The 57,526-nt window shown below is 36.2% G+C and carries 62 protein-coding genes, 1 pseudogene and 2 riboswitches (1 of these 65 cut by a window edge); of the genes and pseudogenes, 55 read left to right on the top strand and 8 right to left on the bottom strand.

The genetic code is table 11. The annotated features are described in order from the left end of the window. The 10 genes from B5E95_RS03440 to B5E95_RS03395 all read left to right on the top strand — a co-directional run. Positions 1-711 carry the 3' portion of a segregation and condensation protein A gene (locus B5E95_RS03440; RefSeq protein WP_087235576.1) on the top strand. It extends 30 nt beyond the left edge of the window, so only the last 711 of its 741 coding nucleotides appear in the window; the start codon falls outside the window, past its left edge; its stop codon occupies positions 709-711. Beyond that, the gene (gene scpB, locus B5E95_RS03435; protein WP_087235575.1) at positions 701-1,294 is read left to right on the top strand and encodes an SMC-Scp complex subunit ScpB; all 594 of its coding nucleotides are present in this window, start codon (positions 701-703) and stop codon (positions 1,292-1,294) included. Before B5E95_RS03440 ends, scpB begins: the two co-directional genes overlap by 11 nt. Continuing rightward, entirely contained in the window at positions 1,294-2,010 is a 717-nt protein-coding gene (locus B5E95_RS03430; RefSeq protein ID WP_025005742.1) for a pseudouridine synthase, read from the top strand. Before scpB ends, B5E95_RS03430 begins: the two co-directional genes overlap by 1 nt. Positions 2,011-2,038: 28 nt before the next feature. Beyond that, a riboswitch (FMN riboswitch) is annotated at positions 2,039-2,151 on the top strand. 80 nt (positions 2,152-2,231) lie between these two features. Then, positions 2,232-2,921, top strand: a complete 690-nt coding sequence (locus B5E95_RS03425) for an ECF transporter S component (RefSeq protein ID WP_025005743.1) — start codon at positions 2,232-2,234, stop codon at positions 2,919-2,921. A 102-nt stretch (positions 2,922-3,023) separates the two neighbouring features. Continuing rightward, positions 3,024-3,491 carry an SAG1386/EF1546 family surface-associated protein gene (locus B5E95_RS03420; protein WP_025005744.1) on the top strand — a complete coding sequence of 156 codons (468 nt, stop codon included), beginning with the start codon at positions 3,024-3,026 and terminating at the stop codon, positions 3,489-3,491. A 52-nt stretch (positions 3,492-3,543) separates the two neighbouring features. After that, positions 3,544-4,218 carry a (d)CMP kinase gene (gene cmk, locus B5E95_RS03415; RefSeq protein ID WP_025005745.1) on the top strand — a complete coding sequence of 225 codons (675 nt, stop codon included), beginning with the start codon at positions 3,544-3,546 and terminating at the stop codon, positions 4,216-4,218. 71 nt (positions 4,219-4,289) lie between these two features. After that, a complete protein-coding gene (rpsA, locus tag B5E95_RS03410) occupies positions 4,290-5,501 on the top strand; it encodes a 30S ribosomal protein S1 (RefSeq protein ID WP_025005746.1) in 1,212 nt (403 codons plus the stop codon). 67 nt (positions 5,502-5,568) lie between these two features. Continuing rightward, positions 5,569-6,876: a ribosome biogenesis GTPase Der gene (der, locus tag B5E95_RS03405; protein ID WP_087176181.1), complete on the top strand. Its 1,308-nt coding sequence runs from the start codon at positions 5,569-5,571 to the stop codon at positions 6,874-6,876. Positions 6,877-7,045: 169 nt separating this feature from the next. Next, on the top strand, positions 7,046-7,321 hold the full coding sequence (locus B5E95_RS03400) for an HU family DNA-binding protein (protein WP_003547110.1): 276 nt from the start codon (positions 7,046-7,048) through the stop codon (positions 7,319-7,321). A gap of 86 nt (positions 7,322-7,407) precedes the next feature. Beyond that, on the top strand, positions 7,408-8,655 hold the full coding sequence (locus tag B5E95_RS03395) for a tetratricopeptide repeat protein (protein WP_025005747.1): 1,248 nt from the start codon (positions 7,408-7,410) through the stop codon (positions 8,653-8,655). A gap of 40 nt (positions 8,656-8,695) precedes the next feature. On the opposite strand, the gene B5E95_RS03390 is transcribed toward B5E95_RS03395, so the two are convergent. Next, positions 8,696-9,583: a YitT family protein gene (locus tag B5E95_RS03390; RefSeq protein ID WP_087176180.1), complete on the bottom strand. Its 888-nt coding sequence runs from the start codon at positions 9,581-9,583 to the stop codon at positions 8,696-8,698. Between the two features lie 91 nt (positions 9,584-9,674). Here B5E95_RS03390 and B5E95_RS03385 point away from each other — a divergent pair, with 91 nt between their 5' ends. Next, a complete protein-coding gene (locus B5E95_RS03385) occupies positions 9,675-10,874 on the top strand; it encodes a CCA tRNA nucleotidyltransferase (protein ID WP_025005749.1) in 1,200 nt (399 codons plus the stop codon). Between the two features lie 34 nt (positions 10,875-10,908). Here the strand turns inward: B5E95_RS03385 and trhA are convergent, their stop codons facing one another. Next, a complete protein-coding gene (gene trhA, locus B5E95_RS03380) occupies positions 10,909-11,568 on the bottom strand; it encodes a PAQR family membrane homeostasis protein TrhA (protein WP_035434335.1) in 660 nt (219 codons plus the stop codon). A 137-nt stretch (positions 11,569-11,705) separates the two neighbouring features. On the opposite strand from trhA, the gene B5E95_RS03375 reads away from it, so the two are divergent. The 26 genes from B5E95_RS03375 to B5E95_RS03250 all read left to right on the top strand — a co-directional run bounded on the left by B5E95_RS03375 (position 11,706) and on the right by B5E95_RS03250 (position 35,015). Continuing rightward, positions 11,706-12,554: a DegV family protein gene (locus B5E95_RS03375; RefSeq protein ID WP_087235574.1), complete on the top strand. Its 849-nt coding sequence runs from the start codon at positions 11,706-11,708 to the stop codon at positions 12,552-12,554. A 2-nt stretch (positions 12,555-12,556) separates the two neighbouring features. After that, entirely contained in the window at positions 12,557-12,787 is a 231-nt protein-coding gene (locus B5E95_RS03370) for a YozE family protein (RefSeq protein ID WP_025005752.1), read from the top strand. A 46-nt stretch (positions 12,788-12,833) separates the two neighbouring features. Continuing rightward, positions 12,834-14,429, top strand: coding sequence for a cation:proton antiporter (locus B5E95_RS03365; protein WP_087235573.1), 1,596 nt, complete (start codon positions 12,834-12,836; stop codon positions 14,427-14,429). 22 nt (positions 14,430-14,451) lie between these two features. Beyond that, entirely contained in the window at positions 14,452-15,303 is an 852-nt protein-coding gene (gene ylqF / locus B5E95_RS03360; protein ID WP_056945444.1) for a ribosome biogenesis GTPase YlqF, read from the top strand. Further along, positions 15,293-16,048, top strand: coding sequence for a ribonuclease HII (locus tag B5E95_RS03355; RefSeq protein WP_025005755.1), 756 nt, complete (start codon positions 15,293-15,295; stop codon positions 16,046-16,048). Before ylqF ends, B5E95_RS03355 begins: the two co-directional genes overlap by 11 nt. Positions 16,049-16,107: 59 nt before the next feature. After that, positions 16,108-16,956, top strand: coding sequence for a DNA-processing protein DprA (gene dprA / locus B5E95_RS03350; protein WP_025005756.1), 849 nt, complete (start codon positions 16,108-16,110; stop codon positions 16,954-16,956). A 70-nt stretch (positions 16,957-17,026) separates the two neighbouring features. Then, positions 17,027-19,141: a type I DNA topoisomerase gene (topA, locus tag B5E95_RS03345; protein ID WP_025005757.1), complete on the top strand. Its 2,115-nt coding sequence runs from the start codon at positions 17,027-17,029 to the stop codon at positions 19,139-19,141. A 21-nt stretch (positions 19,142-19,162) separates the two neighbouring features. After that, on the top strand, positions 19,163-20,479 hold the full coding sequence (gene trmFO, locus B5E95_RS03340; RefSeq protein ID WP_087235572.1) for a methylenetetrahydrofolate--tRNA-(uracil(54)-C(5))-methyltransferase (FADH(2)-oxidizing) TrmFO: 1,317 nt from the start codon (positions 19,163-19,165) through the stop codon (positions 20,477-20,479). After that, complete coding sequence (gene xerA, locus B5E95_RS03335; RefSeq protein ID WP_025005759.1) at positions 20,479-21,387, top strand: site-specific tyrosine recombinase/integron integrase; 909 nt, start codon at positions 20,479-20,481, stop codon at positions 21,385-21,387. Before trmFO ends, xerA begins: the two co-directional genes overlap by 1 nt. An 8-nt stretch (positions 21,388-21,395) precedes the next feature. Next, the gene (gene hslV, locus B5E95_RS03330; protein ID WP_014918884.1) at positions 21,396-21,920 is read left to right on the top strand and encodes an HslVU peptidase proteolytic subunit; all 525 of its coding nucleotides are present in this window, start codon (positions 21,396-21,398) and stop codon (positions 21,918-21,920) included. Positions 21,921-21,930: 10 nt separating this feature from the next. After that, entirely contained in the window at positions 21,931-23,334 is a 1,404-nt protein-coding gene (hslU, locus tag B5E95_RS03325) for an ATP-dependent protease ATPase subunit HslU (protein ID WP_087176175.1), read from the top strand. Between the two features lie 150 nt (positions 23,335-23,484). Next, entirely contained in the window at positions 23,485-24,384 is a 900-nt protein-coding gene (locus B5E95_RS03320; protein ID WP_087235571.1) for an aldose 1-epimerase family protein, read from the top strand. 233 nt (positions 24,385-24,617) lie between these two features. Next, positions 24,618-25,010 (top strand): 3-hydroxyacyl-ACP dehydratase FabZ, encoded by a 393-nt coding sequence (gene fabZ, locus B5E95_RS03315; RefSeq protein WP_162606872.1) that lies wholly within the window; start codon positions 24,618-24,620, stop codon positions 25,008-25,010. A gap of 61 nt (positions 25,011-25,071) precedes the next feature. After that, positions 25,072-25,509: a MarR family winged helix-turn-helix transcriptional regulator gene (locus B5E95_RS03310; RefSeq protein WP_087176172.1), complete on the top strand. Its 438-nt coding sequence runs from the start codon at positions 25,072-25,074 to the stop codon at positions 25,507-25,509. Positions 25,510-25,524: 15 nt separating this feature from the next. Further along, positions 25,525-26,493, top strand: coding sequence for a beta-ketoacyl-ACP synthase III (locus tag B5E95_RS03305; protein WP_241146309.1), 969 nt, complete (start codon positions 25,525-25,527; stop codon positions 26,491-26,493). A 19-nt stretch (positions 26,494-26,512) separates the two neighbouring features. Continuing rightward, positions 26,513-26,758, top strand: a complete 246-nt coding sequence (locus tag B5E95_RS03300) for an acyl carrier protein (RefSeq protein WP_087176170.1) — start codon at positions 26,513-26,515, stop codon at positions 26,756-26,758. Beyond that, positions 26,758-27,702: an ACP S-malonyltransferase gene (locus B5E95_RS03295; RefSeq protein ID WP_087176169.1), complete on the top strand. Its 945-nt coding sequence runs from the start codon at positions 26,758-26,760 to the stop codon at positions 27,700-27,702. The genes B5E95_RS03300 and B5E95_RS03295 overlap by 1 nt, the downstream gene beginning before the upstream one ends. Then, a complete protein-coding gene (locus B5E95_RS03290) occupies positions 27,686-28,417 on the top strand; it encodes a 3-oxoacyl-ACP reductase family protein (RefSeq protein WP_087235568.1) in 732 nt (243 codons plus the stop codon). Before B5E95_RS03295 ends, B5E95_RS03290 begins: the two co-directional genes overlap by 17 nt. Positions 28,418-28,428: 11 nt before the next feature. After that, entirely contained in the window at positions 28,429-29,664 is a 1,236-nt protein-coding gene (gene fabF / locus B5E95_RS03285) for a beta-ketoacyl-ACP synthase II (RefSeq protein WP_087235567.1), read from the top strand. Then, on the top strand, positions 29,664-30,122 hold the full coding sequence (accB, locus tag B5E95_RS03280; protein ID WP_087235566.1) for an acetyl-CoA carboxylase biotin carboxyl carrier protein: 459 nt from the start codon (positions 29,664-29,666) through the stop codon (positions 30,120-30,122). The genes fabF and accB overlap by 1 nt, the downstream gene beginning before the upstream one ends. Position 30,123: 1 nt before the next feature. After that, positions 30,124-30,555 carry a 3-hydroxyacyl-ACP dehydratase FabZ gene (gene fabZ, locus B5E95_RS03275; protein WP_087235565.1) on the top strand — a complete coding sequence of 144 codons (432 nt, stop codon included), beginning with the start codon at positions 30,124-30,126 and terminating at the stop codon, positions 30,553-30,555. Positions 30,556-30,564: 9 nt separating this feature from the next. Then, positions 30,565-31,950, top strand: a complete 1,386-nt coding sequence (gene accC / locus B5E95_RS03270; protein ID WP_087235564.1) for an acetyl-CoA carboxylase biotin carboxylase subunit — start codon at positions 30,565-30,567, stop codon at positions 31,948-31,950. Further along, the gene (locus B5E95_RS03265; RefSeq protein WP_087235563.1) at positions 31,928-32,779 is read left to right on the top strand and encodes an acetyl-CoA carboxylase carboxyltransferase subunit beta; all 852 of its coding nucleotides are present in this window, start codon (positions 31,928-31,930) and stop codon (positions 32,777-32,779) included. The genes accC and B5E95_RS03265 overlap by 23 nt, the downstream gene beginning before the upstream one ends. Next, entirely contained in the window at positions 32,772-33,542 is a 771-nt protein-coding gene (gene accA / locus B5E95_RS03260; RefSeq protein WP_087235562.1) for an acetyl-CoA carboxylase carboxyltransferase subunit alpha, read from the top strand. Before B5E95_RS03265 ends, accA begins: the two co-directional genes overlap by 8 nt. Before the next feature lie 8 nt (positions 33,543-33,550). After that, positions 33,551-34,309 (top strand): enoyl-ACP reductase FabI, encoded by a 759-nt coding sequence (gene fabI, locus B5E95_RS03255; protein WP_087235561.1) that lies wholly within the window; start codon positions 33,551-33,553, stop codon positions 34,307-34,309. A 1-nt stretch (position 34,310) separates the two neighbouring features. Then, positions 34,311-35,015, top strand: coding sequence for a biotin--[acetyl-CoA-carboxylase] ligase (locus tag B5E95_RS03250; RefSeq protein WP_087235560.1), 705 nt, complete (start codon positions 34,311-34,313; stop codon positions 35,013-35,015). Here the strand turns inward: B5E95_RS03250 and B5E95_RS03245 are convergent. Continuing rightward, positions 34,996-35,808: a site-specific integrase gene (locus B5E95_RS03245; RefSeq protein ID WP_087235559.1), complete on the bottom strand. Its 813-nt coding sequence runs from the start codon at positions 35,806-35,808 to the stop codon at positions 34,996-34,998. The genes B5E95_RS03250 and B5E95_RS03245 overlap by 20 nt on opposite strands. A 173-nt stretch (positions 35,809-35,981) precedes the next feature. After that, a riboswitch (Fluoride riboswitch) is annotated at positions 35,982-36,040 on the top strand. Between the two features lie 44 nt (positions 36,041-36,084). On the opposite strand from B5E95_RS03245, the gene B5E95_RS03240 reads away from it, so the two are divergent. The 3 genes from B5E95_RS03240 to B5E95_RS03230 all read left to right on the top strand — a co-directional run bounded on the left by B5E95_RS03240 (position 36,085) and on the right by B5E95_RS03230 (position 37,454). Continuing rightward, positions 36,085-36,468: a fluoride efflux transporter FluC gene (locus B5E95_RS03240; protein ID WP_087176158.1), complete on the top strand. Its 384-nt coding sequence runs from the start codon at positions 36,085-36,087 to the stop codon at positions 36,466-36,468. Between the two features lies 1 nt (position 36,469). Then, complete coding sequence (crcB, locus tag B5E95_RS03235; RefSeq protein ID WP_087176157.1) at positions 36,470-36,847, top strand: fluoride efflux transporter CrcB; 378 nt, start codon at positions 36,470-36,472, stop codon at positions 36,845-36,847. A gap of 112 nt (positions 36,848-36,959) precedes the next feature. Then, positions 36,960-37,454, top strand: coding sequence for a pyridoxamine 5'-phosphate oxidase family protein (locus B5E95_RS03230; RefSeq protein WP_087176156.1), 495 nt, complete (start codon positions 36,960-36,962; stop codon positions 37,452-37,454). Positions 37,455-37,471: 17 nt separating this feature from the next. Here B5E95_RS03230 and B5E95_RS03225 read toward each other — a convergent pair whose 3' ends face one another. Then, positions 37,472-38,944: an APC family permease gene (locus B5E95_RS03225; protein ID WP_087176155.1), complete on the bottom strand. Its 1,473-nt coding sequence runs from the start codon at positions 38,942-38,944 to the stop codon at positions 37,472-37,474. Between the two features lie 226 nt (positions 38,945-39,170). Between B5E95_RS03225 and B5E95_RS03220 the strand changes: the two genes are divergently transcribed. Next, the gene (locus tag B5E95_RS03220) at positions 39,171-41,267 is read left to right on the top strand and encodes a putative ornithine decarboxylase (RefSeq protein WP_087235558.1); all 2,097 of its coding nucleotides are present in this window, start codon (positions 39,171-39,173) and stop codon (positions 41,265-41,267) included. A gap of 15 nt (positions 41,268-41,282) precedes the next feature. Further along, positions 41,283-42,542 carry a methionine gamma-lyase family protein gene (locus B5E95_RS03215; protein ID WP_014918875.1) on the top strand — a complete coding sequence of 420 codons (1,260 nt, stop codon included), beginning with the start codon at positions 41,283-41,285 and terminating at the stop codon, positions 42,540-42,542. Positions 42,543-42,606: 64 nt separating this feature from the next. Here B5E95_RS03215 and B5E95_RS03210 read toward each other — a convergent pair whose 3' ends face one another. Then, complete coding sequence (locus tag B5E95_RS03210; RefSeq protein ID WP_087176153.1) at positions 42,607-43,290, bottom strand: potassium channel family protein; 684 nt, start codon at positions 43,288-43,290, stop codon at positions 42,607-42,609. After that, positions 43,283-44,623, bottom strand: coding sequence for a TrkH family potassium uptake protein (locus B5E95_RS03205; protein WP_087235557.1), 1,341 nt, complete (start codon positions 44,621-44,623; stop codon positions 43,283-43,285). Before B5E95_RS03205 ends, B5E95_RS03210 begins: the two co-directional genes overlap by 8 nt. 96 nt (positions 44,624-44,719) lie before the next feature. Between B5E95_RS03205 and recQ the strand changes: the two genes are divergently transcribed. After that, positions 44,720-46,492, top strand: a complete 1,773-nt coding sequence (gene recQ / locus B5E95_RS03200; RefSeq protein ID WP_087235556.1) for a DNA helicase RecQ — start codon at positions 44,720-44,722, stop codon at positions 46,490-46,492. Between the two features lie 92 nt (positions 46,493-46,584). Beyond that, a complete protein-coding gene (locus tag B5E95_RS03195) occupies positions 46,585-47,034 on the top strand; it encodes a flavodoxin family protein (protein ID WP_025005773.1) in 450 nt (149 codons plus the stop codon). A gap of 230 nt (positions 47,035-47,264) precedes the next feature. Here the strand turns inward: B5E95_RS03195 and B5E95_RS03190 are convergent, their stop codons facing one another. Beyond that, the gene (locus B5E95_RS03190; RefSeq protein ID WP_025005774.1) at positions 47,265-47,897 is read right to left on the bottom strand and encodes a phosphatase PAP2 family protein; all 633 of its coding nucleotides are present in this window, start codon (positions 47,895-47,897) and stop codon (positions 47,265-47,267) included. A gap of 100 nt (positions 47,898-47,997) precedes the next feature. On the opposite strand from B5E95_RS03190, the gene B5E95_RS03185 reads away from it, so the two are divergent. The 5 genes from B5E95_RS03185 (at position 47,998) to B5E95_RS03165 (ending at position 52,571) form a co-directional block, all read left to right on the top strand. Next, entirely contained in the window at positions 47,998-48,612 is a 615-nt protein-coding gene (locus B5E95_RS03185; protein WP_087235555.1) for a sugar O-acetyltransferase, read from the top strand. Between the two features lie 124 nt (positions 48,613-48,736). Next, positions 48,737-49,834: a serine hydrolase domain-containing protein gene (locus B5E95_RS03180; protein WP_087235591.1), complete on the top strand. Its 1,098-nt coding sequence runs from the start codon at positions 48,737-48,739 to the stop codon at positions 49,832-49,834. A gap of 66 nt (positions 49,835-49,900) precedes the next feature. Next, complete coding sequence (locus tag B5E95_RS03175) at positions 49,901-50,728, top strand: pyridoxamine kinase (protein WP_162606871.1); 828 nt, start codon at positions 49,901-49,903, stop codon at positions 50,726-50,728. Further along, on the top strand, positions 50,728-51,285 hold the full coding sequence (locus B5E95_RS03170) for an ECF transporter S component (protein ID WP_087176709.1): 558 nt from the start codon (positions 50,728-50,730) through the stop codon (positions 51,283-51,285). The genes B5E95_RS03175 and B5E95_RS03170 overlap by 1 nt, the downstream gene beginning before the upstream one ends. An 80-nt stretch (positions 51,286-51,365) precedes the next feature. Next, the gene (locus tag B5E95_RS03165; RefSeq protein WP_087176708.1) at positions 51,366-52,571 is read left to right on the top strand and encodes a L,D-transpeptidase family protein; all 1,206 of its coding nucleotides are present in this window, start codon (positions 51,366-51,368) and stop codon (positions 52,569-52,571) included. 54 nt (positions 52,572-52,625) lie between these two features. On the opposite strand, the pseudogene B5E95_RS03160 reads toward B5E95_RS03165, so the two are convergent. Beyond that, positions 52,626-53,841: pseudogene (locus B5E95_RS03160) on the bottom strand (MATE family efflux transporter). Between the two features lie 157 nt (positions 53,842-53,998). Between B5E95_RS03160 and pepT the strand changes: the two are divergent. The 6 genes from pepT to B5E95_RS03130 form a co-directional block, all read left to right on the top strand. Further along, positions 53,999-55,285 carry a peptidase T gene (gene pepT / locus B5E95_RS03155; protein ID WP_087235553.1) on the top strand — a complete coding sequence of 429 codons (1,287 nt, stop codon included), beginning with the start codon at positions 53,999-54,001 and terminating at the stop codon, positions 55,283-55,285. A 5-nt stretch (positions 55,286-55,290) separates the two neighbouring features. After that, on the top strand, positions 55,291-55,503 hold the full coding sequence (locus B5E95_RS03150; protein WP_087235590.1) for a hypothetical protein: 213 nt from the start codon (positions 55,291-55,293) through the stop codon (positions 55,501-55,503). Beyond that, on the top strand, positions 55,503-56,060 hold the full coding sequence (locus B5E95_RS03145) for a Fic/DOC family protein (RefSeq protein WP_087235552.1): 558 nt from the start codon (positions 55,503-55,505) through the stop codon (positions 56,058-56,060). The genes B5E95_RS03150 and B5E95_RS03145 overlap by 1 nt, the downstream gene beginning before the upstream one ends. A gap of 224 nt (positions 56,061-56,284) precedes the next feature. Further along, the gene (locus B5E95_RS03140; protein ID WP_087176705.1) at positions 56,285-56,635 is read left to right on the top strand and encodes a hypothetical protein; all 351 of its coding nucleotides are present in this window, start codon (positions 56,285-56,287) and stop codon (positions 56,633-56,635) included. A 172-nt stretch (positions 56,636-56,807) separates the two neighbouring features. Then, positions 56,808-57,071 (top strand): hypothetical protein, encoded by a 264-nt coding sequence (locus B5E95_RS10855; protein WP_087235551.1) that lies wholly within the window; start codon positions 56,808-56,810, stop codon positions 57,069-57,071. An 87-nt stretch (positions 57,072-57,158) separates the two neighbouring features. After that, the coding region (locus B5E95_RS03130) for a helix-turn-helix domain-containing protein (protein ID WP_162606870.1) at positions 57,159-57,526 on the top strand (368 nt) is incomplete at its 3' end.

Genomic DNA, 57,526 nt, shown 5'->3' with positions numbered 1-57,526 from the left:
CCTAATTTTGAGGGGCCATTAGATTTATTGCTCCATTTAATTCAATCGCAAAAAATAGATATTTATGATATTCCCATTGCTCAAATTACTAGTCAATATTTAGAGTACTTGAGGCAAATGCAAAGTCTGAATTTACAAATTGCTGGGGAATATTTTGTGATGTCTTCAACTTTGCTTAGAATAAAGTCACAATATTTATTGCCACAAAATGATTTTGTAGATGAAGTGGAAGCTGAAGATGATCCTCGGGATGAATTAGTACAGCAATTAGTACAATATTCAATTTTTAAAAAGATTTCTGCATATTTTAAAGAAAGAAATGAAGAAGTACCAATTGTTGTGTCAAAGGAAGCAAGTGTTTCAACTTCTGTTAAGGTTCAACCATTGCCTAAAGGACAAATTACTTCAAATGAACTGGCAACAACTTTTTCCATGGTTCTCCGCAGATTAAAGATGCGTCAACCGGATACTGCTTCAATTAAAGTGGCTGAGACTCCAATTAACGAAATGATTGATTATTTGCATCGGCGTTTGGCAAAAAAACGACAAGTCAGCTTTTTTAGTTGTACTGATCAAATGCATAGTATTTCTGATGTGATTGGTTTGTTTTTAGCAATGCTTGAATTGAGCAAAAAACACGAAATTCGAATTTTACAAGCAAGAGAATTTGGTGATTTAAATTTAGAAAGAATTGATGTAAATGGCAAGTAAAGAGGCAAATTTAGAAGCACTTTTATATGCGGCTGGTGATAATGGATTAGAAGAGCAAAATTTAATTGAAATGCTAGAGATTGATAGTGAAACTTTAGATAAGGTTGCCGAGAATTTGCAACGAAAGCTAACGAAGAATTCAGATTCTGGCTTGCAATTAATTCATATTGCTCATACATACAAGTTGACTACTAGTCCGCAAACAGCCAAGATTATTGAAAAATATTTTCAAAAAGATTTAACAAAAAACTTAAGTCAATCAGCTCTAGAAATTTTGGCAATTGTTGCATATCGTCAGCCTATTACTAGGGTAGAAATTGATGATATTCGTGGGGTTAATTCATCTGGAGCATTGCAGACATTAGTTTGGCGCGGTTTGATTAAAGCCGATGGCAAAAAAGATGCTCCTGGACATCCTAAATTGTATGTAACTACGGATTATTTCTTACAGTATTTTAATTATCATAGTTTAGCAGATTTGCCTTTAATAGAAGATTTTGCGGATAATGATAGTAATGGTGAAATAGATTTGTTTGAGGCAAAAGGAACCGCAGATAAGCAAATGCAGAAAGAGGAAAGATAATGGTAGAGAGACTGCAAAAAGTAATAGCAGAAGCAGGAATTGCTTCCAGAAGAAAAGCAGAAAAAATGATTGTAGCTGGCCGCGTGAAAGTGGATGGTAAGGTAGTTACTAAGCTAGGAACCAAGGTTGAAACTTTCAGTAATATTACGGTTGATGATGAACCAATTGAAAGAGAAAGCTTGCATACATATCTTTTCTATAAGCCACGTGGTGTTGTTTCTACTGCAGATGATGATAAGGGTAGAAAAACGGTTGTTGATTATTTTGAAGATGTGCCATATCGTTTATATCCAGTTGGCCGTCTTGATTATGATACTTCAGGTTTGCTTTTAATGACTAACGATGGTAAGTTAGCTAATTTATTAATGCACCCTAGAAATGAAGTATCTAAAGTTTATGTTGCTAAAATCAAGGGGATTTTAACTCCTGATGAGATTAAAACATTAACTACAGGGGTTAAATTGGATCGTTTTAAGGCTGCTCCAGCAAAGGTAAAGATTCTTAAAACAGATAAGCGTAAAGATACTCAAATTGTTCAATTGACTATCCACGAGGGACATTATCATCAAGTTAAGCGTATGTTTAAGGCTGTAGGACATTTAGTTGAAAAATTATCCCGTGAAAAATATGCATTTTTAACCTTAGATTCTCTTACTTCTGGACAATATCGCGAATTGTCAAAGCGCGAAGTTGACAAATTAATGAGATTAGATTAACTTATACTTAGAAATTAAATATATAGGTTATTGTCTTCAGGGCAGGGTGAAAATCCCGACCGGCGGTTAGAGTCCGCGACCCACGCAAGTGGCTGAATCTTTTGATACCGATAGTTAAAGTCTAGATGGAAGAAGACAGATCAATAAAGTAAATCTTACTTTACTTTATAAAGGTCTGTTGCTGGAGCAATAGACCTTTTTTGTAGGAAGGAAAGTAAGTCATGAGTAAATCTAGAGCAAATGCTACAGGATTAGCTAATATTATTGCGTATGCGTTAATTGGGTGTATTGCCTTTGTGGTAATGAAATTTGAGTTTCCAATTATCCCTGGCGTAGGTTTTTTAAAGTTTGATTTTTCAGATGTAATTATTACAGTTGGAATGTTTATCTTTGGAGCTGTTCCAGGTGTAATTATTGCATTAATTAGAATGGTGTTAAGCTTGATTTTTGCTGGTTTTGCTTTACCAAGTGTAGTAGGTGAAATTGCAGCTTTTCTTGCTTCGATGTCTTTCTCTTTGCCATTTTATTTCTTTAGTAAGAATGTTACGGTTGAGAATAGAAAAACTAAGATGGGAATAGTTAAACCAATGTGTGGATTAATTATTGGTATTCTGGCAATGACCTGTGTGATGTCTTTAACTAACGCATTTATTTTGACTCCAGTATATGCAGTAACGGCGGTTCCTAATTTACCTGCGATTAATAGTTATGGTGCTTTGTATCACTTCACTGAAAAGGTATATCTAGGTCAGTTATTACATTTACCATCTATGCAAGCTTATATTTTTACGATTATAGTGCCATTTAATTTATTAAAAGGTGTAATTAACAGTGTCGTTGTATATTTGCTTTTTGAGGCAACTATTAAGACGATTAAGCCATTTGTACGAAAAAGATTTAATTTGAATTAAAGTAAAATCCCATTAACTTTTTAAGTTGATGGGATTTTTCATATTCAAAGACTATTAAAGTATGCTAGAATTAATCCGTTAAGTGAATGGAGGAATTTACAGATGGATAAAAAATCAACAGGGCCATATCAACACTATGAACGGCCAACTGAAAAGCGAAGTTCACAGGATAAGCAGCCCAGTGGATCTGCTAGATGGATTGCAGTTATTGTGATTTTAGTTGTTATATTAATTGCATTAATCCCAGTTGTTCATCGTTTGTCATCAGGCCATTCTGAAAAAGCTGAAGAAGTTCAAACAGTTAAGAAGGTTTCTTCTAAAAAGTCATCTAAGGCAATTAAATCATCAAGTAAAGCTAAAAAGACTTCATCTTCAGCTAAGAAGAATTCTGTTGAGACTAGTTCAAGTTCATCTCAAAAGACTGAACCTAAGACTTATTTAGTTAAAGATGGTGATACTTTAACTAATATTGCAGAAAAATATGGCATGACTGTTGATCAATTAGCCAGATTAAATAATCTTAAAGATTCTTCAAACGTCAATGTTGGCCAAACACTTAAATTGAGATAATCTTTCAGAAAGGGTAAAAGAGGTCGAGCAGTAAGATCTCTTTTTTATTAAAATGCAAGTAGCAGTAGATGGACCTGCATCAGCAGGTAAAAGCACGGTTGCTAAAATCATTGCTAAAAAGCTGTCTTACGTTTATATAGACACTGGTGCAATGTATCGTGCATGTACAGTTATTGCTCGTAATCATAAGCTAGATTACGGGGATGAAGCAGGAATTTTGCAAGCTATTGATGAAGATGGAATTGAATTGAAATCTGAACATGGTGAGCAAAAGGTGTATGTAGCAGGAAAAGATGTTTCTAAAGAAATTAGAACACCAGAAATTTCTGCTAATGTGTCACAAGTTTCTGCCTTGCCTAAAGTACGAGAAAAAATGGTTAGTTTACAACGTCAAATGGCAGGTAAAACTGATGTAATCATGGATGGTCGTGATATCGGTACGACCGTTTTACCAGATGCGGAAGTAAAGATCTTCTTAGTGGCTTCTGCTAGATCTCGTGCTGAGCGTCGACTTTTAGATTTTAAAGAGCGCGGCATTGAATCTAATCAGACAGTGGATGAAATCGAACAAGATATTGCAGCAAGGGACTATAAAGACTCACACCGCAAGATTTCACCATTAAAAAAGGCAGATGATGCAATTGAAATTGATACTACAAATATGTCAATTGAGCAGGTTGTAGACGCAATTTTAGCCGAAATCGAAAAAAGTCAAAAAAATTTTTAAAAAAACAGCACAAAATAGTAGAAAAATATCAAACTTTCCTTTAAAATGGGACATGATATTGGGAGGTACATATGTCAGAAAACAGTAATCAATTTTTAGACGCATTAAAGCAAATGCAAGGAGTTGAGGTCGGAGATATTGTCGATGTCGAAGTATTAGACGTTGAAGACGGCCAAATCGATGTTGGCGTTGTAAACGCTGGTGTTGAAGGCGTTATTACTCGTCGTGAATACACTTCAGATCGTAACACAGACTTACATGATTTAGTTAAGCCTGGCGACAAGTTCAAGGCCTTGGTATTAAGAAGAGCCGGTGGCGATAAGGAAAATGGTGAATTCTTCTTCTCAGTTACCCGCTTGAAGGAAAGAGAAGCTTACGACAAGTTACAAAAGGACTTCGAAGAAGGAAATGCTATCGAAGGTACTGTAACTTCATCAGTTCGTGGTGGTTTACTTGTAGATGTTGGTACACGTGGTTTCTTGCCAGCTTCATTAATTTCAAACCGTTACGTTTCAGATCTTAAGCCATACATTGGTAAGACTATGAAGCTTAAGATTACTGAAATTGATCCTAACAAGAACCGTTTGATTCTTTCACACAAGGATTTAGTTGAAGAAGAACGTGAAGAAGCATTTGATAAGGTTGCATCACAATTAGTTGTTGGTGACGTTATCGAAGGTAAGGTTTCACGCTTAACTAACTTCGGTGCATTTATCGATGTCGGTGGTGTTGACGGTTTAGTTCACATTTCAGAAATTTCTTACAAGCATGTTGATAAGCCAAGTGATGTTTTGAAGGCTGGTCAAGATGTTAAGGTTAAGGTCATTGGTATTGACAATGACAGACATCGTATTTCCCTGTCTATTAAGCAAACTGAACCTTCACCATTTGAACAAGCTACAGCTGACTTAAACGAAGGCGATATTTTTGAAGGCGAAGTTAAGTCATTAACTAACTTTGGTGCATTTGTTGAAGTTACTGACGGTATTCAAGGTTTAGTACACGTTTCAGAAATTTCAAACAAGCACGTTGACAAGCCAAGCGATGTTTTGAAGGTTGGTCAAACTGTTAAGGTTAAGGTTTTGAACATTGACCCAAGTGACAGAAGAATTTCACTTTCAATCAAGGCTGCTGACTCAAACGCTTCTTCATCAGATAACCACAGTTCTCGTCCACATCGTTCACGTAACGAAAACTCAGTTAACAAGAAGTACATGGGTGACAACGATAACGGCTTTGCATTAGGTGACATCATTGGTGACCAATTAAAGGACCGTAAGTAGTCATTTCTGTTAAAAAAGCCGACTCTGTGTCGGCTTTTTTATTTTTATATTTTTAAAGGAGGGGCATATGGCTTTACCAGTTGTTGCAATCGTTGGACAACCAAATGTAGGTAAATCTACACTTTTTAATAGAATAATCAATCAACGCTTAGCAATCGTAGAAGATAAACCCGGTGTTACTCGTGATCGTAATTATGCTCAAGCTGAATGGATGGGCCATAAATTTGATTTGATCGATACAGGTGGTATTACCTGGGAAGGCGGAAAAATCGAAGAAGAGATCCGTGCACAGGCTGAGATTGCAATTGAAGAAGCAGATGTCATCGTGATGTTAACTAATGTAGTAAATCATGTGACTGATCTTGATGAAAGAATTGCACATCTTCTTTATCGCACTAAAAAACCGGTAATTTTAGCGGTTAATAAGGCAGATAATCCTGAGCAAAGAAATGATATTTATGATTTTTATAGTTTAGGATTAGGTGATCCAATTCCTGTCTCTAGTAGTCATGGTACGGGAATCGGTGATTTGCTAGATGAAATAGTTAATGATTTTCCAGCAGAAAAAGATAGCGAAGCTGATGACGTCATTTCATTTAGCGTAATTGGACGACCAAATGTAGGTAAATCTTCAATTGTTAATAAATTATTGGGTGAAGATCGAGTAATTGTTGCAAATGAAGAAGGTACTACTCGTGATGCAGTTGATACGCCATTTACTAAAGACGGAATTAAATTTAAAGTTGTAGATACTGCTGGTATTAGAAGACGTGGAAAAGTCTACGAAAAAACCGAGAAGTACTCTGTCTTGCGAGCTATGGCTGCTATTGAACGCTCAGACGTGGTTTTACTTGTTCTTGATGCAAGTACAGGCATTAGAGAACAAGACAAGCACGTGGCCGGATATGCCCATGAAGCAGGGCGCGGAATTATCATTGTTGTAAACAAGTGGGATTTACCAAAGAAAAATAGTACTAGTGCTAAAGAATTTGAACGCGAGATTAGAGCTGAATTTCAATATTTGGATTATGCTCCAATTTTGTTTGTTTCAGCTAAAACTGGTCAACGTCTTGATCAAATTCCATCAATGGTTAAAGAAGTTTATGACAATCAAAATCAACGTATTCAATCAAGCGTGTTGAATGATTTATTGCTTGAAGCAAGTAAGTTAGTTCCAACACCAATGGTTAAGGGAAAGAGATTGCGCGTTTACTATATGACACAGGTAAGTACCAATCCACCAACTTTTGTTGTTTTTGTCAATGATCCAGAATTAATGCACTTTTCTTACGAACGATTTTTGATTAATCAATTGCGACAAAACTTTGATTTTGCTGGAACTCCGATCAAAATTCTTCCACGTAAGAGAAAATAATGAAAAAAACACCAATATTTTGTAAAAATCCTTGTTGTAACAGGGGTTTTGTGATATTTTGGTTTCTAGGAAACAATGATTAGTCTAGATCTAGATCATTATTCCTTGTTTTTTCAAAACAAAGAAAAAACTTTGAACTTCGGGTTCAAATTCAGGAGGTGAAATATTTATGGCAAATAAAGCTGAATTAGTTTCTGAAGTTGCTTCAAAGACTAAGTTAACCAAGAAGGAAGTTGCTGCTGCTGTTGATGCTATCTTTGGCTCAATTCAAGACAACCTTGCTAAGGGTGAAAAGGTACAATTAATCGGTTTTGGTACTTTTGAAGTACGTCACCGTGCAGCACGTAAGGGTCGTAACCCACAAACTGGTGATGAAATCGAAATCCCAGCTAGTGAAGTACCTGCATTTAAGCCAGGTAAGGCTCTTAAAGAAGCTGTTAAGTAAGATACTTAACCTTAGTTTAAAAAGACGTTGGACTTTGTTCCAGCGTCTTTTTTTAGTACAATTAAAGTCTGACTGGAGGCAAAATAATGAGTTATTCAGAACAATTACTTGATTCAATTCAAAACCATGATTTTTCACAAAGCAAACATCTTTTAAAAGAAGCATTAGATAAAGATGACCCTGAAATTTTATCTTCTTTAGCGGAAAATCTGACCGATTTAGGATTTACAGATTTAGCTAAAGAAGTTTATCGCGCTTTAATTGCAAAATTTCCTCAGGAAGACTTATTTAAAGTCTATTTGGCAGAAATTATGCTTAATGATGGAGATGAAGATGATGGCCTCTCGCTTCTGTATGGCGTTTCTAAAGAGTCTTCAGCCTATCTGGATAGTTTACTTGTACAAGCAGATTACTACCAAACAAGCGGCTTAATTGAGACAGCTAAAGATAAATTGCTTCAAGCTCTTAAACTTGCTCCAGAAGAGGATGCAATTAAATTTGGATTAGCTGAACTTGACTATTTAAGTGGAAACTATGAACAAGCCTTATCTTTATACCAAGATTTAATTCAGCGCCAGAAAACTTTTGGTGAAGTTAACCTAAATCAAAGATTAATTGCTACTAACGCAAAATTAGGCAATTACGAAGCAGCCGCAAAAATTATTAGAGAGCACAGCAGTAGCCTGCTAGATATTGATAGCAAGTATGAAGCTGGGCTAGTAATGCTAGCTGTTGGTGATGATGATCAGGCTATTAAGCTATTAGACGAAGTAATAGATCAAAGTCCTGATTATGTCAATGCTTATCCTTTACTTGCTCAAGCTTATGAACATAAGCATGATAACGAGCAAGTATTGCGCAGCGTACAAGCAGGATTAGCCTATAATGAATTAGATGAAACTCTTTATTCAATGGGAGCGCGTGCAGCCGCAAATTTGAATCAGTTGGACACTGCGGCAGATTTGCTCGAGAAGGGGCTTAAACAGGCGCCTGACAACAGTGAATTACGGATGCAACTATCTAACCTATATTTGCATCGACACCAGAATAAGCAAAATATTGCCTTATTCAAAGACTTTGATAATGAGAACATTGATGCTCAAGCTCACTGGAATATGGCTTTGTCATATGAACGTCTAGATGATACAGAAAAAGCACAAAGTGAATTTTTATTGGCTTATCCGGATTTTAAAGAGAATCCAGATTTCTTGCATCAAATGATTATGTTCTTTAGTGTTCAAAACAATCCTGATATTACTAAACAGTTATTGCAAAAATATCTTGAATTAGTACCCGAAGATATGGAAATGCAAGATTTGTACAATAATTTGTAAAAAATAAACGTCTGAGAAAATTGCTTTTCTCGGACGCTTTTTATTTACGGATTAATAAGTGATGCCGTTTTTGCTTATATGTAAATCCTTCACCTAACGCTTCGTGAACTTCAATAATTGACACAAATGCATTAGGATCTTCCTGCCTAATTAGTTGTTTAATAGTCGCTATTTCTCTAGGAGACACGACTACGTAGATTACTCGTTTATCATCTTGTTTATAACCACCTAGAGCTTTAAAGTAAGTAAAACCACGATCAAGTTTTAAATCAATCATTTTACCAATTTGTTCATACTTATTAGAAATAATTAATAAACCACGTGCACTATAAGCACCTTGTTGTACAGTATCCATTACGCGTGATAAGACAAAAGAAGCAAGCAAAGTATACATCATATGCTTGAGATCTAGATAGGACAGGGATGCAAATAAAACTACAGCATCACAGAATAGCAGCATTTTGCCAGATGAAATGCCAAATTTGATTTGACAAATTCGAGCAATAATATCAGTCCCGCCAGAGGTACCGTTATATCTGAAAACCAGCCCTAAACCTATACCTGAGAGTACACCTGCTGAAATTGCAGAAAGGAAGAGGTCGTGTTCTAAATCTAATTGTTTTATAATAGGTACTGAACGCCAAAACCAAAGAAAAAAGGAAAGGCAGAGCGTTCCCCAGATTGTATAGGTTAATAAGCGTTTGCCCATAAAACGATAACCTAATATGATTAATGGGATATTAAGTACTAGGGTGGAAAGTCCCATATTAATATTCCAAAAATGGCGTAAGATAAGTGAAATACCACTTATTCCACCGTCGGCTAATTCATTGGGAACTGAAATGATTTCCAAGCTTAGTCCATAGATGGCACATCCTAATGCAATCATAAAGATATCAATCGCGGTAGATTTATTGATTTTAAGCATAATGATTACCTCCTTTATGTCTTTCCCTTCATTTTAACAAACTAAAAGTGAAAAGTTATAAATAAAGAAATTAAGAATTGAGATTTTGCTAATGATTAAAGTAGATAAATTACCAGAAGTATTTATTAAAGCAATGCCGGTTTTACAGATTTTAGAAGATGCCGGCTTTGAAGCATATTTTGTCGGTGGTTCAGTGAGAGACCTTTTACTTGATAGACATGTTCATGATGTAGATATTACTACTAGTGCCTATCCTGAAGAAGTTAAAGAGCTTTTTGAAAAGTCGATTGATACAGGAATTAAGCATGGTACGGTAACCGTTTTGTATGGCGGTGAAAGCTATGAAATTACCACTTTTAGAACTGAATCTGGTTATCAAGATTTTAGAAGACCAGATCATGTTACATTTGTACAAAACCTTGATGAAGATTTAAAGCGCAGAGATTTTACAATTAACGCACTAGCAATGGATCTTCATGGGCAAATTGTTGACCTGTTTAATGGTATAGAAGATTTAAAAAATCATATTATTCGTGCGGTTGGTGATCCTGAAAAGAGATTTCATGAAGATGCATTAAGAATGATGCGGGCAGTTCGTTTTACCAGTCAATTAAAATTCAATTTGGAAGAAAAGACTGGACAAGCAATTAAGGATAATCATGAACTTTTAAAGAAAATTTCGGTAGAACGAATTCGGGATGAATTTGTAAAGATGGGATTGGGTCCTCATTCAAGACAAGCTTTTCAGATTTTCCTTGATACGCAATTAAGTGAAGATGTTCCTGACTTTGCAGGAAAAAAAGAATTACTGCAAATTTATCCACGTTTGCAGTTTAGTCCAACTCTTGAAACAAGTTTGTGGTCATTGATTATTATTCTACTTAAGCTTCCTAATGAAGAAATCAGTCGATTTATGCGAGATTGGAAAAATTCTAATGCTATGACTGAACAGGTAGGACGTATTATTAAATTCTTTGACCTTATTTCTGATTATACTCCGAATGATTATGAATTATTCCAAGCAGGTGAAAGGACAATAATTAATACTATCGATGTGGCTCATATTTTGGGACAGCCTGTTGCTTCGGAAGCGTTGGTTGATCGTTATATGGCTTTGCCGATTAAAAAGCCAGCTGAGCTTGCAATAGATGGACGCTTTTTAATTAAGCATGGGATGCGTCCTGGTGCTCAATTAGGACATACTCTTAATCAAATTAGAGAATTAGTAGTTTCAAGCAGATTAGAGAATAGTCCAGATGCAATAGAAAAGTATTTAGAAAATTTAGATTAACTAAAAAAGATGTATCAGAATTGATACATCCTTTTTAAACGTAAAGTAAAACGGAAAAATACATTAAAATAGAACCTAACATGACGAATAAATGCCAAACCGTATGGATAAATGGCACATTACGCATACTGAATAAAATCGCTCCGACCGTATAAGCAATACCACCACTGACTAATAGCCAAAAGCCTGTTGGGCTAAGACGCACATACAAGTATGAACCGGATAAAATTACTAACCAGCCCATAGCAACGTAAAGTACGGTGTCGAGAATTACATGCTTTCCCCGGTTGAAAATATAATAGATGATCCCAAAGATCGTTAATCCCCAGATCAAGCCAAATAATGTCCAACCCCATGCACCGCCAATTGCAACTAAAGAGTATGGGGTATATGAACCTGCAATCAAGAGAAAAATTGAAGAATGGTCGAAAATCTGGAAGACATTTTTAGCTCGCGTAAAAACTAAACTATGATATAAAGTTGAAAACAAATATAACAAGACTAGGCATGAACCATAAATAGTAAAAGTTACTATGCGCATGGGACTGCCAGTATGTGCAGCTTTAACAATTAAAACTACTAAGCCTGCAACAGCTAGACCAAAGCCGATGCCATGTGTAATAGCACTAAAAATGTTATCAAGTAAATAGTATCTTTCCGATCTTAATTTTGGCTCCTGCCAAAGTTTTTTCATTTTTGTGATGCAACAATCCAACAATCCAATCATTCCTTTTTTCTTCTGGAAAATTTTTGATATACTAACTATATGTTACTTGCTCATATTTTATCATAAAAATTAAAGTGAGCATCTTAGAATAGGGGTCGAATACATTGTCAAAAATTAAAATTATGACAGATTCCTCAGTTCAATTAACTGAAGAAGAAATAAAAAAATATGATATTACTGTTGTACCTTTGTCAGTAACTATTGATGGTAAGACATATGTTGACGGTGTAGATATTACTAGACGCGACTTTATTGAAAGAATGGATGAAGGCAGTGATGTGCCTAAGACCAGTCAGCCTCCAATTGGTCGCTTTGTAGAAACAATTAAAAAGTTGACTGCTGATGGCAGTGAAGTGTTAGGAATCTTTTTGGCTAAGTCTCTTAGTGGAACAATCGATGCCGCTAAGCAAGCAGCTCAAATGGTTCCTGATGCTAAGGTCGTATGCCATGATTCTGGTTATACAGATCGAAGCGAAGGCTATGAAGTCCTTGCTGCAGCTAAAGATGCTCAAGCAGGCAAGTCTATTGATGAAATCTTGGATCATCTGAAGAAAATGGAAGACAATATGTATTTGGAAATGATGATTCCTGATTTAACCAATATTGTAAAAGGCGGCCGACTTGGAAAATTGGCTAGTCGTGTAGTCAGCATGTTAAATATTAGAATCTTCTTGCAAATGAAGAATGGGAAAGTCTTAGTACCTAAAAAGGGACGGGGCAAGAAATTCACCGAAAAGTTTAATGATATGTTGGTTGACCAATTGAAGGAATTGGGCGATCAGGTTAAGCAAGTAGGTATTTCATATGTTGATACACTAGATGATATGGAAAAATTAGCTGCTCGTTTTAAGGAAGTAAATCCTAATTTAGATATTTTGATTCGAGAAACTAGTCCAATTATTATTACTCATGCAGGTCATGGTGCCTACGCAGTTATGTTTTATACGGAGTAAAAATGGCTTATCGAGAAAGTTTTTATCGTTATTTGATGACGCAGCGTGATGCGGATTCTTCAGATGAAATAGCACAATTTGCGAATAACGCACAGCATGATCTGACTTTTCCTAAGCAGGAACAAGATTATGAAAAATTGTCAGATTATTTAGAACTTAATGCTAGTTATTTACCAAGTATGTCTATTTTTGATCGTGCATATAGAATGTATGAAGACAAAATGATGTATTAAGCCCAAGCCTCTGTTGCCTGGGCTTTTTCATTGGATGAGAAATAAAATGGAAGTAATGATTTTTATTGGAGTGCTCGTCTTTGCTGTTGCCATGGCAACGATGATCCAGCAACGATTTTTACAAAAAATATCAGTTAATTATATTGCCCTAGTTATTGGGATGGCGATTGCGTTAGTGCCGCAGACCAATCTTTTAATTGAAAATTTTAATTCAGAAGTCTTTTTGGGCTTGATTGTCGCACCGCTCTTATTTTTTGAGGGCCAAAGAACTCGGCTATATAGTATTTTACGTAGCTGGCGTGCAATCGTTGGCTTAACGGTAGTAATGATCGTGTTAGCAACAGTTGTAGCAGGATTGGGAGTTTATGCTATAGGACTTTCTCTGCCACTATCATTTATTTTGGCATCTGTTTCTACACCAACAGATGCAACGGCAACTGAATCAGTCATTCACGGGCTAAAGCTGCCTAAAAAAATTAGTTTTTATCTTAAAGATGAATCTTTATTTAATGATGCGTCCGGTATTATACTGCTCAATATGGCAGTAGATTGGTATATTCATAAGCAGCTTCATGTTGGTGAAGCGATTATTGACCTCCTTTATTCTGCTGGTGGTGGAATTGTGCTAGGAATTTTAATCGCGGCTATTCTAGTCTTTTTGAGGCAAAAGAGCTTCAGATCAAAATACCATTTGGTATCTGATGTAAAGATGCCCATGGAAGTTTTATTCTTTTTGACACCTTTTATTATTTATTTTGTAGCTGAAGAAATTCATGTTTCAGGGATCATAGCTGTGGTAGCTGCAGGTTTACTTCACAACGTAGAATCTGAGCGTAGTCGTTTAACGAATGCATCGATTTTTTACAGTAATCACCAATTTTCACAATTAATAATTGATATTTTAAATGGTGCTGTCTTTTTGCTTTTAGGAATTATTATTATTCGATCAATGCGCGATGATGTTTTCAATCAACAGACGATTGAGGCAATTTTAATTGGTATAATTTTATATGTTGCGAATTTGGCAGTGCGCTTTTTCTATTGTCGATTTTCACCATCAATTAAAGGAAAAGTCAATTCAAAGGACGCATTAATCTTTAGTTTAGGTGGAATTCATGGTGCAGTGACTTTTGCCTTGGCTTATACTTTAAGTGAAATGAGCGTTAATATTGCTGATCTTCATTTGATTTTAGTTAGTGAAATTGTATTGATTTTATTAAGTTTAATAGTTCCTACAGTTGTGTTTAGATTTATTTTGGAAAAAGACAAGCCTGATTTAGATCAAAGGAAAGAAGTAAATCGTGTACGCAAGGCGATGGTTCATTATGCACTAAAGCAGATGAATCAGATTTATTTGCCTAAAAAGATTCGCAAGCAGCTAGATTTCGATTTGCGAACACAAATGAATCAAACTTCTATTAAGGATTTTGTTAGAGAAGTTAAATATACTGTTAAACAAAAAGAATTAACAGATGATCAAAAAGAATTTAGAGCGGAAGTTTATCGCTATACTTTTAGACAAGAACGTAATTATTTAGGAAAAATTGCACAGCAAGAACAAGAGTATCGGCATGGCTTTTTGGTATTATATCGAGAAATTTTGATTGCGGAAGTAATTTTCTTAGGTGATGAAGAAGAATAATATTAAAGAAAGAAGAGATAATATGGCAACAATTCAATGGTATCCAGGTCACATGAATAAGGCTCGAAATCAGCTCGAAGACAAATTAGGCTTGATCGATGTTTTAGTTGAAGTTCTTGATGCTAGAATTCCCGAATCATCAAGAAATCCAATGATAGAAGAATTAGTAGGCAATAAGCCTCATATTATTATTTTGAATAAAGCAGATTTAGCTGATCCTGCTTTAACTAAAAAGTGGGCCACTAAATTAAGTGGACCAGGTAAATATGTCTTGGCTATTGATTCACTGCATAATACCAATATGCAAAAGTTAATCTCAATGGTTAAAAAAGCTGCTGCAGAAAAGACTAAAAAACTGGAAGCTAGAGGTGCCTCAAATCCTACGATTAGAATAGCTCTTGCAGGTATTCCTAACTGCGGCAAATCGACCATCATTAATCGCTTAGTAGGACGCAATGTGGCTGAAGTAGGTAATAAGCCAGGCGTTACGAAAGGCCAAAGATGGCTAAAGACCAGTAGTAATATTCAAGTTTTGGATACACCGGGTATCTTATGGCCTAAGTTTTCAGACCAAGAAGTTGGTTATAAGTTGGCTGCCTTTGGTGCAATTAAGGATAGCGTATTTCATGCTGATGATGTGGCTTTATATGTACTTGAGAATTTACGCCAGCACTATTTGAAAGATTTGACTAAGTTTTCTAAGTTAAATAGTGCAGATATTGAGAATTTGTCAGATCCGGATATTCTTTTAGCAATGACTGAAAAATATGGTATGCGTGATGATTATGATAGATTTTCACTATTTATGTTGCAGCGATTACGTAAGGGCGCAATTGGAAGAATTACGTTAGATAGGCCAAGCAATGACGATTAAAGAAGTAAAAGAATTATTATCATCAAATGATGTAACTGAGGCTCAATTAGCGGAATTAGAAAAAGATCCTCGGGTGGGCGTACAGAAATTAATAGTTAGTTATCGAAAAAAGCAAGCTAAGTTATTAGCAAAGAAAGAAGCTTTTTTAGAACGCTTTTCATATGAAAAACAATTTTGGCAAAAAGGAGAATTAGTCGCTGGCGTTGATGAAGTTGGTCGTGGACCTTTGGCTGGGCCAGTAGTCACAGCTGCTGTGATTATTGATCATAATTTTGATTTATTAGAAGTGAATGATTCTAAAAAATTAAGCCCTGAAAAAAGACTGCAACTTTATCCTAAGATTTTGTCAGAAGCTGTCAGCGTCGGAATTGGCGTCAAAAGTGCCGCTGTAATTGATCAGATTAATATCTATGAAGCAGACCGTCAGGCGATGGCTCAAGCAGTAAAAGCTCTTGATGTAAAACCTGATGCACTCTTGGTTGATGCTATGAATGTACCAATAGATATACCCCAAATTGAGTTGATCAAGGGGGATGCTAAATCCAATTCTATTGCAGCTGCGTCTATTGTTGCTAAGGTATTTCGGGATAAATTGATGGATGATTATGATAAAATTTATCCACAATATGGTTTTCCTAGAAATGCGGGTTATGGCACTAAGGAACATGTTGAAGCGTTAAAGAAATATGGTCCAACTCCGATTCACCGTAAGACTTTTGCTCCTGTAAGTGATTTTTTTAAATAAAATTCGATTTTAAAAGAAAAAAGCTTCTTTTTTTGCGTAATAAATAGTGGAGGCTTTTTATGAAAAAAAAAGAATTTTTATTAAGACTAAAATTGCAAAAGGGTGTCGGCTACGTAAAATTATTAACGATTACCAATCAAATGAAGCCGGGATTAGAAATTGAAATTGATGATTTAAACGAGATGGATTTATCAGAAAAATTGATAAATGCATGTCAATTGGCTTTTAATGATGATAAATTAGCCAAACTGACTAGCCAAATTGAGCGGCAATGTATTGTAATTAGTTTCTTTGATGAAGAGTATCCTGAAAAACTCCGGCAGATTTATCGTCCGCCTTTAATTTTATTTGCACAGGGAAATTTGTCTTTATTAAAGAAGGATATCGTAACGATTGTTGGTTCGCGTTATCCGACACGCTACAGTAGGGATGTAATTAATCGATTAGTTCCAAATTTGCTTGATCAAAATAAAGTAATTGCTAGCGGTTTAGCTAGGGGAGTAGATGCCTTGGCACATGAAGCCACTTTAAAAAATGAAGGTCGTACTATTGCCGTAGTTGGCAATGGCTTGAACCATTCTTATCCTACAGAAAATTATTCCTTGCAAGAGCAAATAAAAAATAATGGTTTAATTATTAGTGAATACCTGCCAGATACGCCGCCGAGGCCCTATAGATTTCCCGAGCGTAACAGGATTCTTGCTGGTTTGAGTGAAAGTATCATTGTTACAGAGGCCAAAGAAAAGTCTGGTTCACTAATTACTGCGAGCTTAGGATTACAAGAAAATAGAGATATTTATGCAGTCCCTGGTCCAATTACTAGTAAGTTGTCTGCAGGTCCTAATCAGTTGATTGAAGCGGGCGCTACACCAATTGTTGATTTTAAATTCAAAAACGAAAAGATTTGACAATTAACAAAGTATTATTTATCTTTGGACTGTATAAAGTAAAAAAAATATTTAAATAAGGAGGCATTTAATGCCTACTAAAGCAAAAAGTAAATCAAAAACTAAAAAACGTAAAAAAACTTTAGTCATTGTGGAATCTCCCGCAAAGGCTAAAACTATTGAAAAATATTTGGGTAGAAATTATCACGTTATTGCCTCAAAAGGCCATATTCGTGATTTACCTAAGTCTCAAATGGGGATTGACTTTGAAGATAACTATAAGCCAAAGTATATTTCCATTCGTGGCAAAGGTGACACAATTAAAGAACTTAAAAGCGAAGCTAAAAAAGCTAAAGAAGTCTACTTGGCATCCGACCCCGATCGTGAAGGGGAAGCTATTGCTTGGCACGTTGCGCATGCTCTTAATTTAGATGAGAATGCCAAAAACCGAGTAACTTTTAACGAAGTTACCAAAGATGCGGTTAAAGAAAGTTTTAAGCATCCACGAACAATCGATATGGATACTGTTGATGCTCAACAAGCTCGTCGTGTTCTTGACCGAATTGTAGGTTACTCACTTTCCCCAATTTTATGGGCTAAAGTGAAAAAAGGTTTGAGTGCTGGTCGTGTTCAATCTGTTGCTTTGAAGCTAGTTATTGATCGTGAAAAAGAGATTAAAAACTTCAAGCCTAAGGAATACTGGACAATTGATGCCGAGTTTGCAAAAGACAAAGAAAAGTTTAAGTCTGCTTTTTATGGTGTTGATGGCAAGAAGACAGAATTGCCAAATATTGATGCAGTTAAAGAAGTTTTAGCAAAGATTGATAAGAAGAAAGACTTTATTGTTGAAAAAGTTGTTTCTCGTCAACGTCGCAGACAGCCTGCTGCACCATTTACTACTTCAACTATGCAACAAGAAGCTAATAAACGCTTAGGCTATAGAACTCGTAGAACTATGAGCATTGCACAGCAATTATATGAAGGAATTAGTCTAGGCAAGCAGGGCACTGTTGGTTTAATCACCTATATGAGAACTGACTCTAAACGAACTTCTCCAGTTGCTCAACAAGAAGCTTCAAAGTTCTTGCATGAAAATTATGGAGCAGAATTTGCTGCTAAGAGTCAAAGACATTTTAAGAATCAGGAAGATGCTCAAGATGCCCACGAAGCAATTCGTCCAACTAGCGTATATAGAACTCCTGAATCATTAAAGGATGTTTTAACTAAAGAGCAATACCGTTTGTATAAACTAATCTGGTCACGTTTCTTAGCTAGTGAAATGACTCCTGCTGTTTATGACACTGTTAGAGCAGATATTGTGCAAAATGGCGTAATTTTTAGAACTACTGGTTCAAAAATGAAATTTGCTGGTTTTACTAAAGTTTATGATAATCAGCAAGAAAAGAATGTTGAATTGCCAGACTTGCAAGAAGGCGATCAAGTTAAAATGACCAAGTCAGATAACAAGCAGCACTTTACTTTACCCCCTGCTCGTTATACTGAAGCTAGCTTGGTTCACGCTCTAGAAGAAAATGGTGTTGGACGTCCATCAACTTATGCACCTACAATTGATACCATTCAACGTCGCTATTACGTCAAGTTAGATGGTCGTTCAATTGTTCCAACTGAATTAGGTGAAATTGTTGATACATTAGTTGAAGAATTTTTCCCAGACATTGCTAATGTAGACTATACTGCTCATCTTGAGAATGAATTAGATGAAGTCGAAGATGGTAAAAAGCAATGGGTAAGTGTAGTTGACGAATATTACCAGCCATTTAAGAAGGAATTGAACAAAGCAGATAGCGAAATTCAAAAGGTACAAATTAAAGACGAACCAGCTGGATTTAACTGCGATATCTGTGGTGCACCGATGGTAATTAAGATGGGACGTTATGGCAAGTTCTATGCATGTTCACGTTTCCCAGATTGTCGTAATACTAAACCAATTGTGAAGAAGATTGGTGTGGTTTGTCCTAAGTGTGGTAAAGGTGAAGTGGTAGAAAAGAAATCACGTAGAAATCGCAAATTCTATGGCTGTTCACGTTATCCAGAATGTGATTTTGTATCATGGGACAAACCAATTGGCAGGAACTGCCCTAACGATGGTCATTTCTTAGTAGAAAAGCATTCGAAAAAAGGACCAGTTATATTGTGTCCAAATGGTGATTACCGTGAGGAACCACAAGAAAATGAAGATAAATAAGATTAAGAATAAGGTGATTTAATGCCCAAAAATGTAACTGTAATCGGAGCAGGTCTTGCTGGAAGTGAAGCAACCTGGCAATTAGCTAAGCGTGGAATTCACGTTGACCTGTACGAAATGCGTCCTCAAAAAGAGACGCCTGCACATGAAACCGGCGAATTTGCGGAATTAGTCTGCACAAACTCCATGCGTTCTAATCAGTTGTCTAATGCAGTAGGACTTTTAAAAGAAGAAATGCGTCATCTTGATTCATTGATTATGAAAGCCGCTGATAAGACCCAAGTTCCTGCTGGTGGAGCATTAGCAGTGGATCGTGACAGTTTTAGTAAATACGTAACTGATACTTTGCGTGGCTTAGATAATGTCACAGTTCATGAGGAAGAAATTACTGAAATTCCGGCAGAAGGCATCACTATTATTGCCACTGGTCCTTTAACCAGTGACGCATTGGCTGAGCAAATTCAGAAGTTTTCTGGTACAGATAGTCTGCATTTCTTTGATGCCGCTGCTCCAATTGTAGCTGCGGATTCAATTAATATGAATATTGTTTATAAAAAATCACGCTACGACCGCGGAGAAGCTGCTTACTTAAATTGTCCAATGAACAAGGAACAATATGAAAACTTCACTCGTGAATTAATTAAAGCAGAAACTGCTCAATTACATGGTTTTGAAAAGAATGATGTTTTTGAAGGTTGTATGCCAATTGAAGTTATGGCCGCTCGAGGTGCTAAGACGATGTTGTTCGGACCGCTTAAACCAGTAGGTCTGGAAGATCCTCATACCGGTGAAACACCATATGCAGTAGTCCAACTTCGTCAAGATAATGCTGCTGCTTCAATGTATAACATTGTTGGTTTCCAAACTCACTTGAAGTATGGTGAACAAAAGAGGGTCTTTTCTATGATTCCTGGACTTGAAAATGCTCGTTTTGTTCGTTACGGCAAGATGCACAGAAATACTTATATGGCTTCTCCAGACGTGTTGACTGCTAGTTACGAAGCTAAGAAGCGTCCTGGATTGTTCTTTGCAGGACAGATGACAGGTGTTGAAGGCTACGTTGAAAGTGCAGGAAGTGGCTTAGTAGCCGGAATTAACGCTGCACGTGAAGCTTTAGGTGAGGAGCCAATTGCCTTTCCTAAAGACACTGCATTAGGGTCAATGGCAAATTATGTTACTACTACTAGTGCCAAGCATTTTCAACCAATGAATGCTAGTTTTGCGCTTTTACCTGCCTGGGAAGGTAAGAAGATCCGTAAAAAGCGTGAACGTCACGAAAAAATTAGTGAACGTGGTATCGAAAGCATAGATAAATTTAAAGCGGAAGTTTTAGATTAATGTCAGAAAAACAAGATGAATTAACTCATTTTATTTCTTATTTGCAAAATGAGCGACATTATAGCGATTTAACTATTTCTTCTTATCAAACCGACTTGTTAGAAGCTAAAAAATTTTGGCAAAATAATGGTGGCTTTGATGGCTGGAAGAATGTGCAAGAACGTGATATTCAGATTTATTTACAAAATTTAGCTGATCGTAAATTAGCACGTAGCAGTCAAGCGCGACAAATGTCGAGTTTACATTCATTTTTCCGCTTTTTAACGCGAAGAAAATTTATCCAGATTGATCCCACACAGGGAATTGCCCTAAGACGTGGGGAGAAAAAATTACCAGAATTTTTTTACGAGAACGAGCTGAAGCAGGTATTTGACTCACTGAAAGGTAATCAGCCTTTGACAGTGCGTAATTTGGCATTATTTGAACTGTTTTACGCTACGGGGATGCGTGTAAGTGAAGTTAGCAATTTAACCTTGCATCAAATAGATCTTAATTTACAAACGATTTTGGTCCATGGTAAAGGAAATAAAGATCGTTATGTTGCTTTTGATGATCATACAAAAAAATCGCTAGTTAAGTATCTTGAAGATGCACGACCTAATTTATTAAAAGATGATGCTGAACAGCATGTTTTTTTAAGTAATTTAGGCAAGCCTTTGAGCAAACGCGGAATTGAATATGTGATGCAAAAAACTTTTAATCAGGCTGGAATAAGTGGAAAAGTTCACCCTCATGAGTTGCGTCATACTTTTGCAACCGCTATGCTTAATAATGGGGCGGATTTACGCAGCGTCCAAGAACTATTAGGACACAGTAGTTTATCTGCTACCCAGATTTATACGCATGTTACAATGGCGCATTTAAAATCAGATTATGAAAAATACTTCCCTCGTAATAAAGAAAGTTGAGGTTTAATATGACAACAATTTGTTCAGTAAGATTTAATGGAAAAACTGCAATTGCAGGTGATGGACAAGTTACTTTAGGTGAAAAGGTAATCGCTAAGGCAACTGCACGTAAGATTCGTCGTATTTACCATGATCGTGTAATTATCGGTTTTGCCGGTGGTGTTGCTGACGCTGTTAGCTTGCAAGATATGCTTGAAGGCAAGCTTGAAGCATATAGTGGTGATCTTCGTCGTGCAGCCGTAGAAATGGCTCAAGCATGGCGTAAGGATCCAACTTTGCAAAAATTAAACGCAATGTTAATCGCATTTAATGATAAAGATTTGTTACTAATTTCAGGTAATGGTGAAGTTCTTGAACCAGATGAAAACGTTGTGGCAATTGGTTCAGGAGGTAACTTTGCACAAGCAGCAGCTATTGCAATGACACGTCATGCAAATGATATGCAAGCTGATGAAATCGCTCATGAAGCTGTAAAAATTGCCTCAGGAATCGATGTCTTTACTGATGATCATATTGTTACCGATGAAATTTAAGGAGTAAAGTATGGCTATTAAAACACCAAAAGAAATAGTTAAGATCTTAAACGAATATATTATCGGTCAAGATGAAGCTAAAAAGTCAGTTGCAATTGCTCTTTATAACCGTTATCGTAGAATGCAATTGTCTAAGCAAATGCAACATGAAATTACACCTAAAAACTTGCTAATGGCAGGTCCTACAGGTGTTGGTAAAACTGAAATTGCTCGTCGTTTAGCTTCAATTGTAGAAGCACCATTTGTTAAGGTAGAAGCTACTAAATTTACTGAAGTAGGTTACGTTGGTCGTGATGTTGAATCAATGGTCCGTGATTTAGTAGGCGAAGCCGTACGTATGGAAGAAAAGGATCAATTTGCGCGTGTAAAGCCTCAAGCTACTAAAGAAGCTAACAAGCAATTGGTTCGTTTGCTTGCTCCTGGTGTTAAGCGTGAAAAGCGTGGAAACCAAATGCAACAAATGCAAGACATGATGTCTATGCTAATGGGCGGTGCAAATCCAAATAATCAAAATGGCGATCAAGAAGAAGTAACTGATGAAGTTAGAAATCAGCGGATGGATGTTGCTGAAAAGCTAAATAAAGGTTTGCTTGAAGATCGTGAAGTAACCATTGAAGTTGAACAAGCTCCTAAAGCTAATCCAATGAGTGACATGATGGGACAAATGGGAATGGACATGGGCTCCATGCTTAATGACATTATGCCAAAGAAGAAGGTTAAGCGTACTTTATCTGTTCGTGACGCACGTGAAGTCTTGATTCAAGAAGAATCACGCAGGATGGTAGATTATGATACTATTTATCAACGCGCTATTGAGAGAAGCCAAAATAATGGTATTATCTTTATCGATGAAATTGACAAAATTATTGCTGGTAACAAGCGTAATTCTGGTGAAGTTTCTCGTGAAGGTGTACAAAGAGATATTTTGCCAATCGTTGAAGGTTCAACCGTAAATACTAAGTATGGTCCTGTTTCAACTGATCATATTTTATTTATTGCTGCTGGTGCCTTTGCAGAAAGCAAGCCAAGTGATTTGATTCCGGAATTGCAAGGTCGTTTTCCAATTAGAGTAGAACTTAATGCATTGACTAAGGATGACTTTGTCAAGATTTTAAAGGATCCACAAAATTCATTGCTTAAGCAATATATTGCTTTAATGAAGGCTGATGGTATTAAGTTAATCTTTACTCAAGAAGCAGTTGATAAGATTGCTCAAATTGCCTTTGATGTTAACCAGGGGACAGACAATATTGGTGCCAGACGTCTTTCTACTATTCTTGAAAAATTACTTGAAGATGTTCTCTATGAAGGTCCTGATATGGAAATGGGCGAAATTACCATTACTGAAGCATACGTTGAAGAAAAATTACATGACATTATCATGAACAAGGACTTAACTAAGTTCATTTTATAATTTATAAATTAAGTAACAGCTGATTATCCAGCTGTTTTTTGTTAAAAGCATCTGTTTTGTTTAATGATTAATGTTAAAATATAAGTAATCAAAGCGATTACATTATATTTTTGATATTATTAAATAAGCTAAGTAAGGACAAATTAAGTTATGGATTATACTATTGAAAATAATATGATTAAAGTTGTAATCTCAGATCAAGGTGCTGAGATTCAAAGTGTTAAAAGTGTTCATACTGGTGAAGAATTTATGTGGCAAGCTGATCCTAAAGTTTGGGGAAGACATGCACCGGTTCTTTTCCCAATTGTAGGTAGACTGAAGAATGACGAATATACTTATAAGGGTAAGACTTACCATTTAGGACAACATGGTTTTGCAAGAGATTCTAAGTTTGAGGTTGAAAATCATACTCAAGAAAGTATCACATTCTTGTTAAAAGATAACGAAGAAACCCATAAGGTTTATCCTTTCAAATTTGAATTTAGAGTAAATTATAATTTGATGAATAATTTACTTGAAGAAAACTTTAGCGTTTTAAATAAATCTGATGACACTATGATCTTTGGTGTTGGCGGACATCCAGGATTTAACTTGCCAATAAAAGATGATGAAAAGAAGGAAGATTACTTCTTCGATATGCATCCATCTGTAGCTCGTGTGAAAATTCCTTTAAAGAACGCATTCCTTGATTGGAATAACCGCTCATTAGCTTCAACTGATAGTTTTATTTCCTTGAGTGATGAATTATTTAAGAATGATGCTTTAATTTATGAATTACATGGACACGATAATAAAGTATCACTTAGAACTGACAAGAGTAAATTCCACATTAATGTTTGGACCAGAAATGCACCATTTGTTGGTATTTGGTCACAATATCCTAAGACAGCGGATTATGTATGTATTGAGCCATGGTGGGGAATTGCTGACAGAGATGATGCAGATGGTCAATTAGAACATAAATATGGCATGAATCATTTGGAACCTAATAAAGAATTTCAAGCCGGTTTTAGTATGACGTTCCACTCAGATGCAGATCCTGAAGAATAAAAATAATTTGAATATTTGACTTTAAAAGCTTTCCGATTGGAAGGCTTTTTTGTTTTTTGAGAAAAAATAAAAATAAATTTAACGGCTTTCATTGTTTAAATAAAGCAATTTTAAGATTTTCTATACGAAATTGAACTATTGACATTTTAAATGAAAGTAATATGATTTGTTTATCAAATAATTTGAATATCAAACTATTTGATAAACAAAATAAAGAGGTGAACTAAAGGATCTTGAATGCCGTAGAAATAGAACGGCTAACTGGACGTAGTGAGCCGCTTAGTTTAGTAGATTGTGTTCTTGAAAAAAATTCGAATGAATTAACTGCATTGACGAATGTAACGATGAATGAAGAATTTTTTCAAGGGCACTTTCCGGGTAATCCGGTGATGCCAGGAGTATTGATCGTTGAAGCGTTAGCGCAGGGATGTGAAGTATTGCTTGATAATGATCGATCTGCTTTGAAACTGAGTCAAATTAAAAAGGCTCGTTTTAGAGAAATGGTTAAGCCAGGAGATCAGTTAACAATTAAAGTTAAACGTAAGCTTAAAGACGAATTTATTTTTAAAACTGAAGCATATATCCAAGATAAGCTTGTTTGTAGTGCAGAACTTTCTTTCTCTTAAATAATTTAAATGATTTTGTTTTATAATTTAAGTTGAATATAAACGATAAAGGAACTAGATTATGAAACACTTATATCAAGAGATAAATGATGCGCTTTACAACACTTATTACGGTATTAATCGCATTGAAGAAGAAGAACTTAAAAAGAGTCAGTTCAAAGATTTAACTGTTAAAGAGTTACATGCAATCGATGCGATTACGATGTATGATCATCTAACCGTTTCGCAAGTGGCCGATAAGTTGCACTTGTCACGTGCTACAGTTACTTCGACAGTCGATCGGCTTGTCCGTAAGGGATATGCAGAAAGAATTCGTGATGAAAAAGATCGCAGAGTAGTTCGATTAGCTTTAACCAAAAAAGGACGAGTATTATGCCGTGCTTATCATGCTTATCACAACATGATGGTTAAAAGCTTTTTGCAGAATTTAAATGATGATGAATTACAAACGATCTATCACGCTTTTAAAAATTTGGAGAAATTCGTCAATTCACACTAGATGGGATTGAAAAACGTGAAAGATGTTGAGTTTATAGCTACTAGTTTTGCAGTGCCTGAACGAGTTGTTACAAATGATCAATTGGCTTCATTCATGGATACTTCTGATGAATGGATTAGTAAGCGGACTGGAATCAGACGAAGACATATAAGTACAGAGGAAAATACTTCTTCGTTAGCATTTCGTGCGGTAGAGAAGTTACAAGAAAAAAGCAACTTTTCTCCGGACGAAATTGACTTAATTATTGTGGCGACAATGTCACCTGATAATATGACTCCGAGTACCGCGGCGATGGTCCAAGGAATGTTGGGAGCAAAGAATGCCGTTGCCTTTGATTTGTCTGCAGCTTGTTCAGGCTTTTCTTATGCTATTTCTGTAGCTCGTAATATTTTGCTTAGCAATCACTGGCACAAAGCGATTGTAATCGGTGCGGAAGTTTTATCTAAGTTGATTGATTGGCATGATCGTTTGACAGCCGTTTTGTTTGGCGATGGTGCTGGAGCTGCATTACTAAGTGTAAGCAATGATCAGCATTTATTAGGCCAGGATTTAAAAACTTTTGGAAATATGGGTAATAAGTTAACTGCTGGTCATACTAAGCCGAAAAAGGATTTGCTTGAAAATGATCGAAAAATGTCTGCTTTTGAGATGGACGGTCGAGAAGTATATCGTTTCGCAACGCATCAAGTTCCTAAATCTATTTTACTGGCCGCTCAACAAGCTAATGTTAATTTGGATGAAATAGATCATTTTTTATTGCATCAGGCTAATGAACGAATAATTAAGGAAGTCGCTAAAAAATTGGATCAACCACTAAGCAGGTTCCCAATGAATATTGCTGAATACGGCAATACTGCTGCAGCCAGTGAGGCAATTCTCTTAGCAGAATGTGTAGCTAATAAAGTAATTAAGAAAGGCGATTTAGTCGCCATGAGTGGTTTTGGCGGAGGATTAACCGTAGCCACACTAATATTTAAATTTTAGAAAATAAGAGGTAAAAGTAATGACTAAAGAAGAAATTTTAAAAGATGTTCAAGAAATTGCACAAGACGAATTAGATGTTGAACCTGAAAAGATCACTATGGACACTAATATTAAAGAAGATTTAGATGCCGATAGTTTAGATTTATTTGAAATCTTGAATGAACTTGAAGATAAATATGACATTGAACTTGACGCTGATGATAGTATTCAAACTATTAGTCAATTAGTTGATTTTGTTAAGGATCAAATGGACAAGCAAAAATAATGAAGTTCGGTTTACTATTTAGCGGTCAAGGTGCTCAAAGGGCAGGTATGGGAATTAATTTCTTAGCTGATCCGCTTTTTAAAGAAACAGTAGAAATTGCTAGTGAAGCTAGCGGTCAAGATATTGTTGCTGATTTTAAGAGCGAGCATGATGAATTGAAAAAGACAGTTCATGTTCAGCCAGCTTTAGTTGCCTTTGAAGCCGGAATTTATCGGATGTTGCAACGTGATTTGCCAGATTTTAATGCTGCTGGAATGGTGGGTTTATCTTTAGGCGAATATGGGGCAATGATTGCCAGCAAAGCGATTTCTTTAAAAGAAGGAATTAGTTTAGTTAGTGATCGTGCAAAATATATGCAAGAAGATGCTGATCAAGTTTCTAGTAGCATGGCTGCGTTAATCAAGCCAGATGTTGATAAAGTAAATGCAATTTTGACGGCATTGCAAAATACTGACCAACAAGTATATTTTTCTAATTTTAATTCACCTAAGCAAATTGTAATTGGTGGGGAAGAGTCAGCAGTTAAAAAGGCTGTGCAAGAAATTAATGATCAGGAAGCAGCAAAGCGAGCTGTCGAATTAAAAGTAAATGGTGCTTTTCATACGCCTTTATTTAACGAGGCAAGCAAAAAAATGCATCAACGACTTGCTAACGTTTCTTTTGCTCAAGTTGAAATCCCAGTAATTTCTAATACTACGGTTAAACCATTTACTGATGACTGGGCTGAAATTATGGAAAGACAATTAGCTGTGCCGACTCATTTTGGTTCTTGTGTGCAATATTTGATAGATCAAGTAGGAATTGACGCTACTCTTGAAATCGGTCCAGGAAAAACTTTATCCAGCTTTGCACGACAAGTTGACCGCAAACTTGAACACTATCATATTGGTAATTTGACAGATTATCAAAAATTTATTGAGGAAGAACATGGAATTAAAAAATAAAGTAGTTTTGATTACTGGTTCAACCCGTGGCATTGGTCAAGCGATGGCTTTAGCGTTCGCTAAGGCGGGTGCAAAGGTCATTATTAATGGACGACATGAACAACTGAGCAACGAATTTAAGGCTATTCTAGATAGTGAAAACGCGGAATATCAGTATTTATCTGCTGATTTAGCACAAACAGATTTAAAAGAGTTTGCTAAAAAAGCATGGGATCTATATGGGAAAATTGACGTGTTAATCAATAACGCTGGTATTAATCGCGATAAAATGTTGATCGGGATGCGTGAAGCAGATTTCGATCAAGTTATTAATCTTGATCTGCGAGTTCCTTTCTTTTTAACTAAGGCAATTATTAAAAAGATGAATAAAGAGCGTAGCGGCGTGGTTATCAACATGTCCAGTATAGTCGGCTTACATGGCAATGCAGGACAAGCTAATTATGCTGCAGCTAAGGCAGGTCTAGTCGGTTTTACCAAAGCAGCAGCACGTGAAGCAGCTATGCGTAATATTCGTGTGAACGCCATTGCACCAGGAATGATTAATACTGATATGACCGCTGAATTATCAGACAGAGTAAAAAAGAATATTTTAGAGCAGATACCATTAACTCGTCTAGGTGAGGCTAACGAAGTGGCAGAGACTGCTATTTTTTTGGCACAAAATGACTATATTACGGGTCAAACTATCGTGGTTGATGGTGGAATGACAATGTAGGAGAAATCTCAATGCAAAGAGTCGTAATTACAGGAATGGGAGCCATCGCTCCTAATGGAAATGGTTATGAAAACTTTGTCAACAATAGTTTGGCAGGTAAAATCGGCATTAAAAAGATTAGTAAATTTGATGCGAGTGAAACTGGGATTACGGTTGCCGGTGAAATAGATGACTTTGATCCTAAGGAATACGTTGGTAAAAAAGAGGCTCGCCGAATGGATCTGTATTCTCAATATGCAGTACAAACTGCATCAGAAGCAGTGAAGATGGCCGGAATCAATGAAGAAAATACTAAGCCTGAAGATTTAGGTGTGATTTTTGGTTCAGGTATCGGTGGATTAACTACAATTGAACAACAAGTTATTTGCATGCATGATAAAGGTCCACGTCGAGTTTCTCCATTTTTTATCCCTATGGCTATTGCTAATATGGCAGCCGGAAATATTTCAATTCGTTTTAATGCACAAAATATTTCTACCTCAATTGTAACTGCTTGTGCTTCGGGTACTAATTCGATCGGTGAAGCTTATCGCCAAATTCGTGAAGGCCGAGCTCAAGCAATGATTACTGGTGGTAGTGAGGCGACTGTCAATGAAACAGCAATCTCCGGTTTTGCTGCTTTGACTGCGTTATCACAAAATACAGATCCTGACCGTGCTTCTTTGCCTTTTGATCAAGATCGAAATGGTTTTGTCTTAGGCGAAGGCAGTGGAGCAATGGTTTTAGAAAGCTTGGAACATGCACAAAAGCGTGGTGCCAAGATTTTAGGAGAAATTGTTGGCTACGGTACAACAAGTGATGCCTACCATATTACGTCACCTGATCCAGATGGCAAAGGCGCAGCTCGTGCAATGCAAATGGCAATTGATGAAGCTGGGATTACGCCGGATGAGATAGGTTATATTAATGCACATGGTACAGCAACTCATGCTAATGATAGCGGAGAAAGCAAGGCTATTAATCAGGTATTTGGATCAGATAGCAGCGTGCGCGTTTCTTCAACTAAGGGCATGACAGGACACTTGTTAGGTGCAGCTGGCGCAATTGAAGCCGTAATTACTGTAGCAGGTTTGATGAAAGATAAGTTTCCAATGAATGTGGGATGTTTTAATCAAGATCCTGAGTGTTCAATTAATTTAATTAATCAAGATAATCAAAGCTTTTCTACTGAATATGCGATTTCTAATTCCTTTGGCTTTGGAGGACATAATGCTGTATTAGCATTTAGAAAATGGAGTGAAAATTAATGGATTTGCAAGCAATTTCAAGTTTAATGGATCAGTTTGAAGATTCTGATATTAGAGAATTGAAAATTGACGAGGATGATTTTCATCTTTACTTGAGTAAAAACAAGATTAATAAGATGCAAAGTAAACCTGCTCCAGTAGTTGAAAATAAAGAACCAGCTTCTAAAACATTAGCTAAATCTGAAGATACTGAAGTGGAAAGTACTTCTGATGCTAATGATGCGGCAGTTAAGGCTCCAATTGTGGGTATTGTTTATCTGCAAGCAAAACCAGGTCAACCAGCCTTTGTAAAGGTGGGTGATCACGTAGAAAAAGGTCAAACTGTTTGCATCATTGAAGCCATGAAGATGATGACAGAAATTAAGAGTACTTTAACTGGAACGGTAACAGCAATTAATGTTGAGAACGAAGATTTAGTTGAAGTCGATCAACCCTTGATTTCAGTAAAGGAAGATTAAAATGGCTAAAGAATTAGACATTGCTGCTATAGAAAAAATTATTCCGCACAGATACCCGATGCTTTTGATAGATCGTGTAATTGATCTTGAAGAAGGAAAAAGTGCTACAGCGATTCATAATGTGAGTTTTAGTGAAAAGTTTGTGCAGGCTTCTTCAAAAAGTGATCCAGCTTTCCCCTCGCCGCTAATTGTTGAAGCAATGGCTCAAACTGGAGCGGTAGCTCTTTTGAGTACTTCAGATTTTCAGGGCAAGACTGCATATTTTGGTGGTATTCAAAAAGCTGATTTTATGAGAGAGGCTCGTCCAGGTGATCAAGTAGTGTTAAAAACTGAATTAACCAAGATTCGCAAAAATATTGGTGTAGGTAAAGGCATTGCTACTATAGATGGACACAAGATTGCAGAAGCAGAATTAACATTTATGATTGGCTAGGTGAAATTGATGTTTAAAAAAGTTTTAGTAGCAAATCGAGGCGAAATTGCAGTTCGCATTATTCGTTCGCTAAAAGAGATGAATATTAAGACTGTCGCAATTTACTCAACTGCTGATCGTGATAGTTTGCATGTACAGCTTGCTGATGAAGCAGTCTGTGTAGGAGGACCGCAGCCTACTGATTCATATTTGAATATTAAAAATATTTTAGCAGCAGCTGTAGGGACAGGTGCGGAAGCAATTCATCCAGGTTATGGTTTTTTGTCAGAAAGTGCTGAGTTTGCCCAGATGTGCACTGATTGCGGCTTGATTTTTATCGGACCAAAAGCTGAAACAATTGATCGCATGGGAAATAAGGAACATGCACGTCAAACTATGGTTGCTCACCGTGTACCAGTTACTCCAGGTAGTACTGGTTTTATTACTTCAGCTGATGAAGCTAAGCAAATTGCGGAAAAAATAGGCTATCCAGTTTTGTTAAAGGCAGCAGCTGGCGGTGGCGGTAAAGGCATTCGCCAGGTTACAAAACCCGAAGAAATGGCTGCCGCATTAGCCTCTGCTCAAAGCGAAGCTAAAAATGATTTTGGTGATGATCGCATGTATTTGGAAAAAGTTATGCAAAATGTAAAGCATATTGAGGTCCAAATTTTTAGGGATAGTTTTGGTCATACTGTGTACTTCCCGGAGCGAGACTGTTCATTGCAGAGAAATAAGCAAAAGGTGCTTGAAGAGAGTCCTTGTGAGTTAATTACTCCTGCTGAACGAAAGCATTTGGGTGAAATTGCAGTCAAAGCAGCAGAAGCAGCAGATTATGTAAATACTGGTACCATTGAGTTTTTAATGGATCAAGACCATCATTTTTATTTTATGGAAATGAATACTCGTATTCAGGTTGAACACACTGTTACTGAAATGGTTACGGGTGTTGATCTAGTAAAAGCTCAGATTATGGTTGCTACAGGTCAAGAGTTGCCTTTTACTCAAGCTGATTTAAAGGCAAAGGGACATGCAATCGAATGCCGCATTAATGCGGAAGATCCGGCCAATAATTTTATGCCTTCAGTAGGGAATATTGATTATCTTTATTTACCAATTGGCAATCCAGGGATGCGAATCGATACTGCACTTTATCAAGGCGGCATGATTTCACCATTCTATGATTCGATGATTGCCAAGGTAGTAGCTTTCGGTCAAACTCGTACAGAAGCAATTGCTAAAATTGAACGGTTGTTAAAAGAAATGGTTATTCGCGGAATTACTACAAACCAAGAATTTCATTTAGCAATTTTAAAGGATCCCGGATTTAAGAGCAGCAAATTTACTAATACTTATTTAGAGAAGGAATTTTTACCTAAATGGAAGGAGCGTGCACATGGTCAAGCTGTTTCCGCATAAAAATACGTTAACTGAAAAGCATGTGAAGGCGAATAAAGTTGCCGATGATCGCGTTCCTGATGGCATACTTAAGAAATGTCCGAAGTGTCATACTGAAATTTTTGCTAATCAGTTAGATTCATATTTGACCTGCCCTAATTGTGATTATGGTTTTAGAATTCCCGCTAAAAAGCGAATTGAATGGTTAGTCGATGATTTTGAGGAATGGGACAGCGAGATTTCGCCTTCAGATCCACTCAAATTTCCCAATTATGATCAAAAGATAGCTAAAGCAAAGAAAAATAGTGGCCTTAATGAAGCTGTTTTGACAGGACAGGCTAAGATTGACGGTCAAAGCTTTGCACTAGGCATCATGGATCCCACTTTTATTATGGGTTCATTAGGTCAAATGACTGGTGAAAAAATTACCCGTTTATTTGAAAAAGCTACAAAAAAAGGATTGCCTGTTGTTTTATTTACTGCATCTGGTGGTGCCCGCATGCAAGAAGGTATCTTATCATTAATGCAAATGGCTAAAGTATCCAATGCCGTTGCTAAGCACAGTCAAGCTGGTCTTTTGTATATTGCTGTTTTAACTGATCCAACTACTGGAGGAGTAACTGCCAGTTTTGCGACAGAAGCAGACATAACTCTAGCTGAACCACATGCAATGGTTGGCTTTGCCGGTCGACGTGTAATTGAGCAAACAATCCACCAAGAGATTGCTCCTGATTTGCAGGATGCGGAGAATGTGCTTAAACACGGCTTTATTGATCATATAGTCAAAAGACAAGATGAAAGAAGCACAATCGAGTGGCTTTTGAAGTTTGGTGGTGAAGCAAATGACTAAGAAAGCAATGGAAGTTGTTCAGGCAGCTAGGGATGAAAAACATATCTCAGGTCATGAATTAAGAAAAGTCCTTTTTCCAGATTTCTTTGAATTGCATGGTGATGGCTTAAGTGGTGATGATCCAGCAATTGTTGGCGGATTAGCAACGTTTCATGGTCAACCGGTAACTGTCATTACTACTAGTCGCGGCCATAGTCTAAATGAACGAATGGAAAAGCACTTTGGCCAACCAGAGCCTAGTGGATATCGCAAAGCTTGTCGCTTAGTAGAAAATGCAGCCAAGTTTCATCGACCAGTATTTTTATTTGTAGATACTGCGGGTGCTTATCCAGGTAAAAGTGCAGAAGAAAATGGCCAAGGTGAAGCAATTGCGCAAAATCTTTTGCGTATTGGCCAAGCTAAAACGCCAATTATTACCATAATATATGGTGAAGGTGGATCAGGCGGTGCTTTAGCTCTTGCCTGTGGTGACGGAGTGTGGATGCTAGAAGATAGTATTTATTCTGTTTTGTCTCCTGAAGGTTTTGCTTCTATTTTATGGAAAGATGCTAAAAAAGCAGCAGAAGCTGCGGAAGTGATGCGGTTAACACCAAAGGATCTGTTACAGCAAAAGGTAATTGAAGGTATTATTGACGAGCCAGCAGACCATCTGCAAGTATGTCAAAATATTGAGCAAGTTTTACAAACTGAATTAGATAAGCTGCAAAATTTATCTGCTGAAGAGCTATTAGTAAGACGCTATGAACGTTTTAGGAAGTTTTAGGTGAAAAAATGAGTGGTATTTTAACAGGAAAGAAAATTTTGGTAATGGGCGTTGCTAATAATCGTTCTATTGCTTGGGGATGTGCACAAGCAATGGAGCAGCAAGGCGCAGAAGTGATTTATACATATCAAAACGAACGCTTAAAGAAATTTATTTCCAAGTTAGTAACGGATGAAAATCGTTTAATTGAATGTGATGTTGCCAATGATGAAAGTATTGCCAACGCTTTTGATCTTATTAAGAGTCGTTTTGGTAAAATCGATGGAATTGCTCATGCCATCGCTTTTGCTAAAAAAGAAGAACTTGGCGGCTCGATTCTTAATTCAACTCGCGCAGGTTTTAGTCAAGCTCTAGATGTTTCCGCATATTCATTACTCGCTGTTGCCAAAGAAGGAGCTGCTATTTTAAATAATCCTGCCAGCATTGTCACATTAACTTATATGGGTAGCGATCGTGCCTTGCCTAATTACAATACTATGGGCATTGCTAAGGCAGCTCTTGAATCTAGTGTCCGCTATTTGGCACGTGATTTAGGTGAAGCAGGTGTTCGCGTAAATGCTATTTCAGCAGGGGCAATGAAGACCTTAGCAGTTTCTGGTATTAAAGGACATGCTGATTTATTGAAGATCTCTCAAAGCGAAACCGTTGATGGTGTGAATGTCACTAAAGAAGAAGTTGGAAATACTTGTGCCTTCCTAATGAGTGATCTAGCAACTGGTTTAACTGGTGACGTGATTTTTGTTGATAAGGGTGTTCACTTAAGATAAAATGCAAGTTTATCAATATGATCAGGTTGAATCTACACAAGATTTGGCTAAAGATTATTTGAAAAATAAAAACAAGAAAAAAGCGGCTTTTGTTGCCCAAAGCCAAACTAATGGTTATGGCAAACGAGGTCGCTTTTTCTATTCGCCCGCTCAAACAGGAATTTATTTTAGTATGGCTTTTCCTAATTTTGAAATTGTACGGGAAAAAATCAATTTATTAACGCCATGTATAGCCACCAATGTAGTTGATGTGCTCAGAAAATTTTATCCTCAAAAAGACTTCCGTTTGAAATGGGTTAATGATATTTATTTAAAAAATAAAAAGGTAGCAGGTATTTTAACGGAATATGAGAATAGTGGCTTAATAATTGGTGTCGGCATCAATATCGCAACGCACGATTTTCCAGAGCAGATAAGATTCAAAGCAGGGTACATTTCGGATACTCTTTTTGAGCATAAAAAAATGACCAATGAACTTTTACAAGCAGTTGATTTAGCAAGTAAAAATTATGGTCAAAATCAGTTTATGGAGCAATATCGCAAACTATCTTGGCTCATAGGTAAAAGAGTAAATCTTAAGCTGGGTAAAAAAGAAGTGACAGGACTAGTTAAGACTATTGATGATGCAGGAAAGTTGGTTATTTTAACAAATAATGAAGCTCATAGCTTTTCGAGTGGAGAAGTGACTAAGGTTGAGTTAACTTAAATTCCGTAGTTTCAACATAGAGCATCATATTTTTGCGGTAGTAGTTCAGAGATTTAAGAGGGATGCGCAATGTTTTGAGGATTTCTTCGTCTGAGAGCTTAGGATTAGATAGAATTGAGTAAACAAAGCTCATGCGTAATTTATGACTAGTTAGTTGCATACCAATTAGATCACGATCTGGTGCGATTTTTTGATTGATATTAAAATCTGAAGCATAGTGATCGCCACTTTTGGTTGCAAAAATATATGGGTTAGCATCTTGTGAAAAGTCAGTATGGGCTTGTAGATACTTCTTTAATTGTGAATCAGAAACTTGATCAAGCAGAGTGTTAATGCGCATAGTTAATATTTCAGCTGGCTTGTAGCCGAGTGAAATAGCTGTCATCATCTTAATAGTTTCTGGATGTAATTTAGTCATTTTAGTCAATTCTGACAAATGATCTATCCAGTTGATAACGTACTTTTGTTTACGATCAAATTTATTTCCACGTAATGTGAAAAGTGGGTAGGAATTTATAAAGCCATATTCGGCCAAAAAGACAAAATACATTTTTAAGTGACTGAGATACTTGTTAACTGTATTGCTCTTGAAGTGCATCTTTTGTTCAAGAGAATCTAAAAAGTTGCGAATGTCGCTCGTGGTAACTTCATTGATAGAAGCACTGGGGCCGATATTAGTGGCGTAATAATTCCAAAAAGTAGTGATTGATTTAGCAGCAAGTGCAATTGTAGAAGGCGCTAATTGCTTTTTTTGTTTGCAATATGTTTGAAATTTATCTTCATAGGGAAACATTGCAAAAATCCTTTCTTGAATTTTTTATTTTATTATATCATATCATTCTTAAGTAGATTGTTACTAAATTCTACTTTAAAAAATAAAAAGCTAGGTTTCACTTCGTTCAACCTAGCAAATCAAAAAATAGTAACTTGCGAAACCTGAAATTAAGTTGTATCATCATATTTGTTAACTAAATAGGTGATGACGTTCACCATTAACCGAGTAATCTAATGACGTCTACTTTATCCAGAGGGATAGAGTGGACGCTTTTTGTTTGGGGGAATGTTTTTAATGAAAATTAGCAATTATATTAGTATAGCCTGTTTTGCCTTTTTTGGTGGCATGGCGCGCTATAGCTTAAATGCTCAATGGAGTTTTTATGGTACCTTCTGGGGAAATATCATAGGTTGTTTTTTATTAGCCTTTTTCACTTACTTTTTTATGGAATTTAAAGATTTCCGTCAATGGTTAACTGTAGGAATTGGTACGGGCTTTGTAGGGGCTTTTACAACGTTTTCTACTTTTAATTTAGATATTTTAAAAAATATTCAAGCCGGTTTACCATTGACTGCTTTAATTTATTTTTTGAGTTCAATTATTTTTGGCTTTATTTTTGCCTTTTTAGGTATGAGAATCGGCAAAAACGTGGGAATGTTGCTTAGAAAGGAAGATTAAAGTGGAGATTCTATTAGCAGGACTTGGTGCGTCAATTGGTGCGATGATTAGATATGCAATAACTAATTATGGTAAAAAACATTGGGAATGGATAGGTAAACAGTTTTCTAATTTGCCAACTCCCACATTGTTTATTAACTTAACGGGGGCACTTATTTTAGGCATTATATTTGGTCTTGGAACCAATGTCTTTTTCTATTCCTTAGTTGGAACCGGTGTATTAGGCGGTTATACAACTTTTTCGACAATGAATACTGAATTAGTTGAATTATATAAAAGTAGAAATTACCATGGCTTGATTCTTTATGCAGTGACCTCATATCTGGGGGGAGTAATTTTAGTTTTCATAGGCTTTTGGATAGGACAACTGTGTAAATAGATTCAATAATTAAGTTATTCTAAATATGTAGTATATTCATTGACACTATGTCATTTAAGAAATAAAATCTTTATTAAAGATGTAATAGAGTGATATAGAAATGGAAAAAACAATGAGACAACACGTTCCTGAATTAACTGATGATATTGGTAATGATGAATTTTTGGATTTAATTGTAGATTGCTTTCATTCAGCAATTTTTGGTACAGTAGATGAAAACGGAGAGCCACATACCAATGTTATAGACATCGATTTTAATGAAAATGGTCGCTTAATTTTCGCTACTACGAATCAAAAAAGTTTTTACCGTAATCTAAAAAGACATAATCGCGTATCTATCACAGCATTACGTGGTCGAGAAACTTTAACTAGCGTAGGTTTTACTTTGCAAGGATATGTTGATGAAATTAGTCCGTCTTATTTGAATAAAATTTTTGAAATTAAGCCGGAAATGCATCATATCTATGCAAATAAGACAGAAGACTTTGATACATTAAGAGCTTTTGCATTAACACCTGTGATTGGATCAGTGTATGATTTACGTGAGAAAAAAGTTTTTCAAAAGCAATTCGATTTTATCAACCAAAACAAAGAGGAGATGGCTTAGAGCCATCTCCTTTTTTATTATATATTCATTTCACGTTTTTCTTCGCGCTTACGTAGCCATGGAAGCAAGAATCCTAAACCGAAGAGAACAATTACCGTAATGATATTCATAAGTAATTGGTGGTTAAATGCAGCACTACCAAATGTTGCCTCAGCTTCTTGAGGAATGAATCCTAAAGTTGCACAGATGAAAGTGAAGATCAAGCACCACCAGCCCATAATTAGAGCACCAGTCTTGTTTTTGATAAAGACATAATCTGAATGGAACTTTTCTTGGTGCATTCTTAACATTACGAAAGCAAAGAATACCCAACAAGTCTTATATGGTGAAATAATACCATTAATATTTAAGAGCCAATTATAAATTGAGTTAATGTTTGGCAAAGTACCAGTAAGTAAGAGTAAGAATAATGCTAAGCCACAAGTTAAAGTATATGAGTGAACTGGACGACCGGTCTTATCCTTTTTACCGGTTAACCACTTAGGCATGTATCTATCAGCAACGTCACCAGCAAATACACGGCTTGAAGCATCAAGCAAAACAGCTAATTGAGCCATCATGAAGAGAGCTTGGACAACTGCAAAGATGTACATCAAGATTTTACCCCAACCTAAACTTTCACCTAAAAGTTGGAAAGCGTAGTAAGGACCATTCATCTTGAAGTCATGTGGGATGTGGTGTGCGTTAAAGAACATTGCTAAAGCTAGGGTACCAAAGATAGTTAAGAAACCAGTCATTAATGCCAACATCCACATTGCTTTAGGAAATTCGTGCTTAGGATCACGCATTTGCACAATGTAAGGAGCAGCAAGTTCAGCACCGGACATAGCAAAAATTAATAATCCGGTGGTAGAGAAGTAACGCAAACTAAATGATGGTTTGAATGCACCCCAGTTAAATGGTTGCGTGGCAATATGATGACCATGCATTACTGCCCAAACAGCAAGTAAAACAAAGAGCATGGACATGATGAACATTGCACCACCACCGATTAATGAGAGCAGTTCAAGTGAATTCTTAATGGCATTTTCAATCAAGATAAAGACTAAAATGATTACGAAAGTAAGAATTCCAAACCAGAAAGTAGACATATGCTTGTCTAGCGTGTTGTTTCCTAGAATAATCCAGGAGAATGACACGATGACTGAGTTAGAAACGTCAACTAAGTATGGTACAGTTTGAACCCAATACATCCAAGAAGTCCAGTAACCGAGAGTGTCATTAGATGAATGACGTACCCATGATGCTAAACCTCCGGCCTGATCTGTAAACGTTAATCCCATTTGACTGGACATAAGAGCATAAGGAATAACGTAGGCAAATAAAAGGAAAATCCAAGATACAACTACAGATAATCCTTGGTTTTGAAATGGATAGAAGATGTTTTCAAAACTGATGATAGTAACAAAGTCGATTAATGCGATGACCGGCCAGCTCATATAATGTTTTTTACCGGGCTCAAAATTAATGGTTTCTATTTCCTCTGACATAAAAATATTTTCCTCCAAGTATTTATTCAATTACATTTAAATATCTTTATGTTCAGGGGGCGAACAGGGCAAGTGCACTTGTTTAAAACCTCCAATATTTATATAATATGTACCGTAATTTGTGAAGTGATTCAGAAACTACATAATACTGTAAAAAGATTATAAAGAATTATTTAAGTTTTGCAACTTGAATTCGTAATTTGTAATAAAAATGGAAAGGAAAAGCATGGATTTTTTGAAAATAGCGTTCGGAAGCGGCGTTAATTTAAGCAAAATAAAAAATTGGGAATCAGTTCCTATTGATCGAGTTAAAAATAGTGCAGAAATAGCTGCAATTGTAATTCAAAATAAAGATCCTAATGCGCAAAAGCAAGCCCAAGCGTTAAGAGATCAATCTGGCTTTTCCATTCCAATAATTGAAGTTGATAGGCAAGTTTCAACAGCTGATCGAGAAAAAATTGTTGATCTGGCAAAAAATTATGAACAGAAAATGGTGCCAGGTTTTTTGACTGATCTAATTAATTTTGCGCAGGCAAAACCGATTAGTTTTACTACCCCAGGTCACCATAATGGTCAGTATTATGATAAGCATCCAGCAGGTGTTGTTTTCAATAAGTTCTTTGGTAAGAATTTAATGTTTGCTGATACTAGTGATACTGTGCCTCAGCTGGGTGATACTATGACTCATGCAGGTACACCACTTGATGCTGAAAAATTAGCTGCAAAAACTTATCATGCAGATAAGGTTTACTTCTGTACTAACGGTACAACTAGTGCTAATTCAATTTGTGCCAGCGCACTTTTATCTGAAGGGGATTTGGTTTTATTTGATCGTAATAACCACAAGTCCTTGTATAACAGCGCATTGGTCATGAGCGGTGCTAAGCCGGTTTACATTTCAACTGATCGTAATGCTTTGGGGCTGATTGGTGAGATGGATCCCGACTTTTTGACTGAAGACAAAATTAGAGCTGAAGTAGCAAAAGTTGATCCAGAAAAAGCCAAGGCTAAGCGTCCATTTAGATTAGCAATAGTGCAGGCAGAAACCTATGATGGCGTATTCTATGATGCAAAATGGATTGTAGATCGAATTGGTAAACTTTGCGATTATATTTTGTTTGACTGTGCTTGGGGCGGGTTTGAAGAATTTGTACCAATTATGAGACACTTGTCACCGCTTCTTTTAAATCTGGGACCGGATGATCCGGGAATTTTAGTAACTCAATCCTTGCATAAGCAACAAGCAGGGATGGCTCAAGCTTCACAAATTTTGAAGAAGGATTCGCATATTAAAGGGCAAAAGCGTTATGTGGACCACAAACATTTCAATCATGCTTATTTGAAGTTTGTTACTTCTTCATATGCATATCCGTTATATGCATCCCTTACAGTAAATTCCTATGTCACTGCTGGTGAAGGAAACAAAAAGTGGTGGGCAGACACCCTACGCATGGGCATTGAATGGCGCCAAAAGTTATTAAAGCAATCTAAATTGTTTAAGCCATTAGTACCTGACAATTTTGCTGAAATTCCTACTGCTGATTTAATGAATGAAGCTAAATACTGGAACATGAGTCAAGATGACGATTGGCATGGCTTTAGAAAAATGGGCAGTGGTGAAGCTATGATCGATCCACTCAAGATTACAGTTAAAACTCCGGGCATTGATGTCAAAAATGCTAAGTATGAAGAAACCGGTATTCCTGGTGCGGTAGTTGCAGAATTTTTAATGGAAAATCATATTATTCGTGCCAAAAATGATTTGAATTCTTTGCTGTTTCTTCTAACACCTGGTGATTCACAAGAAGAATTAGATACTTTGCTGGATGCCTTCTTAAAGTTTGAAAAGTATTATGATGAAGATGCTTTGGTAAAGGATGTTTTACCATTTTTATATCAAGAATATCCTGAGCGTTATCATGGTTATACGTTGAAGCAGCTCTGCCAGGAAATGCATGAGTATTATAAAGAAAATAAAACTTTTGTCCTGCAGCAAGAGTTGTTTGCTAAGCCTAATATGCAAAATTACCAAATGACACCGGCTGAAGCTGACCAACTCTTTAAGAAAGATCAAACAGAATTAGTTGATCTTGAAGATGTAGTGGGCAGAACGGCAGCTGAGGGTGCCTTGCCATATCCACCAGGAGTCTTTATCGTTGCACCAGGTGAAAAGTGGGGAGAGATCGATCAAAAATATTTTGAAGTTTTGGCTCATGCGATTGAAAAATTCCCAGGCTTTGTACCAGAAATTCAGGGCGTTTACTTAGAACCACAAGAAGATGGCAGCATAAAAGTGCAAGCTGAAGTTATCAAGGATAGATAAATTAAGGAGTAAGAAATGAGTTTTTCATGGAAAGAAAATTTACCACAAGAATTAAGTGATAAAGTTACTAAAGTAGAAAAAATGATCCAACCTCGCATTGATGAGATTGATGAACAAGTTTTATATAATCAACAACGTGTACTTGATTTGTTTAGAAAGCATCATGTTGGTGAAGAAGATCTCGTGCCTTCAACTGGTTATGGTTACGACGACATTGGCCGTGACAAGATCGAAGATATTTATGCCGATTATTTCAAGACTGATGATGCCTTAGTTAGACCACAATTCGGTTCAGGTACTCATGCCATCACTGTCGGTCTCTTTAGTATGTTGCGCCCAGGCGATACTCTTTACTATTTGACAGGTACCCCGTACGACACAATCCAAGAAGTAATTGGTCTTGCTGGTAATAAACCAGGCAACATGAAGGAATGGGGCATCAATTTCAAGACAACTGAATTAAAGAATGGCGAAGTTGACTATGAAAATGCTAAAAAAGATTTGCAAGACAAGTCAATTAAAGTAGTAGCCATTCAAAGATCTTTGGGTTATGCAACTCGTAAAACTTTTACTATGGACAAAATCAAAAAGATGCTTAAGTTCATCAAGGAAGTTCGTCCTGATGTTAACATCTTTATTGATAACTGCTATGGTGAATTTTCTGAATGTGAAGAACCAACTTTCTACGGCGCAGATATGATGGCAGGTTCACTTTACAAAAATGCGGGTGCTGGTTTAGTAAAGGGTGGCGCATTCTTAGTTGGTCGTCAAGACTTAATCGATGGAGCAGGTTCGCGTTTAACTGTTCCTGGTGCTGGTAAAGGTGAAGGCGCAACTTGGGGCTATTTACGTGATATCTACCAAGGATTCTTCATGGCACCACATACAACTGGTGAGGCACAAAAAGGAATGGTCTTTACAGCTGCATTGTTAGAAGAAATGGGGATGCAAGTATCACCAAAGTGGAGTGATCCACGAAGCGACATTGTGCAAACCGTAACCTTTGGTAAACCAGACCCAATGGTTAAATTCTGTGCGGCTATTCAACATTACTCACCAATGAACTCATTTGTTGATCCAATTCCATATCACCAAGATGGTTATGAAGATGAAGTTGTCATGGCATCAGGTTCATTTGTCGAAGGTTCAACTATTGAACTTTCTTCAGATGGTCCACTTCGTGATCCATACATGCTTTATATTCAAGGCGGTTTGTCTTATGCACATGATAAAATTGCGATTACGCATGCCGTTGAAGAAACCTTTTATAAGTAAATAAAGTTTTGACCAAATTAAAAGGCCTTGAGAAATTCTCAAGGCTTTTTGTAATGCTCTATATTTATTTATCTTCTTGTAAAATTTCATTAATCTTCTGCACGGCTTCATTTGACCCTATCAAAGTGATCCGATCATGCGGATTAATAATGTCAGTAGCAAGAGGAACTTGATTCAATTTACCATTATGAGTGATGCCGATGATGTTCACATCGTAATTTTTACGGAAGTCCAAGTCACCTAATGATTTGTTAAAAAAGCTAGGGTTTTCAACGCTAACTTCGACTAAAGATACGTTTTTAGAAAGATTGAAATAGTTGACGACATTAGGATGAAGCTGATGAAAAATCAATTGTCTGGCCATATCTTGTTCAGGTTCAATGACGTGATCAGCTCCGATCTTTTCTAGAACTAAACGGTGATTATGATTATTAGCTCGGGTAGTAACATCTGGTGCACCAATCTTTTTAGCTAACATAGTAGTGATAATACTACCTTCCACGTTTTCGCCCATAGTAACGAAAACGTGATCAAAAGAACCGATATCAAGATCACGTAATTCCTCTTCATCAGTAGCGTCAGCAATTACAGCATGTGTAACCAAATGAGCGACATCATTAACGACCTCTTCATTTGAATCTACTACTAAAACATCTTGATCAGCTTGTAAAAGCGCCATGGTCAGTGCCATGCCAAACTTTCCTAAACCAAAAACTGCAAAACTTTGTTGTTGATGTAAATTAGCCAATGATAATTTCCTCCTCTGGGTAACGATAACTTTGTTTAGCAGGATGAGATTTGAAAATAGAATACATAAAAGTATAAATGCCAACTCGTCCGATAAACATTAAAGCAATAATAATAATTTTTCCAAATAAATTAAGGTGTGGAGTAAGACCGAGAGTTAATCCAACGGTTCCAAATGCAGAAACTGCTTCAAAAACTGCTTCGATAATGCCATTATGAGGTGAGAGTGGTTGCGTCATAGTTAGCAATAGTGTCGCAAAAATAATTAATAAAATGGCAGAGCAAAATAGGGTTAGGGCACGATTAATATTATTACGAGTGAAGCGACGATGAGAAAATGATGCTTCTTTTCCAGTAAAGGTTGCTAAACTCTGTAAGAATAAAATCCCTATTGTTGACGTTTTAACACCACCCGCAGTAGATCCAGGAGCTCCACCAATGAACATTAAGATAATAGTAATTACAATGCCAGCTGCACTAAGCTTAGTATAAGGAATTGAAGCAAAACCAGCTGTTCTTGGCGTTACTGCTAAAAATAATGTGTTGAAAAATCTCTGAACAGCGTTGAGATTGCCATCAAATTGTTTAAGATTTTGTTCACTAATTAAGAAACCGATTATTGATAATATTAAAATAATTATGCCAACTGTTAATACCAATCGAGTATGTAAGGTAAGCTTATGATGAATGTGATATGTTAACAAGTCACGCCATACTAAGAAACCAAATGAACCAGCACCGATTAAAAGCATAATAATAGTTAGAAAATAGGGATTATTATTAAACTGTTCAAGAGATGGTCCGAATAAATCAAATCCTGCATTACAGTAAGCTGTTATCGAATGAAAGATGCTATACCAAATACCTTTTCCTATCCCTAATCGCGGCTTTAAAGCGATAAAGAGTAATATTGCCCCTATCAGTTGAACGACCAAGGAAAGTTTAATAATCAATTGTACTATTCGAAGTTGAGAAGGACGATTAAGGTTTAATGCTTCTCCAGTTAGCATTCTTGCGCCTAAACTCATTCGTTGATGAGCAAAATTACTGAGCATAACTGCAAAAGTCATGAACCCTAAACCGCCCACTTCGACCAGAATCATGATAATTAATTGACCAAAGAATGACCAATGTGTTGCTGTTGTAACTGTACTCAATCCTGTAACACAAACCGCTGAAGTAGCAGTAAAAAGTGCATCAGAATAATTAGTTGTTTGTCCTGCTTTATTTGCAAAAGGTAGTGATAATAAAATGCTTCCGATAATTATCAGAGTTAAAAAACCAATAGTTAAAGCGAGTGAGAATGTGATACGTCGATGAAAAAGATGTATCAATTTTTTTCCTTCTTTCTTACATATAATACTTCAATTATAATCCTTGATGGACTCTGCTAAAATAAAGAAAATGTTTCAAATAAGTTAGGAAAATTTATGAATCCAGAACAAATTTTAAAACAAACTTTTGGCTATTCTAGTTTTCGTCCCGGTCAAAAGAAAGTAATTGATTTAATTTTAAATAGAAAAAATGTCTTGGCAGTTATGCCAACAGGTGCAGGTAAATCGCTTTGCTATCAAGTTCCTGCTTTAATGAATCCTGGTATTACGCTGGTTATTTCACCGTTAATTTCTTTAATGAAAGATCAAATTGATTCTCTAAAACAAAATGGTATTAACGCCGCGGCATTGAATTCAACCACCCCGCAAGAAGAAGTAAATCCTATTTTACGTCAGGCATATGAGGGAAAAATCAAACTAATTTATATTACGCCTGAGCGTTTGACGATGGATTATTTTAGATATCAGCTTAACTTCTTGGCTGTTGATTTGGTCGCAGTGGATGAAGCGCACTGTATTTCACAGTGGGGCCACGATTTTCGCCCGGCTTATAGACAAATTTTTGAAGGAATTAATTCTCTTAAAAGTAAGCCGAATATTTTAGCATTGACGGCAACCGCCACTCCAGCGGTTCAAGATGATATTGGACAACAGTTAAATATCCAACGAGAGAACTTTATTATTACTTCATTTGCTCGTCCCAATATCAGTTTTAAGGTGGTTAAGTCTCCGCAAAATACTCAGCTTTACATTGCGCAATACATTAAGGCTCATCCTGATGAAGCCGGGATTATTTATACTAATACTCGTAAAAAAGTTGAATCTTTAACGGATTATCTTGCTAAAAAAGAAATTTCAGTAGGCGCTTATCATGGCGGGATGAATGCAAAAGAAAGATCACAAGTGCAAGAGGCGTTTCAATTTGATGAATTTCAAGTAATTGTGGCGACCAACGCTTTTGGTATGGGAATTGATAAAAGTAATGTCCGCTTTGTAGTTCATGCATCAAGCGCTCGCAACATTGAAAGCTATTATCAAGAAGCTGGTCGAGCCGGCCGAGATGGTGAAGAAAGTGAAGCAGTGATGATTTACCATCCAGGGGATTTGCACCAGTATCGCTATTTTATTGAAGAATCAGATGCAGATCAAAAATATAAGGAATTACAATATCAAAAATTCCAGGCGATTACTGATTACGTAAATACCGGTGAATGTCTGCAACAATTTATTGTGCGCTATTTCGGTCAAGATTGTCCGCCTTGTGGTAAATGTTCAAATTGTCTTAATCAAGGTGATTTGAAAGATATCACTACTGATGCCCAAAAGGTTATTGCGTTAGTTTATGAACTTGATGGACGTTTTGGTAAAAATGTCGTAGCTCAATGTTTAGTTGGTTCGACTAATCAGCGGATGCAGGAAATGCATGCGGAGCAATACGAACATTTTAATAGCTTAAAAGTCAGTCAAAAAGAGGCTGTAAGTTTGATTGATTATTTAATTGCCTCTGGATATTTAAAAATTGAAGGGACAAAATACCCTTTGCTCCATGTAACTAACCGCGGCTGGGATGTTTTAGATGGAAAAGCTATAGTAAAACGGCGGATCAGTAAGATTCAAAAGAAGAAGCAAATTTTTGATGAAGATGAAAATGTGAGTCTATTTGACGCTTTGAGAGAAAAACGCAAAGAACTAGCTAAAAAACAAAGAGTTCCTGCATTTATGATCTTTTCGGATCGTAGTTTACATGATATGGCCAAAATTAAGCCACAAAATGAAAATGATTTTTTAGAGGTAAGTGGTGTTGGTCAAGCTAAATTGAAAAAATATGGTCACACAATGCTTAATGTAATTAGACAATTTATAAATTAATAGGTTATTCTTTTTACATTGGCGGCTATAATTGGTAAATTATGATTATAAGGTTATTTATATCTATAAAATAATTAAAGGAAGGGCTAATTATGGCTAAGAAAACGTTAATTTTGTATTATTCATGGTCGGGCAATACTAAGAAATTAGCAGAAAAGATTCATACTCAAATTTCAGATAGTGATCTTAAGGAAGTCGATGCTGTTGACGGCACTTTTGATGCGGATCAATATAAAACCAATGATATCGCTTTAGATCAAATCCAAGCCAATAGTTTTCCAGATATTAAGCTAGATAATATTGATTTTAATAATTATGATTTAATTTTAATTGGTAGTCCTGTTTGGTCAGGCTATCCAGCAACTCCAATCAAGACCTTATTAGATCAAATGAAGGGATATCAAGGAGAAGTAGCCTCATTCTTTACTTCCGCAGGAGCTAATCGCAAGGCATATGTTAACCACTTTAAAAAATGGGCTAAAGATTTAAATGTGATTGGCGTAGCTGAAAATGACAGTAAAATCACTGAATGGGTAAATTAATTTTAGTTTCAATAAAATCAAAACAAACCACTTTATATTTCTTATTTAATCTGTTATCATAATAGCGGAGCGTGTGATGAGCGCTCCGAGGATGAAAAGGCTAGGCAAGATGTCTCTTATGGCATTTGCTGATAGGAAGAAATTTGAAGGTGTAGAAAAGCCACTAAGGACATTTTCCTTAGTGACTTTTTTTGTGCATAAAAAAACGCTAGAAAACTAGCGTTTTGGTTTTAAAAGTTATTTTTAGAAGTTCTAGGAGTAACTTTATCCCAGATAGCATCGATAATGCCAACCCACATTGCTCCAAGAGCAACAGAGCCACAAACATCTGATGGGAAGTGAGCATAAAGATATACTCTTGAAATCATGACTAAAATCAGCCAAACGATTAATAAAACATTCAACCAAATCTTGGCAGTTCTATTTCTTACTAATGCTGGGATTAAAATCATCATTAACCAAAAGACGATAATTGCCATTCCTAATGTGTGACCACTAGGAAAACTGAAGCCATCATCTACGGCCAAGTGTTGCACAGGGCGGGCACGTTGAATAATGTGTTTTACCACCCATCCAAAAGCATCTGCAGTAATTAAAGTAATTACGATACTAAGCGAAAGAGGGCGTTGCTTTTTAATCCATAAAATAATGGCGATTAAAATCATCCATACTAAATCAACTTTAGTATCTGCTAAAAAAGTAATCTTTTTCATAATGCCTTGTAGATTAGGAATGGTATGAACAATTTGTTCAAAGAAATTGTCAAAACCATTAATCCAGCTGGCATGAATCATGATTGAGATTGCCAAGATCAAAAAGACAGGCAATCCAATACAAATAGCTGTAATATTTTTCTTTTGCATTTTTTCCTCTTTAATATATTATTTTTTAACAACAGTAACGAGTTTATCATATAATTATTATTAATGATCAAAAAATTAAAAAGAATGCGGAAAAATAATTATGGAAGAAAATACTAAGAACATGCTCGCTGGTAAACCATATCGCCCTGATACCGAAGAATTGGGACATTTTTCTAGTTTGGCACATCGTTTATCACGAGATTATAATTTGACAACTGATGAAGATAAGTTAGAAAGAAAAGCTATTATTGATCGGCTTTTTCCGGATCACGGAGAAGGGGTTTATTTGCAAGGACCGATCGAGGTAGATTATGGTCGCTTTACTAAATTAGGTGATCATTTTTATGCTAATTTTAATTTAACGATTCTGGATACTTGTCCAATTACCATTGGTGATAATGTGATGTGTGGCCCTAATGTTACTTTTGCTACACCTTTGCATCCCTTACTACCTGAACAAAGAAATCCTAGAATGCAAGCAGATGGCAAAATGGCAGATATTGAATATGGTGCACCTATTAAGGTAGGGAATAATTGCTGGTTGGCCAGCAACGTTACTGTTTGTGCAGGAGTGACGATTGGCGACAACTGTGTAATTGGAGCAGGTGCTGTAGTTACGCATGATATTCCAGATAATTCCTTAGCAGTGGGAGTTCCAGCTAAAGTTATCCGCAAAATCACGGAAAAAGATCATTTAGATGACTATCCATATTAAGTATGAATAATTTTTATCTAATCTGTAACTTCACTGAAAAAAATAATTGCTAATATATTTTATAAAGAACTGATCGATTCTGGAGGGAATTAAAACGAAAAAAATTAATTTAAGAAAGGCATTGATTAAAACAGCCGCTTCCCTTACTGTGGCTGCCTCTTTACCAATAGGTGGGTTAGCAGTCGCTAATCAAGTAAATGCCGCAAGTTATAATCAAACTGAAATGCGTAGTTTTGTTAGAAGTACACTGGCTAATTATTATGCACGAGGTACTACCGTAATTATTAAAGATGGTCATCCACAACAAATTAGTTATGGCTATGGCTATTATGGCAAGCGTCTTGGTGCTGGAAATAGAAAGGTCGTTTATCCTGTTTGTTCATTGCAAAAGGTAATTACGGCTGCAATGATTACACAATTAATCTATGCCGGAAAGTTTAATCAAGATACTAAAATTTCAACTTGGTATCCCAACTTAAAGGGCTCATCAGATATTACCGTTGGTAATTTGATGACGCACACTTCAGGACTTAAGGCTAGTGACACGGAAGTTAACCGTGGGTCCGTAGTTTCTGAAGCTAGTGCCATCAATTGGGTGGTTGATAAGTTAAATTCTACTAGTCAAAATAAACCAGGCAATTTTTCTTATAATAATACCAACTATATTTTGTTAGCAGGAATTATTCGTCAAGTTACAGGCAAATCATATAAAGATAATGTTAAAGAACGAATTATTAATCCACTTAATTTAAAGAGAACTTACTTCTTGGAAGATGTTCCAGCTGGTATGACTGATGGTATTTCTTATACTTGGAATCGGAAAAATTATCAATGGGCACAATATGTTAAAAAACAACAAGCTTCTCAATTAGTTGGTGCAGGTAATTTGTTCTCTACACCAATGGATTACTACCGTATTCAAGTTGGACTTACAAATGGAAAGATTTTGAATAAAACCGAGTATAATTACATGACTAACTTGAGTTCTAAATCTCCAAATGGTTATTCAGGTGGTATGTATATCAAGAATAACGGTACCTTGAAGTCAGCATATGGTAACTTATACAACACTCACTTTGGTAATTGGATTCAAATGACATCTGATAATCAAAATGGTTTAATCATGTTTTTAAATCAAACTCAAAATGATGAAAATAGAAACAAAGCAATTGGTTACCAAATTTTAAATCATATCAAACCAAATACATTCAATGCACGTTAAATTTTAATGTTTCCTGCTATTAACTATGTTAAGCTAATAGCAGGATTTTTTGATTGGAGTGAAAAAATGATTGATGGGGGAGTATTAATCAGTCAAGATTTATCATGTATGGGGCAAGTTTCATTGAGTGTTGCCCTGCCAATTTTGGGTGCATGTGGGTTGAAGCCCACTGTATTACCGACTGCAATTTTATCAACGCATACTGGTGGTTTTGGCAATAATACATATTTAGATTTAAGTCATGAAATGACTCAAATCACTAAACATTGGCAAGAATTAGATATAAGTTTTAAAGCAGCGTATTTAGGTTATTTAGGTGAAAATGCATTAGATTTTTGGCTGCAAAATAAAGAGTTACTTAGTCAAAAAATTATTTTAATAGATCCGGCGATGGCGGATCATGGCAAAATGTATCGTGGCTTAAGCCAGCAGTATATTGAAAAAATGCGGCAATTGGTTACTAAGGCTACAATTTTAACGCCAAATATTACTGAAGCTGCATTTTTATTAGGAAAAAAAGCTGAAGAGAATTCCATTCAAACGGCTACAAGTTTAGCGCAAGAATTATCGACTAAATTTGATATTCCTAATGTAATTATCACTGGAATAGATTTGTCAGATGAAAAAATCGGAGAAGTGGGCATTACTGAAGGAAAAGAATGGTCACTAACCCAGAGAAGATTGCCAGGAAGCTTCTTTGGTACCGGCGACATTTTTGCGAGTGTCTTTTTAGCGGCATTTATGCATCAATATAGTTTAAAAGAAAGTTGCTCTATTGCGGCTGATTTTGTGGAACGAGCTATTTTGAATACTACTAAGCAGGATCCGCGTTTAGGGCCGAATTATGCGGCAGGATTAAGTTGGCTATTAGAAAAGGTGGGGAATAGAAAATAATGAAAACAGATAAAAATTCTTTACAAGCATTGATTTTTACCGGATTATTTGCAGCAATTATTTATATTGGTATCTGGGTCTTACGAATTCCTGTACCTGCTATGGTAGGTCGACCATTTATTCATTTTGGCAATACTTTGACGGCAGTAGCTATTCTTTATTTGGGTTATCGCAATGGGATGATTGCCGGAATTATTGGTTTAGGTGGTTTTGATTTATTAAATGGTTATGCTGCTACATCATGGCTCACTATGCTTGAAGTTGTTGTGGTTGCGACAGTTTTGAGCTTAATTTTTAAAGGGATGAATTATCAAGATAGTAAGAAGAATATTATCATTTTAGGTATTGTTGCCGGTGTGACTAAAATTTTTACTACATATTGCGTTTCAATTGTTGAAGCATTAATGGTAGGAACGAGCTTGCAAGTAGCATATATTGGTGCATTTGTAAGTTTGCCTGCAACCGTAATTAACTCAATTTCAACTGCAATTTGTACGCCAATATTATATTTTGCATTGAAGGATGCGACGAGAGTTATCATGAAAAAAGCCAAATAAAAACATAAGATTTTACACATGTGTTCTTGGGTGCTATATTTAAACTATTAGCTTACTTATGGGAATAAAGGTAGAATAGTATGAACGAGGATCTAAAAAGAAAAAATAAACGAAGCAATCTAATCATATTAATAATTGGTATTTTAGTTGTGGTCGGCATTATTGCAGGTTTTGGTATTCACAATCATCGTGTAGCCAGTCAAGCTGCAGCGGAGAAGTATGCACGAACACACTTTAATCCAAATGTTAAAATCGATGGTGTGAAGGTCGGCAAATTAACTGTTGCTAAGGCAACTGCTAAGGTAAATAAAAAAGCTAAAAATCATGTGCAATTAAGAAATGAAAAATTGGTTTATAGCTATAATACGACCGCACCGACAATCGATGAGGCAGAAACTGAAGCACTGTTTAAAAAGCAACAAACTAAGACGCCTTCAGATCAAGCCTATAATTTTACTACTAAAAATTTAGCTACTGCTAAGAAGAAGTTGAATGCGTTAAAGAAGGCTGAATTGACTTACAAAATTAATGGCAAGAGTTATCAGTTAAAGGCCAAAGATCTTTTAAATGATGTCAGCTACCGAGATGGTAAATATCAATTTGGCGATACATCTAAATTAACTGAAAAATTAAACCAAATTGATAAAGAAGTTTCCACTTTGCATAAAAGCTATAAGTTTACGGTTCCTACTGGTAATAAGGTTAAGGGTAAGACAATTACCGTTAAAAATAAGACTTGGGGCTGGGGTGTTTATGTTAAAAAGGCTCGTCGTTTGATCTTACAAGCTTTTGCAGATGGGAAAACCACTTTTGATGGTGCTGATGCAATTTATGGTTTAGGCTATAGTACTTACGCTCATGGTTACGGTAAGAGTAATCATGAAATCGGCAATACTTATGCAGTTGTTTCATTAAAGAAGCAAGAGGTTTGGCTTGTTAGAAAAGGTAAGTTAGCTGCACATTTGGATGATGTAGTTACTGGTACAATGGAAGGTAGCAAGGGTGATCAAACTCCACGTGGTGTTTGGTACATTCACTACAAGGAATCTCCAAGTATTTTGCGTGGTACCAATGACGATGGTTCAAGTTATGCTTCACCAGTTAAATACTGGATGCCATTTACTTTAAGTGGTTGTGGTTTCCATGATGCTAGTTGGAGAACCGATTGGAGTAAGAAGGCCTACTTAAGAGGTGGCTCACATGGCTGTGTCAATGTTAAGCCTAGCGAGATTAGAAAAGTTTGGAATAACATTTCTAAGAATGAACCAGTTATTATTTATGAATAATTGAGATAAAAATAAGACCTGCGGAATATCAAATTCTGCAGGTCTTTTATTGTTTTATTTCTTTAACTTATCTTTTAGATCTAGACTCTTTTTAAACATGAAGTAACCGATAATCCAGGTTAGAATATCACTTGCTGCTTGGGACCAAACGATACCATGATAGCCTAAAGTACTCTTCAAAATTTCTAACACAATGAAATAAATGATGCCCTGACGAGTAATTGCCATAACGAAGGCTCCACGGGCATTCCCAATTGATTGGAAAACTGTAGTATAAACTAAAATAATTCCAACAAACGGGGTAGTAATAATCGTGGCAATTAACATGTAGCTACCAGCTGAAACAATTGAGGCTTGATTCATAAATAGTGCAGTCACTGGTTTGGCAAAGATGATCAGTAAGCCACCAACGATAATTGCATATGCTACTAAAACTAGAGTATCAAAGCGTAAAATGTCTTTTAATCGTTGCCAGTTTTTAGCACCATAATTATAACCAATCAATGGCTGTGCACCGAAGGCAAAGCCAACAATAACTAAAATGACGATGCTATAAATTTTTTGAGTGATTCCCATAGCGGCAACTTTGTTAGCACCGTATGCGGCAAGAGACGAGGTAAGTAAAGCCATACCAAAACTTTGAGCAAAGTTGGTAATTGACCCCGGGATACCAATGGCAATCACGTCCTTAATATTTTGCCCAGAAATCTTCATAATTTTCGGATTTAAGCTAATGTAGAATAATAGCTAAAATAGTTCCTATCATTGTGCTGAGCATGGCCTCAAAAGCTAAGCCTTCAGTTCGAATTAGGTTTTGTGGAACTAAAGAAAAGATGATAAATACCAATCCCAGAGCGATAATCCGATAAAAGTCAAAAGCATATGAATAAGTAGATGCTTTGGCTCCTAGAAGGATCAAAATTGGTTTGGCAAAAACTAGAAGTAAAAATGTCAAAATAATACCAACAATCACAGATCCGAATAAACAAAAACTGCTGATTCTTTTGCTTAGATCATAACGCTTTTCACCAAAAAGACGTGAAATTAGACTACTGCCGCCGAGTCCAAAAATATCAGAAACAGCAATTAAAAAGGTAAATAGCGGAGCGCCAATCGTAACTCCGGCCACCAAGTCAGTATTACCAGTCTTAGCTACAAACATCGTGTCAGCTAAGTTATAAATCATTGTGGTAATCATCCCTAGCACCACAGGGAAGGCTAATTTAAAATGGACTTTTTTAATAGGTGCTTTTGCAAATAATTCATCCATAAGTTTTTCCTATTCTCATTCAAATAATTCTTACATTTCATTATATTCTTTTTTGAATCTACTTATGGTTGCGATTTATGAAAAATCCTTTAATTCATAAAAGTAATCTATTATACTGAATACAATATGAAATTAAAATGAAAAGGCGGCGTGAGATATGAGTTTCTATAATTTAAATTACGAACAAAATAAATTTATTCATTATGCTAAGGAAAATACGCGTTCTTTCTTTGAGAATCATGACCAAATTCCATCATCACATGGTCAAGTTGTATTAGCTAAAGAGTTGGTACAAGAATTAAAAGATATGGGACTCGACGCATATTACAATGATAAAACAGCCTTTGCTATTGGAAAATTAGCTAAAAATACAATTGATGAGGTTACACCGATTGGCTTTTTTGCGCATGTTGATACTGCAGATTTTAATGCTGAAAATATTAAGCCCCAAGTTCATTCTGATTATGATGGAGAAAAGGTTTATTTAGACAAAGATGAAGGAATAGTTCTCGATCCTGCAGAATTTCCGGATTTGTTAAATTTAAAAGGCCAAAGATTAATTACTTCAGATGGTCATACTTTATTGGGTGTTGATGACAAAGCTGGTATTGTTGGGGCACTCTCCATGCTACGCTATTTGGTAGAACATCCCGATGTTAAACATGGAGATGTATATATTGCTTTTGGCCCTGATGAAGAAATTGGCTGCGGCGGTAAATATTTTGATCCGCACGATTTTCCTGGCGTAGAATTTGCCTATACTTTAGATAATGGCCGCCCCGGTGATTTTTCTTATGATACCTTTAATGCTTCTGAAGCTACTATTCATATTAAAGGAACCGTTGTGCATCCCGGTGAAGCTTACGGCCTAATGGTCAATGCCACCACATTAATGAACGAATTTTTATCAGCATTACCGCAAGATGAAGTTCCAGAAAAATCACGCAATCATGAGGGCTTTTTCTTAGTTACTGATGCTACAAGCACGGTAGACCATGCGGATATTAGTATGATAATTCGTGATTTTGAATGGGATAAATTCATTGCAAAAGAGAATTTAATCAAAGAAATCGTTCAGAAGCTGAATGAAAAATATGGCAGCGATCGCTTTACTGTTAAGATTCGTCGTCAATATGAGAACATCTATAATGGATTAAAGGATAAGCCATATATCGTCAACTTAGCTTTAGATGCTTATCGCAAGTGTGGTCTGACACCACATGTTCAATCATTTAGAGGCGGTACTGATGGTAACTTTATTACGCCAAAAGGCATTCCGACTCCGAACTTATTCAATGGTGGTGGTAATTATCATGGCCGGTATGAATATGTAACCGTAGAACAAATAGATAAATTGGCAGAAGTGTTGACGATGATAATTACAGAGCACTTGCGTCAAAGTCGTGAGGGCAGAGATGAACGCCCACTTGAGAAATATTGGTAGATAAAATGCAAGATTATAAACTAGAAATTGATGTAGATAAACAAACAATCCAAGGAGTAACAATTCCTGATCCCCAAATGTTTCAACAAATTTGTTTTGTAGTAAAGAATAATCACTTAGAGGGTTGGAAGCCGGAAACTAAAGATATTGCACGGTTAGTTGACCAGGCAAATAAGTCAGATCAAAGTATTATTGATGAAATCAATGAGGCATTTTAATGGCAGAAGATTGGATTTCAGTGACTCTTTATCCTAATGGAACGATGAAGAATAAGTTGGGGATTAGGGATGCAGCAGAATTAGCAGACTTGGAATTTCAAATTTCAGCTGAGCGAGAATTATTGCTGTTAAAGGAAAAAGTTAAAGTAGGCCAAATTGAAGACTTAAAGAAAATTCATAAGATAATGTTCTCACCTTTATATGAATGGGCGGGACATTACCGCAAGGGTGATTTTCGTAAAGGAAATACCGTCTTTTTTCCTCGTGAACGCTTTGACTACGCCGAAGAGGATATTAACGAAGCTATTTCTAATTTACCGAAAAAAGGACCATTGACTGCTGAAAATTATGCGAGTTTGATCGACAAGATTAATTTCTTTCATCCCTTTAGAGAAGGTAATGGTCGGAGCACGAGAACTTTTTTGCAACTACTTGCCTTAGAACATGGACAGGCAATTGATTATCCGCTAACAAACGAGGCAATGATCGTGGCAGAAAACGAAGCTGATATTGCCAAAATTGCATTGCTACTCAAAGTAAAGGCACTTGCTGAATAAAAGATTAAAACCATTTAACAAATCAACAATTTAGAACTACTATAACAGGTGGCTGGATGAGCATCCTTCCTCCTTTAGAAGTGAAATAAGCAATTAAAAAATTTCTTCATTCCATCATCTTGCTAAAGAGCGACAACTGTGTGCGTTTGCCGCTCTTTTTCTTATGAAAATGCGTCGATACAAGTAAAAAATGTTATAGTGGACACGGAAGGAAGAATTTTCAGATGATTGATATATACAATGAGAGTTTAGCAAAATATGCAGATGGAGATCGTCATATCTTTACTGCGAAGTTTCTACGTCCTGACGATCATAAAGGGATCTTTACTGAGTTAACTGTCGATAATGAAGATAATGTAGTGGTTAAACAAATTGCCCTTCATATGACTAAGGCATTCAAAGACTTAAATCTAGAAGAGGGCGATGTAATTCAATTTGAAGGCATCGTGAAGAAGAATACGCGCGATGAATATACAGTTGAACGTCCTACAAGAGCTGAAAAAATCAGTAGTGCTGATAACAGTGATAGCAAAGTTCACGTTATGGGCAACGATTGGGATTGGTTTGAAAAGTAAAAAAATATCATATTTTTGATGAGAAGCATGTCAAGTTGGCATGCTTTTTTTGCATCTTGGGGTAATTTTTTGACCACTTGGCAAAATTGAGTTGAAAATTAAAAACAGGGGGGTAAAATTAAAAATAAATAAAAATATGATAGTTTCAATAATATGATGGATGTGAGTATGAATGAATATTAAGGGGTTTTACGAGATACATAGGGGACGCTTTATCTTAGTCTTCGCCATGGTAACAATCGGCATGGCAATAGACGCTAGTACACAATATTTAATGACGCCAGCCTACAATAATTTGAAAAATTTGAATTTTAGCGGCTTTTTATTCTTTTTAATTCTTTCACAAGTATTAGATTTGATGCGCTTACTTTTAATGAAAAACGCCCGAAAATCCCCGTATTTTAATGCGGGGATGGATAGGGCCAAGCTGACCTAGCAGTCAGCTTTTTTTATTCTAAAAATAGAGACATACGTTCGACTTCCCTGTAAAATATAAATATCTAATCTATGAGGAGGTGAAATCATGAAAAGAATGAGCAGCTTAGCCTATCATTTTGGCGTTAAGCTTCGCTTTTATCCTAGTTCTAAGCAAAAGAAAATCATTAAGTTGAACTATGATGCGCAACGCTTTGTCTACAACTCTTATGTAGGACGCAATCGAAGCAATTATCATGCTAAGCACTACTTAGCTGTTAGACAATATCAAGCAATGCCCTTTGCTTTTTCTATTCTTAATAATTATGAGACTAAGCTAGCAGAAGAAGTAGTCGCCAATAGCGAACTATTGGCTAAGCCTAAGAATATCCGCGATACTTATAGCTTTTTACGCGTTAAAGAAATTGATAGCCTCGCTATTGCCAACGCTATTCAGAACTACCAGAAAGCTTGGAG

Origin of the sequence: Lactobacillus gallinarum (assembly GCF_002160635.1) — a bacterium.
Taxonomy (GTDB): Bacteria; Bacillota; Bacilli; order Lactobacillales; family Lactobacillaceae; genus Lactobacillus; species Lactobacillus gallinarum.
This window is presented reverse-complemented; position numbering and strand designations above follow the sequence as displayed.

What these genes read in the sequence shown, in the direction of transcription:
- cmk (WP_025005745.1), top strand. Translation starts at nt 3,544, where the DNA reads ATGCAAGTAGCAGTAGATGGACCTGCATCAGCAGGTAAAAGCACGGTT.
- B5E95_RS03195 (WP_025005773.1), top strand. Translation starts at nt 46,585, where the DNA reads ATGGCTAAGAAAACGTTAATTTTGTATTATTCATGGTCGGGCAATACT.
- B5E95_RS03225 (WP_087176155.1), bottom strand. Translation starts at nt 38,944, where the DNA reads ATGTCAGAGGAAATAGAAACCATTAATTTTGAGCCCGGTAAAAAACAT.
- B5E95_RS03150 (WP_087235590.1), top strand. Translation starts at nt 55,291, where the DNA reads ATGCAAGATTATAAACTAGAAATTGATGTAGATAAACAAACAATCCAA.
- B5E95_RS03265 (WP_087235563.1), top strand. Translation starts at nt 31,928, where the DNA reads ATGGTCAAGCTGTTTCCGCATAAAAATACGTTAACTGAAAAGCATGTG.
- B5E95_RS03190 (WP_025005774.1), bottom strand. Translation starts at nt 47,897, where the DNA reads ATGCAAAAGAAAAATATTACAGCTATTTGTATTGGATTGCCTGTCTTT.
- ylqF (WP_056945444.1), top strand. Translation starts at nt 14,452, where the DNA reads ATGGCAACAATTCAATGGTATCCAGGTCACATGAATAAGGCTCGAAAT.
- B5E95_RS03250 (WP_087235560.1), top strand. Translation starts at nt 34,311, where the DNA reads ATGCAAGTTTATCAATATGATCAGGTTGAATCTACACAAGATTTGGCT.
- B5E95_RS03140 (WP_087176705.1), top strand. Translation starts at nt 56,285, where the DNA reads ATGATTGATATATACAATGAGAGTTTAGCAAAATATGCAGATGGAGAT.
- B5E95_RS03295 (WP_087176169.1), top strand. Translation starts at nt 26,758, where the DNA reads ATGAAGTTCGGTTTACTATTTAGCGGTCAAGGTGCTCAAAGGGCAGGT.
- B5E95_RS03370 (WP_025005752.1), top strand. Translation starts at nt 12,557, where the DNA reads ATGGCTTATCGAGAAAGTTTTTATCGTTATTTGATGACGCAGCGTGAT.
- rpsA (WP_025005746.1), top strand. Translation starts at nt 4,290, where the DNA reads ATGTCAGAAAACAGTAATCAATTTTTAGACGCATTAAAGCAAATGCAA.
- fabI (WP_087235561.1), top strand. Translation starts at nt 33,551, where the DNA reads ATGAGTGGTATTTTAACAGGAAAGAAAATTTTGGTAATGGGCGTTGCT.
- B5E95_RS03430 (WP_025005742.1), top strand. Translation starts at nt 1,294, where the DNA reads ATGGTAGAGAGACTGCAAAAAGTAATAGCAGAAGCAGGAATTGCTTCC.
- B5E95_RS03320 (WP_087235571.1), top strand. Translation starts at nt 23,485, where the DNA reads ATGGATTATACTATTGAAAATAATATGATTAAAGTTGTAATCTCAGAT.
- accA (WP_087235562.1), top strand. Translation starts at nt 32,772, where the DNA reads ATGACTAAGAAAGCAATGGAAGTTGTTCAGGCAGCTAGGGATGAAAAA.
- trhA (WP_035434335.1), bottom strand. Translation starts at nt 11,568, where the DNA reads ATGAAAAAACTTTGGCAGGAGCCAAAATTAAGATCGGAAAGATACTAT.
- accC (WP_087235564.1), top strand. Translation starts at nt 30,565, where the DNA reads ATGTTTAAAAAAGTTTTAGTAGCAAATCGAGGCGAAATTGCAGTTCGC.
- B5E95_RS03245 (WP_087235559.1), bottom strand. Translation starts at nt 35,808, where the DNA reads ATGTTTCCCTATGAAGATAAATTTCAAACATATTGCAAACAAAAAAAG.
- fabZ (WP_087235565.1), top strand. Translation starts at nt 30,124, where the DNA reads ATGGCTAAAGAATTAGACATTGCTGCTATAGAAAAAATTATTCCGCAC.
- accB (WP_087235566.1), top strand. Translation starts at nt 29,664, where the DNA reads ATGGATTTGCAAGCAATTTCAAGTTTAATGGATCAGTTTGAAGATTCT.
- B5E95_RS03215 (WP_014918875.1), top strand. Translation starts at nt 41,283, where the DNA reads ATGAGTTTTTCATGGAAAGAAAATTTACCACAAGAATTAAGTGATAAA.
- B5E95_RS03145 (WP_087235552.1), top strand. Translation starts at nt 55,503, where the DNA reads ATGGCAGAAGATTGGATTTCAGTGACTCTTTATCCTAATGGAACGATG.
- B5E95_RS03230 (WP_087176156.1), top strand. Translation starts at nt 36,960, where the DNA reads ATGAGACAACACGTTCCTGAATTAACTGATGATATTGGTAATGATGAA.
- B5E95_RS03185 (WP_087235555.1), top strand. Translation starts at nt 47,998, where the DNA reads ATGGAAGAAAATACTAAGAACATGCTCGCTGGTAAACCATATCGCCCT.
- B5E95_RS03400 (WP_003547110.1), top strand. Translation starts at nt 7,046, where the DNA reads ATGGCAAATAAAGCTGAATTAGTTTCTGAAGTTGCTTCAAAGACTAAG.
- topA (WP_025005757.1), top strand. Translation starts at nt 17,027, where the DNA reads ATGCCTACTAAAGCAAAAAGTAAATCAAAAACTAAAAAACGTAAAAAA.
- pepT (WP_087235553.1), top strand. Translation starts at nt 53,999, where the DNA reads ATGAGTTTCTATAATTTAAATTACGAACAAAATAAATTTATTCATTAT.
- fabF (WP_087235567.1), top strand. Translation starts at nt 28,429, where the DNA reads ATGCAAAGAGTCGTAATTACAGGAATGGGAGCCATCGCTCCTAATGGA.
- B5E95_RS03300 (WP_087176170.1), top strand. Translation starts at nt 26,513, where the DNA reads ATGACTAAAGAAGAAATTTTAAAAGATGTTCAAGAAATTGCACAAGAC.
- B5E95_RS03170 (WP_087176709.1), top strand. Translation starts at nt 50,728, where the DNA reads ATGAAAACAGATAAAAATTCTTTACAAGCATTGATTTTTACCGGATTA.
- hslU (WP_087176175.1), top strand. Translation starts at nt 21,931, where the DNA reads ATGGCTATTAAAACACCAAAAGAAATAGTTAAGATCTTAAACGAATAT.
- B5E95_RS10855 (WP_087235551.1), top strand. Translation starts at nt 56,808, where the DNA reads ATGAATATTAAGGGGTTTTACGAGATACATAGGGGACGCTTTATCTTA.
- hslV (WP_014918884.1), top strand. Translation starts at nt 21,396, where the DNA reads ATGACAACAATTTGTTCAGTAAGATTTAATGGAAAAACTGCAATTGCA.
- recQ (WP_087235556.1), top strand. Translation starts at nt 44,720, where the DNA reads ATGAATCCAGAACAAATTTTAAAACAAACTTTTGGCTATTCTAGTTTT.
- B5E95_RS03175 (WP_162606871.1), top strand. Translation starts at nt 49,901, where the DNA reads ATGATTGATGGGGGAGTATTAATCAGTCAAGATTTATCATGTATGGGG.
- B5E95_RS03395 (WP_025005747.1), top strand. Translation starts at nt 7,408, where the DNA reads ATGAGTTATTCAGAACAATTACTTGATTCAATTCAAAACCATGATTTT.
- der (WP_087176181.1), top strand. Translation starts at nt 5,569, where the DNA reads ATGGCTTTACCAGTTGTTGCAATCGTTGGACAACCAAATGTAGGTAAA.
- scpB (WP_087235575.1), top strand. Translation starts at nt 701, where the DNA reads ATGGCAAGTAAAGAGGCAAATTTAGAAGCACTTTTATATGCGGCTGGT.
- B5E95_RS03390 (WP_087176180.1), bottom strand. Translation starts at nt 9,583, where the DNA reads ATGCTTAAAATCAATAAATCTACCGCGATTGATATCTTTATGATTGCA.
- B5E95_RS03385 (WP_025005749.1), top strand. Translation starts at nt 9,675, where the DNA reads ATGATTAAAGTAGATAAATTACCAGAAGTATTTATTAAAGCAATGCCG.
- B5E95_RS03355 (WP_025005755.1), top strand. Translation starts at nt 15,293, where the DNA reads ATGACGATTAAAGAAGTAAAAGAATTATTATCATCAAATGATGTAACT.
- B5E95_RS03290 (WP_087235568.1), top strand. Translation starts at nt 27,686, where the DNA reads ATGGAATTAAAAAATAAAGTAGTTTTGATTACTGGTTCAACCCGTGGC.
- B5E95_RS03365 (WP_087235573.1), top strand. Translation starts at nt 12,834, where the DNA reads ATGGAAGTAATGATTTTTATTGGAGTGCTCGTCTTTGCTGTTGCCATG.
- dprA (WP_025005756.1), top strand. Translation starts at nt 16,108, where the DNA reads ATGAAAAAAAAAGAATTTTTATTAAGACTAAAATTGCAAAAGGGTGTC.
- B5E95_RS03220 (WP_087235558.1), top strand. Translation starts at nt 39,171, where the DNA reads ATGGATTTTTTGAAAATAGCGTTCGGAAGCGGCGTTAATTTAAGCAAA.
- xerA (WP_025005759.1), top strand. Translation starts at nt 20,479, where the DNA reads ATGTCAGAAAAACAAGATGAATTAACTCATTTTATTTCTTATTTGCAA.
- B5E95_RS03420 (WP_025005744.1), top strand. Translation starts at nt 3,024, where the DNA reads ATGGATAAAAAATCAACAGGGCCATATCAACACTATGAACGGCCAACT.
- B5E95_RS03165 (WP_087176708.1), top strand. Translation starts at nt 51,366, where the DNA reads ATGAACGAGGATCTAAAAAGAAAAAATAAACGAAGCAATCTAATCATA.
- B5E95_RS03425 (WP_025005743.1), top strand. Translation starts at nt 2,232, where the DNA reads ATGAGTAAATCTAGAGCAAATGCTACAGGATTAGCTAATATTATTGCG.
- B5E95_RS03240 (WP_087176158.1), top strand. Translation starts at nt 36,085, where the DNA reads ATGAAAATTAGCAATTATATTAGTATAGCCTGTTTTGCCTTTTTTGGT.
- B5E95_RS03310 (WP_087176172.1), top strand. Translation starts at nt 25,072, where the DNA reads ATGAAACACTTATATCAAGAGATAAATGATGCGCTTTACAACACTTAT.
- trmFO (WP_087235572.1), top strand. Translation starts at nt 19,163, where the DNA reads ATGCCCAAAAATGTAACTGTAATCGGAGCAGGTCTTGCTGGAAGTGAA.